This is a genomic window from Streptomyces sp. a15, assembly GCF_059026085.1.
In genome coordinates this window covers 1-53,762 of record NZ_JBWLKM010000005.1, presented here as the reverse complement: position 1 = coordinate 53,762, position 53,762 = coordinate 1, and the positions used below count along the sequence as shown (strand labels likewise).

The following is a 53,762-nucleotide window of genomic DNA, read 5'->3' as shown; positions in this document are numbered from 1 at the left end:
GATGTCGATGTACGCCCAGCCGTCATCCTTCGTCCGGCCGATCTTGTGGAACTCCTCGATGAGGCCGTTCTGCGTGTCGGGGGCGGACGGGTCGACGTAGTGTTCTGCCGCCTCCTTCAGCTTGTTGCCAGGGCCGCCCTGGTCCTTTCGCCGGGGGTCGGACAAGTGGAGATGGATGTAGGTGTCGAGCGTCTTCGGCGCCAGGTCTTCCAGCCGCACGCCGGGGATGTGACGGTCCATGGCGAGCTGATCGAAATTCTGGTTCTGCATGGACAGCGCCGGGAGGGTGTTGGCCGCCCACGCTGCGTGCTCCGTGAGTGCCTTGCCCTTCTCCACCTGAAGCACCCATGCCTGATCCGGGGTCCCGTACTGAACCGTCCTGATCCGGAAGCCACGGGTGAACGTCCCGAGCCCAGTCGTCTCCGTGTCCAGCGCCACGCGCTCTCCGCGGCTCGCAGCGTCGGTGACGTACTGGCGGAAGAGGCGGAGATCGTCGTCGGTCTGGGGCACGTAGACGGGGATGTTCTGCCCCAGCACGGGGAAGCTGTGCGTGATCATCAGATGTGCCTCCAGTTCTTGCGCAGCTTGATCCGGGACACGCCCGTCTGCGTCAGGCCGAACTCCCTGCCCAATGCCTCCTGTAGCTCTCCCTCTTCGAGACGCCTACGTATCTCCAGCACATCAGCGGCGGTGACCTTGGCCAGCCCTGACCGCTCTCCTCGCTGGTCGGTACCATGTAGCAGCTTGTCCGCGTTGTTGTCGGACGGGGTGGCCCACCGAAGGTTGGTGAGCCGGTTGACCGGGAACGCCGTGCCGACTCCGTCCCGGTACAGGCGAATCAGCAAGTAGCCGCCTCCGATAACCCACGGGCGAAGGATCTTGCCTCTGACGTTCCTGACACGCCCCTGGTCGCTCACGGAGTAGCCGGGGAATCCCGGCACGCTCCACCACCGATCGTCCATTACTTCGCCTCTCCGAAGATGTTCACCGAACCGGTGGCCGCTGATGGCTCGGGAGCCCCCTCGGCAATCCGGGCGGCGTGCTCCTTCTCCTCGTCAGTCATGAGGCGAATGCCGTTGAACCCCCACTTTCCGCCGCGCTTGTCTTTCTTGAATTTCCGCGACTCCAATTCCACGGAAAGCGCCCAGCCGGAAAGTATCTCCTTCCGATCCAAGGCGGCATCCTCAGCCCAGTCCTTGTAAGCACGCCGCACGGCCATCGGGGCGACACGAGCACCCTTTTCGCGGACTAGACACGCCTCAATGAACGGCTCTAGGCGGTCCTCTGACTCCCGGTAATCCTGAGTTGCGGAAGCCACGGATGCGGGCTCCCCCAACCCATGTGCGTACCATTCCACGGCGCCGGCGACCGCCCACGAGAGGATTCCTTCGGCCTCATCCCGCAGCTTGGCTGGAAGTCCCGGGTCCTTGTTGCCGAGGGCGTAGGAGAAGACCGCGTCAAAGGGAATCAACTTGACGCGCCTCCACGAACCTTCGTCCTGCGACAAGATGGCAGGCTTGAAATTCCCTGCCACTAGAAGTAGGAATGACGGAACGTAGGTGAACGGGTTCTGGTTCAGGAAGCGGCACGTGATCGGGTCGCCCCCGGTGAGTTGTTTCACGAGTGCTTCGGCGAGACGGCTGTATTTCTCCGTTTCGCTGCTAGTGACGATCCGAGCACCGCGCAGGGACGCAAGTTCCGGCGACGCCTGACCGACGTTCACCGACTTCTCAAACGTCGAGAACTGCGTAGCCTGCGTGACACCCTTGAAGACGTGAATCAGGGCGTCCAGAAACACGCTCTTCCCGTTGCTCCCCTGCCCATGCATAAACGCGAAGCAGTGCTCTGACGTCGAGCCTGTGATTCCGTAGCCGACGAGACGGCGCATGAACATGGGCAGTTCCGGATGATCCGGGAACACCTCGGCGAGGAACTGGTTCCACCTCGTTGCAGGGGCGTCAGGGTAGAAGGCGACGTTCAGCCGTTTCGTGATCATGTCGTCCGGGGTGTGCGGGTGCATCTGCCCCGTACGGAGGTTCACTGTTCCGTTGGCGACGGACAGCAACTCATGCCGCGAGTCGAAGTCCTGAGCGTCGGCCGGTACGCCGGGGACGGACGGGAGTTCCTTCATCACGGCGTCGATGGACCGGTTGGTCAGAGCCTTCAGCGCAAGACGCCGGTTCGCCTCCTCCCCCGACGCGATCAGTTCCGCGCCCATCAGATGGAGTGACTCGCGAACCTTCGCCTCCCCCGCCGTCCAGATCTTCCCGTCCCACGTCAGGAATCCGAGACCGCGCGCATAGCGCACGCCGCCTCCGTTGCGGCTCATGAAGTCCCGCAGCCGCACGGCAACGCCGACGTCGGTCTGATCGAACATCTGGCGCGCAGACAGATCCATGGTTGCCAGTGCCGCATCCGTCGCCGGGAGATCTAGCTCGTCCTCCACAGCGGGAGCCGTCTCAGGCTCCTTCACCTCGACGACGGCCGCCGACCGGACGGCCCTATGCAACTCCGCCGCGAAGGTCTCCGGCGTCCGCTCACGCCACGCAGTCAAGTCCTCCCCCGCGTTGGGGAAAGGCAGCTGACGCGGAGCGTTGCCATCCTCGACGAGTGCCGTCGCCAGGGCCCCGATACCGCGCGCTCCAGCGTCGTCAGGGTCGAACGCGAGCACCACGTCACGGCCACGAAGGTGCTCGACGAGCTCCGCGACGAGGACAGCGTTCCGTGCCAGACCAGCACCGCGGATGAGGAGCGCGTCGTAGCCGACGCCGACGGACGTCAGCCCGTCCCCCGGCCCCTCCGTCACAAGGATCGTGTCGTACCCGGCGCCGGCAGTCAGGACGCCGTACTTCGCCCACGTCCTCCCCTCCACGTTCGCCAGGGAGACCCATCGAGCAGGGCACTTCTTCGAGAGGTCGCGCCCCTGGAGGCCGCGGACCACACCGTCGAAGCCAGCAAGCGGGACCGTCACGCGCGGGTAGCGAGTGAATCCACGAGAGAGCCAGGGCTGAGGGCGTGTACCGGGAGCGCAGTAACCGACGTCCAGGTCTTCCGCGAGCTCCACCGTCACGCCGAAGCGGTCGAAGATGTACGACGCCGCTTCGGAGCCAGGCTTCAGCGCGGATGACGTCTCGTTGACGAATGCCCGTAGTCCAGCAATCTCCGCGATGCCGATCGACTCCGGCGCCTTCGCGCTGATCGTCGACGCGCCCATGTCGTTGACGACGTCGAAGAGATCCGCCTCCCGCATGCGGAGCTTGTCCAGGACGTCACGCTTGGCGCACCCGGTGCGGCACGTCATCAGGAGCATGCCGCCGTCTTTGAGCGTGAGCTTCAGGCTCGGGTGGTTCCGGTCACTGTGCGCGGGGCAGAGCGCAAGGTAGCCGTCGTGATCCTCCTCTACGCCGCTCAGTCGCCCCAGGATCTCCGACAGTCGCAAGGTCTTTCCCCTCCGGTGCATGCGGAAGGGGCGCCCCGGAGGACGCCCCTTGTGTCAGTGCTTTGCGGTACTAGACCGCCGAACGTTTGGCGCTACTCGGGTCCGTCGTAGTCCTCGTACTCGACGGACCCGACGAGGCCCGCGTTCGTCAGGTAGTTGCCAGCGTGCTTGTCGCCCCGCGCCATGGCGTGAGAGATCCAGCCCCGAGCCTCCTCATCCGACATCTCCCCGCCCTCGTACTCGTCACCGGGGTACACGGTGAGCCACCCCGAGAACTCGATAACTGCCTGATTCACGCTGCCTCCCGGTGCTGTTTGTCGAGCGACTCGTACAGCTCTGAGTTCTCGCCCTGGAGCGCCTCCTCCATGTCCCGGAGCCGGTTGAGGAGCCGGACATCCGTCCGCACGTCCCGCACGACATAGCCGTCAGCCACGCCCTTCATGCGCCGCTTGACGACCGCGCACCCGAAGGGCTGGCCGGCGTGAACGGCTTCCCGATTGGCCTGCGCGATGTAGTCGGCGAGCGTGATTGACTTCTCCGCCTTCGCCTCTAGCGCGTGGAGGTAGTAGCCGTCGATGTCACCAATGTCGCGGGCGCCCATCTGCACGTTGCGATGGACGCCCGGGCTGTGCTGCTCGCGCAGATAGCCGACTATGGCCGACTCCCACGCGGTGCCTTTGGCCTTACTCGCTGACATGGGCCCACGTCCTCCCCGCGGCTATGTTGGACACCGTCGCCTTGCTGATCCCGAAACGATCGGCCAACTTGGCGGGGGCTAGGCCCAACCGTCGAGCTCTGCGAATGACTCGCACATCGCGCTCGGTCACCTTGCTTGCGTAGTGCATTGCCCCGCGCTGGACAGTGCCGTGCGCAACGCAGTGAGCGGCGTTCTCCGCGGGGGTCGCCCAGGCGAGGTTCGTCGCAGTGTTGTTGCTCGGATTCCCGTCCAGATGTGCGGCGTGGTGCACCGCGGATGGCGGAGCCCCGTGAAACGCCTCGCACACCGCGCGGTGCACCGCGACCGTCCGCCCCCAGGCGGTTATCTTTCCGTAGTCGGTGCCGGCCGATGTGTACGGCTTGTACGGCCGAAGGATGGTTCCGTCTTCAGCGGCCCATGCCCCTGGAAGACTGGGGATCGGTCTGATCTCCGAGGTCCTCACCTCTCTTCACCCAGACCTCTATGAGGTCTTCTTCTTCGTGGGATTCGACGATCACCGGCGCTGACGTGACCCTCCACGTCTTCCCGCCGTACGTCAGCACTCCTTCGCCGTCGCTCGCTGCTGAGCCCGTGTCCGCCATCTGTTCCGCCTCTCCCCACAGAGACACCCCCTGCCTCCGTGCCTGTTTGCAACCGACTCACCCGAGTGCTCGTGGTCTGAGTCGATTAACGAGGGAACAGATGTGCGGGTTACGCGTGTTCACGAGGTCCGCGCGAGTGTGATCACTCTGCGAAGACTGCGTCAGGCGGTCGCCATCACTCCCCCACCTCCGCCAGCGTCGACGAGGCTGAGGCCGCACGGAGAGCCGAACTCGCCCGACTCGATGACGCCGTCCCCATCGAAGGACCGGAGCGTCTTCACGCGCTCCTGCGCGTCACACTCCTCGACGTAGGGGCCCCACACCTTGCCGACGGGGTACGCGAAGGCTTCACGCGTCTGGGCTACTCGGAACACGGGGTCTCCTCTGGTCGGTTCAGCGTCAGCCACACGAAGGCGAAGACGAGCGCGCCCAGTGCGACGAATGATGGGATGAGCGTTGCGGCAATCAGGAGCTGTTGCACGTCGTCACCAGATCTCTCGCGTGATCACGAGCGCCTCGCCGTTGTCGAGCTCGTCGAGGAGATCGATGATCGTCGACACCGCCCCGAGCTCCTCGCCATCGGTGAAGGAGTGGCTCTCCTCCCCCTTCTGAAGCGCGGGGAGGTTGATCTCCAGACGACTGCTGCCGGTAGTGGTCTCGTGGATGTTGATGCGGCTCACAGGCTCTCCTCTCGCGGTGCATTGACGTGCGCGTACAGACGCGAAAGCGTCGGCCAGAAGCTGGGGTCGATGATGCGCCTCAGCTCCTCCAACAGACGGTCCCTCTCGTCTTCCGTCAGGTAGACACAGAACCGGTGCTGTGTGCTCGTCTTCCGATACGCCCTCACCCCTCCTCCACCTCCCGCATGAACTCCTCCGTCAGCCACGGCCACGAGGCATACACGCAGCGTGGCTTGTCGAACTCGACGGGGATCGGGTCGGGGACGGGGTGGACGATTCGGGTGTTCGGCTCGCGGATCACTCGACGCTCACCCAAGCGATGGGGGAACGGTCGATCGTGAACACAGAGTTCGCGTACATCGGCCGGCGCTCCTGTCTGGTCCGCATGCCGCGAGCCGCCGCGAGGGTGGAGTACGGCCCCCACGTGATGCAGCTCTGTGAGCCGTCGGACCGAGTGAACGACTCGACGAGTCGGAAGCACTCTTCATCGTCGTAGCCAATGGCGCGTGCCATCAGTTCACGTCCTCCCACGTCGTGTGTGCCTTCTGAATCTTGCCGCCCACAACGCCGTTCAGCGATCCGCCGTAGGCGTCCGCCGTATGTGACGTGAGTTGCCCACGCGCGGCACCGATGGAGTTGTACGGGCCGTAGGCATGCGTGTGTTCCGGGCCGTCCCAGAGGAAGCGCGGATTGTCCGGCCCGATGACTCCGCGCACCCACTCAGGGTTGTCCCTGCGCTCGCGCCGGACGACGATGACGCGGTAGACCTCCTGGTCGTCGCCGACCATGCGACGCGCCATCAGGCCTCGTCCTCGTCATCGTAGGGGTCACCGAACGAGAGATCGCCCTGATACTCGCCGATCATGTAATGCACCGTGTGAGTCTCCACGGCCCTCACGTCCGGGTCCGCGCGGAGCTGCTCGACGAGCGTGCGCGGATCGTCAGTGTGCTCGCTCTCCTCGTCGTCGTCGCCCCTGCGGAAGACTGTGACGCTGTAGGTTGCACCGTCGAAGACGCCCATCAGTCCTTCACCTCCCGCCACTCCGTCACGGTGATCTCGTACGGCTCCATCTCGACGGCCGTGACGGTGTCCTCGTCGTCCCACAGGTCGGTGCCGTCCTGCGACTCCGTGAGTCCCTGTTGGTAGTCGACGGCGTAGACCTTGCCGTCGTCCGGCGCCCGGAACAGAACTTCGTGCCACGACACCCACCGTCGGGTGTCGGTCTGCCGCTCGCGGAGGATCTCCGCTTCCTTGCCCGGCTCCGCGTCCCAGCCGTATGGGACGCCCATCTGTTCGAGCTGCTCTCGGGTGAACTCTCGTGTCGGCACTAGCTCTCCTCTCGATTCATCACATGCACGAGCGCGCCCTTCGCCAAAGCCACGCCGACGGCCTCCCAGTACTTCGGGAAGTCGCGACGGCTCGTCGCCTCGGGGCGGATGTAGATCAGGTCTCCTGCGCTGGCCGCACGGACGTCGCCCAGTGCGGGGGCATTGGCGGAGTCGATGACGTGGAAGGCTCCGCTCACTCCACGCCCCGCGAGAGAGCCCGCTCCACGGCGTTCGCCTCCGAGTCGTCGTCGGAGTCCCACCCGCCGTTGTTGTCGACCGAGAACCGGAGCGCCTGCCGGATCAACTCCACGTCCCGCCCGGTCAGCTCGACCGTCATCCCGCTGTTCGCAATCACCTTCGCCATGTGCTCTCTCCCTCGTCCGAACGGTCCTCCTACGCCGAAAGCCCCCGGGACCGAAGTCACCGGGGGCTGCGGGTTTGTCAGACGCGGGTCAGGGGGCCGTACAGGGTCGCGACGCTGCTCACCTGTCGGCCACGCTCGAAGGAGTCCGAGGTGCTGCGGATCCCGAGGAGACTGCGCTCGAACTTCCAGCGGTCGCCGTCGGCGTCGTGGTAGAAGACGCCCAGTTCGTAGGTCTCCCCGCCAACCTCGACGACGTCCCGCGCGGGCTCCGGCTCGACGGCGCGGAGGTAGTGCGCCTCGTTATGGTTCACGTCGCCGCAACTGTCCCGCGTGGCGTACCACTCGCCTGGACCGAAGAACGGGCCGGCTTCGATGGTGTACGCGCGCCCGGACGCTGTACCGATCGCCCTGTCACCGACGGCGAACTTCGCGGCCGGCTTCAGGAGCGCGTCGGTCACCGTCTTGTGCGTGCCGTAGTCCAGCTTCATGACGTAGGCGGAACCGCCCGGGACGTCGTACGGGCCATAGACGATCTCGCCAGGGCCGAACATCTCGTTGACGACCTTGTCTCCGACCTTGAACGTCGCTGTCATGCTCTCTCCTCCGTGAATGTCTCATGCAGAGGCCCCCGGATCGTCGGTGTCCGGGGGCCGTGGGGCGGGGTTGGTCAGTCGGTGACGAGGGTGAGGGGGCCGTACATGGTGACCAGGGTCGGAAGGGTGTAGTGGCCCCAGTCGCTAGCGCCAATCGGCGCCATCTGCGCCTGAACCTCGTCGCGAAGGTCCGGGTTTCGCCGGAGCTTCCAGGGGTCGCCGTCGTTGTCGCGGCACTCCGCCGACAGGTCGTACGTCACGCCGTTGTGGGTGTGGGTGTTCTCGTCCTCGACGCGCTCGACTTCGGCGCACCACCAGTGCCCCTCGTTCAGCTCCACGCGGTAAGGCAGCTGATCGTCGAACTCGTCGATCACCCGCAGAGTCCCTACCTGGCCAACGTTCTTGTCGCCGTCGAGACGGCCGTTCCGCACCACACGCACCCGGTCGCCGACCTTGACGGGCTCGGGGTCGGTGACCTTCCGAAGGGCGTTCTCCGTCGGCGTCATGTGCGTGCCGTTGGCCTTCTCCACGACCCACACTGCCTCGTCGTGGTGCTCCGACTTGAACGGGCCAGCCACCAGGGTGCCGCGGATGGAGGCGCCGACGGTGTATTCCACCTTGTCCCCGACGGCGAACTTCGGAAGCTCGGGGATGGCGGTGAGGTCGCCCTTCCTCTGCAAGCGCTCCGTCCCACCGATCCGGACTACGTAGCCGGTGTAAGTCCCGTAGGTACTGCGGAACGGCCCGTAAGTGACCTCCGCCTCCACGTCACCGTGGACACTGACCTTCTGACCGACCTCGAACGTCTCCGTCACTTGCTCTCCCCCTGCGTGTCTCCGATGACGACAACGTGTTCGGCGCCGATGGTCTGCGTCTTCACGGTCTTCCGCGCGGACAGCCCCGACTCGCGACCCGTCGGCATGACCTTGAGCTTCGGGACCACGCGGCCCGACGCCTTGTCGCTCAGCGTCTCCATGACGACTGCCTCCGTGTTCCGCACGCGGTTGCCCTTGCGCGTCGGGTAGGCGATCAAGCGACCGGGCTTGATGACGGCGCCAGTGAAGTCGGTCAGTTCCGCTTTGCTCATGCTGCTCTCTCCTCAGTGAGCTCTTCCGTGAATGCCTTGTGGATGCGCTCCTTCAGGAAGCGGAACGCTTCGAATGCTTGCTGTGGGCAGACGCCGTTACCGATACGGCCGATCATTTCTTCACGCGTCAGACCCGGAACGTCGGTAACCCACCCGTCGGGGAGACCCATCATCCATTCGCAGAATTTCGGGGCCAACTTCAATCCACCCCGGGGCCCGCGCATGAGTGGGATCGGAGCCTGACGCCCCATGAAGATCTCCCACCGATACACGCACGTCGCGAACTCGCCCCACCACTCCGCGGGAGTGTGCGGTCCGTCGTCCGCCACCTCGTCCGGATCGACGTTCAGGAGGAACACGACTTCATCCTCCAGCGTCGGCCCGTGACCGCCGGCCTTGCGCTTGTCGGGGTGCTGCGCGGAGCCGTTGCTCGCCAAGTTCGCCGTCGGTGTCTTGAACAGCTTCTCTGCCCGCTCCCGCGGGAAGAGGCGGGCAAGGGCAGTTACAAGGTCGTCGCCGCCCGATCCTTCCCGCGTCTTCTTCGCGAAGTCGGGGCCGCGGGTCGCGTCACTGACCGTCGGGGACGGAAGGTGTGGCAACGCAGAACCACCGGTCGCGATGGTGCGGAGCCCCGATGTCGGAAGCTCGTACAGCCGTCCACGCTGCGTCATACCCGATCTCGTGAAGCGATGTGAGCACTGCTGCTTGTCCCCGATTTCGGAGTGCTCCCACGTTCTCCAGGAAGACGTATCGCGGTCGAAGAATCCGTATGCCTTCAGCGATGTTGAACCAGATTCCACTACGGGCACCCTTGATTCCCTCCCGCTTCCCTGCGTTGCTGATGTCCTGGCAGGGAAAGCCCGCCGTGATGGTGTCGATGTCCTCGTCCACCAGGCCGTGCCAGTTCGTGAACCTGACGTCGCCGATGTTGGGGGCGTCGGGGAATCGGTGCGCCATGACTCGGCAGGCAGCTCCGTGGACTTCCGCGACGACGGTGACCTTGTCGCCCGTCAGCGCTTCGACGGCGATGCCGAGACCGCCATACCCGGCGCAAAGCTCAAGGATGGGCATCCTCTCTCCTCTGAAGTGTGCGTAGAATCGTGAGTGACGCCCGCTGCTCGCGCCGGAATCGTGAGCAGCGGGCGTCTTGCGCTATGAGTCAGGTGACGTGGCTCCACGTCTTGCCATCGCGGGCCCTGCGCAGAGTGGGAGTCGAGACCCCGTACTCCTCAGCTAGGGACTTGACCGACTCGCCTCGCGCCGATCGGCGTCGAATCTCCAGCACCTGCGGGGCGGTCAGCTTCGAGCTTCCGTGTCGCTCTCCGCGTGTGACGGTCCCGTGAAGAACCTTGTGTCGGATGTTCTCCGCATGAGTGACCCACGCAAGGTTGCTCACGTCGTTGTTGCTCATGTCACCGTCGACGTGGGCACCCTCGGTACCTTCAGGGGCGCTGCCCGTGAACGACTCCAGGATGAGCCGGTGTCCGCGTCGGCCCTTCCAGCTTCCGTCGTCCGCCACGAGCTTCACATAGCGATACCCGGCCTTATGTGTGAACCCCTTGATCGATCCCCGCGGACCGTATACCTGCCCGTCAGAGCATGCGGTGTACCGCGAGAACCCTGGCACCGGGGCGAAGCTGATGCCGCCCACGTCAGGCGGCCTCCGCCAGACCTTCCGCAGTCTCAGCGGCCCCGAAGATCTTGATCAGGGGGTAGTTGTAGCTCACCGTCTGACCGGCGCGCGGCCCCTTTTTAGGCACGTAACTCACGTTCTCGATCGTGAGCGAGCCACGCACCGGGGTACCCTCTGCGCCGTTCTCCTCGTCGCCCGCGTTACCGTACTTGTCCAGCTCCGCGAACAGCGGGCCGAGCGCCTCTACGAGCTTCCACGAGCCGCTGTTGAAGCGGAACTTGCCCAGGTCCGGTGCGTCCTGGAGGCGGAACTCGATGTCCACCGACGGCTTCGGACCACGCATCTTCTGCGCCTTGTCCTTGCGCTCCGCGATAAACGTCGGACAGCCGCACGGCTGGCCCTTCTCCTCGTCCGGCGACAGGAGGTTGAATCCGTCACAGTGGTGGATGAGGCCGGCACCGGGCATGAACTGCTTGAACGAAGCGTCGACGCCGTCCGGCTCGATGGTGATGTGAACGGTGCGGGAGGTCGTGAGGACTTCGAGGTGATCCTCTCGCTCAGTTTCCCACTCCTCCGGCTCACCCCCCAGAAGCTCCGCGATCTTCGCGGCGACAGCGGGGTCACCCGTGGTGACGCGCCAATCGTTCAGGCTCTCCGGCGACTCCGTCCGACCCGTCTTCACGAGGCGACCGGACCGGAAGCGGCCGACGATGTCGCTGGAGAATGACGGGCGCTCCTTCGGAGCTGCGTCCGGGTCGGCGTCCCAAATGCTCTTGAGGTTGTTGGCCATGCGTGAGTGCCTCTCGTTCGGGGCTGTGTGCGTGTTGGTGTGTGGCCGTGTCGGCCTTACACCCTTGTTATGGGGCGCCGGGGGTCAGATGTTTGGTCTGAGCGCTAAACGTTTTGCGCTTCGTCGAGGAGTGCGCGGAGCCGAGCGTTCTCCCGGCGCTCCCACACGAGTTGCGCTTCCGCGTCCCGTAGGTCGCGGAACATGAGGTACAGGTTTCCCGCCGACTCGCGCGCACGGTCGCAGTCGGCAAGCTTCCACGTCAGCTCCGCAATCTCCGCGTCGCGCGCCTCCAGGGCTGCGAGCCGATCGCTCTCTACGGAGGCCGCCGCATGCGCCTCGTCCTCAAGGTCGACGATGCGCTCAGCCAACTCCCACGCACTCTGCGGGTAGTAGCTCTCGATGCGGCCCGCGCGGTCCCGCTCCGGGTCGTGGAACGCGCAGTGGCACGGCCCTTCGTCGTACTCCGGTGTCTCGCACTCGTCAGCCATACGCGAGCCTCCTCAGTTCCCGGTCCGTCGATGTCACACGCTTCGGGTGCAGTAGCTTCCACAGGTCTCCTGGCGTCACATCCCCCGGGATCCGCCCGTCACTGAACAGATGCACTCCCGCTCGGAGATACGCCTCGTCGACGAGCTGAGAGCAAATCAGATGTCCCGACGACGCCACGAAGTCCCTCACCCACGCCGGGCGGATCTTGTAGTACGCGAGCGCGATGGAGCCGTAGTCGAGGAAGCTGTACGGCGTCCCGACGAGCCCACGAGCGGCGCCGCAGACGCGCATGCGCTCCGCGGCCGTCAGGAAGCTCTTCCCCGTCGACCACACGACAGGCTCGTGCGCGTCCGCCAGAGGGATCAACTCCGCCCCACCCGGCATCGCTTGCACGATCTCCCCGTTCCCGACGTACACGAGCGCATGCTCCACAGGCGCAGCGTCGCCCACGAACCACTGGCCGGCAGCGACGAAGCGGCCAGTGAAGCCAGGGATGCGGGTCAGGGCGAAGTCTCCTGGCTGAGGCTGTGTCACCTCTGCCCCCACTTCGGCCCACGGAAGGTCTCCGGAACCATCGGGGCGTAGAGGTGCGGCGCCCACGTCGCCAGGAGGTTGTGACGGGCCTGTACGGTCGACGGGTTCGCCGATGGGTCGTACTGGTCGGCCCACGTCTGGTAGATGAGCCCTGACAGGTAGTCCGTAGTCAACGTGTGTTCTCCTTCGTCAGTCGCGTGCGCTTGCCACGCTGCTTGAACTCCGGGGCAGGCAGCGTCATGTATGCCGCGAGCCACCGTCGCTGAGCACGCTCCATGGCGTCGTAGTAGGGCTGGTGGTGTGCCTCGAACGCGTCGGCTGACCTGACTGCAGGCGTCAGGATCCGCTGCATTCGGAGCCGCTGAATGTGGCGGACGAGCATCACGACTTTCGCCCGCTCCTGCTCCAACTGCCACGTCTGCGGGATGCGGAGTTCATCGACCCACCGCATCCCCTCACAGCTCTTGCATGCTGCCGCGCGCCCGTGCCAGGGGGTTTCGCGGTAGTCGGTGCGGTCCTTCCGACATCGGCACTGGTCGCAGAAGAGGGTGTTCTTGCCGTGCGGGTGGTCGCGCTCGAACTGCGCGCGGATAGCGTCGGCGAGGGTGTACGTCATGCGCGTCCGCCCCCGCCCACGGCCGCCAGTGTCGACGCGAGCCACGTCCCGGCGCACTGCTCCGCCATCGTCGGAGACCACCCGCGCGCCTCAAGGTCGCGTCTCATGCCGTCCGCTGCGTCGTAGATGGGTTCCAGGACTCCGGCCATGTCAAGCATTGCCGTCGTGACCTGCGCCTTCAGTTCCGCCGGAGTGGGCGGGGTCTGGGGCTGGCCGAACATCACTTACCGCCCTTCGGGTCGTGGTCGCCGTAGTAGTCCCGCGCCCGTTCGGCAAGGTCCCGAGACTCCTCCGCCTCCCGCCACCGTCGGTGGGCGTAAGTACAGCCGGACACCACGGCCGACAGCTCGTCCGCATGCTCGTGGACGAAGATGACAGACCGCTCGATCTCCTTCGACCCGATGAACTTAGGGCGACGGATGGTGACGCGGATAGCGCCGCGCAACATCGCTGGCTCGACCCGGTAGAACCACCCCTCCGGCAACTCCGGGGCGCCGGCGTCGACGAGTTGGGCCATGCTCATCCCCCGCCCTCCAGCCACTTCGCTACCTGGAGCACGTCGTAGACCGACGGGTTCTGACTGTCATCCCATTTGAGACCCGTAACGAGGTCGTGAGCGGACTGGAAGACACCCGCCCGGTCCATGACGTCAGTGATTAGCGGAAGGCTGTCAGAGGCGTCGTCCTGCGACTGCTCGACGACCTCCGCCACGGGGACCAGCGGGCCCCAGGACTCGTCGGCGTATTCGAGCGGGCATGACTCAGCGTCCGTCACCACGTCGCCGCCCACTACCACGGCGCGGACGAGGCCGTCACCCGCGTCTTCCCATGTGTCTCCGCCGTTGTCGAGGTACTTCACTGGCTCTCCTCCGGGTCGATGTCGTCTGCGGTACGTCGCATGACTGCTTGCTTCTCCGGCCAGCCGTCCCACTCCGTGGCTGCTGTGCGGATCCGCTCCGCCAACTCGTGCGCCACAGCCGCGCGGTAGTTGTCGAGGGCGTCAAGGATCGAAGCGTTCACGAAGCCCTCCGGCTCCGTGAACGCGGCGTCGATGACCTCCTGACGCGCGGCCTCCGTCTTGCCGATGGCGACCACGACGTCCCGACCGACGCCGGGGCAGTCCTCCGCGGGATGGCCCGTACGGATCGTCTTGCAGCGCACCGGCGGGTGCTGCGTGCACTCGTCGTTGACGTTGTCCGTGTCGACGAGGCCACAGGCTGTGAGCTCGCACGGGCAGGTGGCTTCGATGTGGCCGCCACCGTCGAAGGATCGTCCGATGTGCATCAGGGCCGCGCCTTCGGGTCGATGAGCGTCGCAGCGCATGACATGCCGAACTTCGTGTCCTCAATGAGGAAGCCGCCCCGGACACCGCGGATCCGCTCCGCCAACTCGTGCGCGTGCTCCCTCATCGCCTCGTCGACCAGCCGCTCCGCCTCCGCGCGGTGTGCGTCCACACGGCCGTTGCGGGTGCGGGCGAGGAGGTTGGTAAGGGTGGTGGTGAGGGTTTCGCGGGCGGTCACGGAGTCACCTCCGGGTCAATCAGGCCGGCGGCCTCGTGGACGACAGAGCGGATAGCCTGTTGAGTCGGGGTGGTCCCAAACTCACGCGCCCAAGTACGCTGCCGCTCCGCCAGAACGTGCGCGTGGCGGTTCAGGAAGTCGCGGGCAAACTCCCCTGCCTTCGCCTGATCACCGCAGATGCGGTACTCCATCAACCAGAGTTCTTCGAAGAGTTCGGCCTCCTCGCCCGGTTCGTCGACGACCCTTACCGACGCCACGTAGCAGCGCCAAGAGTTGCGGTGGGAGTCGCGCCCGTAGAAGTCCAGATCCGACAGCCGCACCCGTGTCGAGTCGCTCAGCACGCATGACCTGCCGTCGACGCGTGCCACGGAGACCCACTGCGCGCCGTTGAACACGAGGTCGCCAGACTTGACGTCGCTCACGCCGCCTCCCACTCCACCGTCGTGTGCTCGTCCAGGTCCTCGTACAGGGCGTCAAGGTCGTCCTGATTCATGACGACCGTCGCGACGGTTCGCCCTGCGGCGTTGCGGACGTGGAGGTCGTACTCGATACCTCGCGGGGTGATGGTGACCGACGATCCGTCGGCCGTGTGGATGGTGGTTCCGCCGTTGATCATGCGTGCGTCTCCTCTACCGGCTCCTTCAGAGCGGCGTTCAGGTCGTCGACGGACGCGGTTCGCTTGCCGTCCAGTGCCGTGCGGAGACGTCCGATCAGCGCGCGGAAGCGCTTCTCTTCGCCCTCCAGGGACGCGCGCCACCCACGCTCGCGCTCCTCTGCCATCTGCTTGTTCCACTTCAGGAGCTTCAGCTCCTTGACCAACTCTTCGTGCGTCCAGGAGGCGTAGGTGTTCGCGAATGCCTCGTCCCGCTTGCGCTGACGGTCGGCCGCTTCCTGGCGTCGTCGCTCCAGCGCATCCCAGACGCTTCCGCCGTCGCTCACCGTTCCGGCAGGAGTGGCATAGCCCCGTCCAGGTCCCGGAGCGCCGTCGACGAAGCCGGCCCATCCTTCGGCCAGCCACCTGCCGAGTGCGCTATGAAGTTCCTCCACCTCGTTACGGGCCAGGAGGAAGGTGCGCCCTCCTCCCGTCGTCGGATGGAAGACGTTGACCAGGACCGTGTCACTGTTGGGCGTCTTGTGCGTGGCTCCGACGGTGATAGCGCTCCGTCCGGAGTGCGACAGATGCTCGTTCAGTATGTGCATGCGGCTGAACAGGTACACGCTCTCTCCTCTCGTAGCTCCTACGCCGAAAGCCCCCGGCGCCGAAGCAGCCGGGGGCTAGGTGGAGCGTGTGTCATTGGCGCTATGCCATCGGGCTGTGAGGGAGTTCGATCTCCTTCCACGCCGTCGGCTCTCCGCAGTCGTCGACGGCGTTCAGCTCCAGCGCAATGAGCGCACAAGCGTCGCCGAGGTCCAGGTAATACCCGTCCTCCGCGGCTGCCTGAATCGCTGCCTCGATAGCGCGGACGTGCTCTTCCAGGGTCATGCGCGCTTCCTCTCCGCCACGCCGACGGCGAAGCCAATGATGAGTCCGACGATCAGGGCGAGTAGCTCCATGGCGTCAGTCCCCCTCGCTCTCGACAACCGTCGCGCTCGTGTCACCCATGAACTCGTTCACGGCGTGCTGCCACACGGCGTCGATGACGTCACGTGTGACGCTTCCGTCAGCTTCCACGTCGTCCGGGTCCACCTCGAAGTAGTCGACACCTTCGACCCCGATGTTGTTTGGGCTGCCGTACTCGACCTTGATGAACGCCACTACTTACCCTCCCCGCTGTCCTTGCCCGACGCGCAGAGCAGCAGCAGAGCGACGATGATGACGATCCCGAGCCCTCCTCCTGCGCTCTCCACTAGCGCTTCCTCGTCGTCGAGGGCGCGCGATAGGCGGGCGCCTTCGGGGCCGGCGTGGTCGTCTTCTTCGACGTCTTCGGGTGGTCTATGTCGATCTCGTAGCAGCTGGACGGGGCCGACTCGTCGAGGTCGCCGCACGCCGTCGCCAGGAGCATGACGGCGATGGCTAGGACGAGCCACGGCCACATACGGAGATAGTTCTTCACGCTGCCGCCTCCCACTTGCCCGCGTCGTTGTTGTCCAGGGTGACCTTGAAGACGTTGCGGGTCTGCGTGTGGTAGATGCAGATGCCTTCGGGGTTCATGAAGCCAGGAGCCGCCATGGAGCCGAAGTCGCGGAGGCTCTCCAGCCACGACGTGATGTCGGTCTCGCTGAACACTCCTGTGTACAGCACCGGGACAGCGTCGAGCTGGTCGACCAAGCTCGACTGTTCCGCACGCTGCTCCATCGAGGTCCCGCCCTCGTCGATGGACCGCCACCGCTCCGTGTTGAAGAGGCTGAACCGTCGACCAGCGAGACCGTAGCCCCGCTGAATTGCGCTCCCCCACCATTCCCCGAAGTGGACGCCCTCCCCGAGGATGTGGATCAGGTCCGCGGCGTTCTCGTGGACCCACGCGGCGAAGCCGTAGTTGTCCGTGGTTTTGCCCGGCGTGATGATGCGGCGCCGGGACTGCGTCGTCACGTACCAGATGTGACCGTCTACGAAGAACTCCCCGGACTTCAGGGGGTACGCCTCAAACGTCACGCTCGGGAACTCGACGACGGGACCCTTGCTGATGTGAATCGCCGCGTTCGTCCCGTCGAGCTTCTCCGTCACGACGATGTCCCGGAACAGCCGCTTCGTCTTCGGCCACTCGGTGAACTCGTGCATCTCTCCCCTTCCGTGCATGCGAAGCGGGGCGTCCGATGTGGACGCCCCGCGTGTGTGACTGGTGCTACTCGACCTCACCCATCAGGAAGCGCGCGAAGCGCTCCATTGCCTGAACCTTGTCGTGCAGCTTCAGGGTTTCCTGATAGCCACGGGCGTTCGTGCTCAGGGCCTCGACGTGCTCCCGGGCGAGCTTCAGGGCGTCGACGCGAGACATGACCGGCATGGGCGCAGCACTAGCCGTGGCCGACCGTGGGCGTGCCGCTTCTTCCATGGCCTGTACCTTCTCCACGAGCGCGCTCAGGACGTCGAACACGTCACTCGGCACGTCCGCCTCACCGTCGTAGTCGATGTGCCTGCGCGCGTTCTGGAGCTTGTCCTCCAGCGTGCTCACTCGCTCCCCTTCTTCAGTCGTACTGCGGACTTACGCCGGGCGTACCGCTCCCGCGCTCTGGCGTTCCTGGCGTCACGGCGTGCGGGATTGCGCTCCCTGTCGCACGCCCGACAGACCCGATGCCCCTGGTACAGGCGAGTGTTCTCCTCGTCGTATGGATGGCCCGCGGGGCAGCGCGTCTTGTCGGTGCTGCTCCAGTGACCCCGCCGCATGTTCTCAGCGTGGGTCACGGGCTCCAGGTGATCCGGGCGGACGCACGAGGTGTTCCGGCACTTGTGGTCCAGCACCATCCCTGACGGTATAGGCCCCTCCAGCACCTCGAAGGCCACGCGATGAGCTAGAGACACGCGAGCCCCGTCCCAGAAAGACCCGTAGCCGTCACGAGTGCGAGCCGCAGCCCACACCGCGCAGCCGTCCACGCTGGTCGGCAGCTCCACCTTCGACCAGAACCTTTCGAGCAATGGGGCCTTCACGCCGAACGCCTTTGAGTACCAGTGACGAACCCTCCGCCGGACGCAACCGGCTTGCCGACGACTCGCTTCTTCCCTTCTGCCTCCCACGCGAATGTCTGGCGCAGGCTGAGAAATGCCTCGAACACCGCCTCGTCGCACTTGACGGGGACGAGCGACCAGCCCTCTGGGCGCACGTGGAGAACGGCTCCGCCGGCCATCTCCGGGACGGGAACGCTCTCCCCAGACTCCGCCAGGATGATGCGGTCCGCGTAGCGGTAAGCCGAGAGCTGCAAGGCGACCGAATCGTAGACCGACTTCGACGTCTTGTAATCCAGGATGACGGTTTCCCCGTCGATCTTAGCAATGCAGTCGAACGACCCCGCGAAGGAGTGAGTATCCGACCATACGGTCTCCTCGCACATGAGGAACTCCGGCTGTACATCGTCGAGGAACTCCCGGAACCACCGGATGTGCGGCTTGACGTCCATGTGAACGTGCCGGTCGTGGACGACCTCCCCGCGCGCCAGGCGCTCGAAGTAGTCGTGTGCGGCGGTGCCGAGATCGGATGCCGCCTTCGACTTCCTCCGGTGCGCGTTCTTCAGGTAGTCGATAGCGCCCTTCGGGTCGCGCTGGACGAGCTGAGAGACGATGTCCCAGTTGTCGACGGCCGCCGTTGCGGCCTCCTTCGCTGCCCAGAAAGTCAGGAACTCTTTGGGGAGCATGCCCACCACGGACGTCACGCCCGGGACCTTGATGTCCCCGTCCGTCGGATCGATGTAGAAGCGGCTTCCACCGCGCTTGATTGTCGCTACCCCAGCCACTCGGCCTCCGTGTGTCGCTGATACTTGCTGACACAGTGGTTATGGGGCGCCAGGGGCCGGATGTTTGGTTGGCCGTCGAAGATCTTCCGCCTCGTCCTCCGGGGGCCAGACCGCGCGCCAAAAAGCCAAACCAACCCCTATTTTCACTTCTCTCTAACACGCGTTAAGGAGAGTTAGAAATAAGGGGTTAGTTTGGCCAATTGGACCGGGTGGAGGAGGCGGAGGCAGGTCGACGTGGAGGGCGGTTAGGCGCCTGACCTGCTAGTTTTCAGGTGCCGGCGGAGGCTGCGGACCTTCTTTTCGATCTCCGCAAGGTGCTCGTCGAGTTTGGCGCGCTGCCCGTCGGTCATGTCGACGTCGATGACCTCCGGGCGCATCTGGCCCACGATCCCGCTCACTACCTCCGCGAGGCGGAGGTGATCCGCGGTTGCCTTCACTCGCGCCCCTGGCGACGTCTTCTCCACGACGTCAGCCCTCACCTCACCCTTTGCGCGGGTCTTCTTCGCCGGCTTGGTGGACACCGTCTTCGCGGGTCCTGCCTCAACAGCCGCCGTGATCTTCGTAGCGTTGATGATCGCCTGGTTGGTCGCGCGGGTGTCCTGTTGCCGTTCGAGGGCGGACTCAGGAATGAGACCCAGCCGCTTCAACTCGCGCGGCGTGAGGTAGCGGCGTAGGGCGTTGTTGATGTGGTACCGGACAGCCGACTTGATGCGGTCCTCGTCGACGCCTGCGCGCCGGTACATGTCCGCTACCGCCTTACGATAGGTGCCGTCGCGCCCCAGGTAGTCACCGTGCTGACGTCGGAGCGCGACGATAACTGTCGCGATGTTCTTCAGGAGGATCGTCGGATGGTTCTCGACCCGCCCCCACTCTTTGGCGTACGCGGCCCCGCGAGCGACGAGCATTTCCTCCGGCTCGTCTTTGACGTCGTCGAGCTCCAGCTGACGCGGGTCACTGACGTCGACGCGCGCTGCTTCGCCGCTCAAACGACGGTCGACCTCTCCGGAACTCATCTGGTCTGAACCTCTCTGTGGGAGCGTTGCCTTGCCGCAGGCTAGCGCAAAACGTTTGACGTCGGCAGACCCTACAGCAAGGCAACGCTTAGTTGATCACCCTTCAGTGAACGGCTTCCCACAGACGCCGCAGAGGATCGGCCCCTTCGCTGCAACGGTCTGGGATACGCGGAAGCTACGCGCCGGCGTGCATTTGCACCGCAACGTCAGCCGGTCGACACGGCTGGCGGTGGAGGATGTCGGGAGTTCCAGATGCGGGAGGAGTAAGGGAATCGTCCTCTCCAGCTCCACCAGGTCAGGGGCGTGCCGCTCCATTGCGGCATCACTGACGACAGGGTTGACGAATCCTTTTCCTTCGACGCGCTCCGCGTCATCGGGCCACGTCAGTCCCACTTCGTCCGCGGCCGTCAGGAAGGAGCGGTTGTGGTAGACGCCCCGCATCGTGGTGTCACTGACGCCTCGGATCCAGTTGAGTACATGCGCGGCATCATGGAGGACCATTTCGAGTACGTACTCCGGCCCTTCCTGGAGTACGTCGGCATTCACTACAAGACCTGAGACAGCGTGGTCCGCGTCATCCGTCTGGGTCCATCGCTCGGGACCGTGGTCCGCGCGTCGTGGCGTGGGTGACACGGCTGATCGCATGGGGGGTAGGCCCGGAACGTCGGCCCGCAATCGCTCCCATAGAGCGTCGAGGGCGGGCAGTAGAGGGCCGTGTGAGGTCGGCATGGGGCGAGCATAGGGGTTATGTCGGCCGCCACAAGTGCGGAGAATCAGCCGCCGTGAGTTGTTTCCGGCCTCTCTGGTGCGGTCCGGAAACGAAGAAAGCCCCGTCACTCTGGACGAGTGACGGGGCTTTCCCCTGCACGGTTACTGACCGGTTGAGGTTTAGAGGGGATGGCCGGAAACCAGACCGTCCGTCCTGATTGTGGTGAGGGTCACAGGGTGGAGAGGGGCTCCGCAGTGACGCGGGTTGTTGGGGTTGTCCGCATACGCCAAAAGCCCCCTGCCTCCGAAGAGACAGGGGGCTGAAGGCACTACACGGCCGGCGTCACCCTCGTCCGCGTCGACTCACCGACGAGGAGGGGAAGCGCAATGACGCCAACCGCGCCGATCGTCTCCGCCGTCCCCGCGTCGATGGCGGGGAAGATGACGGCCAGGCCGAGGACGAGCGACGTCAGGGCCGCCCGCAGGCGTACCGGCTCCTGCGTCGCGAAGAGCTGGAGCCTGACGTACGCGCGGAGGGTGAGGTCGTTGAGGTAGGTTCGGATCTTCGTCAGCATGAGTGTCTCTCGTTAGAACTTCATGGCAAAGCGGGCGGACTCCAGGGCGTGAATCTCGTCCCAGATCCGTTCGAGCTGCTCGCCCAGGTGGGCAATGTCGCCGTCGTTGTGGGCGAGGTAGTGAGCCGCTTCCGGTCCGAGCCGCTCCGATTCGTGGTCCAGCTGCGGGACGCCGGGGCGGTCGATGTGGAGGAGGCGGAAGCCCGCGCGCTTCAGGGCGTCGACCTCGTTCGGGTACCTGACGTCAGTGACGACCACCGGAACGCCGGCGTCGTTGGCTTCGATCGCCTTCGCCAGGACGGGGCGAATCCAGATGTCCGGGTCGACGGTGCGCATGGAGCGGCCGAACTCCTGGTAGAGGCGACGGACCTCCGGGACGTCCTTCGCGGCCTCCTGCCCGACGCAGCTCAGCACATCAGACAGGCGATGGTAGACAGGGTCCATATCGTCGCCGTGGTCTTCGATGATCGGATTCACCCTCAGCGCCGCCTCTTTCAGCGCATCCGCGAATGCCACGCGTCGGTAGCCCCGCTCGTCGGTGAACCACTTGCCTGCCGTGTCTTTACCCGCCCTCGCGCGGCCGATGATTCCGATGTTCATCCCGTCTCCCCTCTGAGTGCGTACACCCGGGTAATGGGGCGCAGGAGGGAAGATGTTTGGTTGGCGTTGCTACTTCCTCATCCTTCTACCTGGTAGTGGAAGGTGAGCGAAGCACTCGCGGCGGGTGCGGCTGCCATGGCCACGGAGAACCCTGCCGTACTTTCCGCTGTCACATACAGCAGTGCGTTGGCCGTGGCGGCATTGCGCGACGTCAGCGCCACCTTCGGTATCGCGGCGTAGGCGGTCGCGTAGGTGATGGTGACGAGGGTTCCGGCGACAGGGGCGGCTACGGCCGTGGCGGACACGGTCCCACTGGAGTCGTTCGCCCCGTTGCTCCCCGCGGCTGCGGACGCTGCCTGTGCTCCTGCTGCGACGGTGACGGCCCCCGCTCCCGAGACTCTGTGAGCGTTCTGCGCGAGCGTACCGTTGATGGCTACCTGACCCGTCGACCTCGTCACACGGATTGGTGTGGAGAGGAGGTTCCCCGCGTCGTCGTACGCGCTCAGCTCAAAGTTCGTGCCGGCGCTGCTCCCGCTCTCCGTTTCGCCCGTGGCTCTCAGGAGCCACCTCTTCAGCCCGCCCGTGAGGAGGGAGAACGCACGGACGGATCCCGCCGCCCCGTTGACGTCGAAACCGGCGATCGTCCCCGTCCCCGCATTCGAACCTGCGGTCGCTCCGCCCACGGCGCGGATGTTCTGGTTGAACACCCACTGTGCCTGTACCGTCCTCGTCGGTCCGGTCTCCCAGAGGTTCGAGGTGTTCCGCGTCCCGACCATGGTGTTCAGGTAGGCGTTGACAGCGCTGTTGTTCTGCGGCACGACACCGTAGTTACAGTAGGGCGTGGTGCGACTGTCGACGACGCTGTTCAGCGCGATCGTGACGTCACTCGACGTCGCCGCGTTTTCGAGCAGGACACCAACGTTGGTGGTGGCGTCGGTGCTCGCGATGACCGTAGTTCCGTCGGCCAGGTACTGCGTCCCAACGTCGCTGAGCTGGTTGGCGACGACCGTCACGCGCTTGACGCCGTTCATGTAGACGCCAGCACGGGCAGCGGTGCGGATGATGTTACCGACGATGGTTATCCCCTGCGCCCAATCCGTCGGGGCCGCACGGTTGTCGATCGGATAACCACCGACGTAGACACCGGCTCCTCGGATGTTGGAGGGCTCGTCGGACGGGCCCCGGAAGTATCCGAGATCGATCGTGTTGCCCACGACTACGCCGTACTTGGCCGCGTAGTCGATGTTCACCCCGTTGTGGCCCACGTTGCGGATGACGTTGCCGGACACGGTGAAGTGCGTCGGACCCTTGTCGGTGAAGAACCCGCTCAGCCACACGCCGTCGTAGGCGCAGTTCTCGAAGGTGTTGCCGACGCACGTGATCTTGCGACACCCACGCGAGAGACTTACGCCGTTGTCAGCGCTCATCTGGACGTGGTTGTCGTTGAAGATCACCTCTTCGCAGAATATGAAGCCGATGTCTTGGTTGTTCTCGAAGCGGCAGTTCGTCACGGAGACTGTGCCGCGGACTCCGCCGATGCGGAGCGGGAGGGCGCTCATGTTCCGTACAGCGCAGTTCCGGATGGTTAGATTCGTCAGTGCCGCCTGGCCGGTCCCCGACGTGTCGAGGTCGCCCGTCATGAAGATGGCGGTCTGCGCGCCGGCACCGCTCATCGTCCTCCCCCGCTTCGGGGAGGTCGGGAACTCGTTGACGCTACCGAGGAACGTGATGCCCTCGACGGTGAAGTCTGTGAACGCTACGGCGTTGGCGTAAATGATGTTGCTGTTTGCCGTGTGCGCGATCGTCGTCCCCGGCGATCCGGCAAGCGTCGTCTTGGAGCGGGGCGTGATGGACGACGACACGGTCCATGCCTGACCGGAGAGGCGGACCCGTCCCCCGCCGAACGTGGACATCGCCACAAGCGCCTGGTTGATCGCCGTTGCATCGGCCGCCGGGTCGCCGGTAGGGACGAGCAGCTTCTCCGCGGCCGTCATGGGGACTGCGCCCACGTCCGGCGCCGTCAAGGTAACGGCTCCGACCATTCCGTTGATGGCCGTCACCACGCCGTCCCCACCCACCAGGGAGACGCCCGTCACCGGCCACGCGCCGGACGCCTTCGGACCGTAGAGAGTGTGGGTGTCGAGGTTCAGCCAGAAGTCTCCGTCCGCCCCTTGCTCCGCAGGTGGGTTGCTGGGGCCGGACAGGATGGATCGTCCTGCCGCTCCCTGCGGCCCGACAATGGGTACGTAGTTCCATTCTGCCGGGTTCGCGGGAGCGATGTCCGCCAGGTCGACGACAGGCGTTGTCGCGGGAAGCTTGACGAGGTACGTGCGACCCTCTGCGTGGTGGAAGCGCTCGACAACCTGATACGTCCAGTCGTCAGGCTCCATTCCCTCCTGATCGGTAGCGATCAGAGCAATACTGAAAGACCCGCTCTCGTCCAGCTGTACCGTGGCCGTTCCGGTGCTCATGATGTCGGCGTCAGGAAACGTCAGGTGCGCGGGCGGTGTGAAGGTCAGCGTGCCCGTCAGCGGCGTGCCGTCGGGCCTGATGTAGCGGCCCGTGAGAACCACGGACGCGATGCTGATGGGTACCTCTGGCATTTACGTGTCTCCTCGCGGGTTCTGTCGGCCGATCAGAAGGTGTTCCGCGTCGTGGCCGGCCTGCCATTCGCGAACTAGGGCGACGCCCTCTCTCAGGTCGTCGATGTCGTCGCGCACGTCGTCAATGCGCGTGTTCAGCACGCGGCCCAGTGCGGCCAGGTGCTCGCGAGTTACGGCCCCTTGCTCCTCCACGGCCCCCGTCGTGCGTCGCTGTAGAGCGCGCATCGCGGGGACAGCCGCGATCACAGCTGCGCCAATGACTGACACAGCTGCGATCAGAGCAACGAGGACTTCCGTACTCACGCCTTCGCCGTGAAGTCACGGCGAGCAGCGAGCTTCTTCAGGGACTCCAGGCCGACGGCGCCCGTTGCGGAGCTGCCCGTGTAACCCACGCGGCGACGGAAGGCGTTGTACGCCTCGTCGGTCTTCGTCCCCCAGGAGCCATCCGCGTACTTCTTCGCGAGAAGACCCTCAGCGACGAGCGCGTTCTCCACCACGAGGACTTCGGCCTTGTAGGTGGTGTGCCCTGTGGCCGCCGGGATGTCCTTGGCGCGAGCGGTGTTGAGGTGCGCGACGGAGACGATGGGCTTCACCGTCGGCTTCGGCTTCGCAGGCGTGGACGGCTTCGACGGTGCGGGCATCTTCGGAGCCGCAGCGAAGAGAGCGGCCGGCGAGATGGCACCCGGGTCCCAGTGGTCGTTACCGGGGATGTTGCAGTGCCCGTAGTGCCCTCCCTTCGTCAGCCACGTCGACCGCGTGCGCTTCGCGGAAGGGTCGGCGTACTGCGACGCCAGAGCGCCCATGGGGAAGACGTCGGGGACGCCCCACGATCGGATGGCCCGCATGAGTGCCTTGAAGTTCTTGCCCGGCTTCCACGTCCGCGTGAACGGGGAGGCCGCACGTCCGAGGACTTCGATCTGAATGCAGACCTTGCCCGTGCGGTTCGTCCTCGTCGACCCGTCGTTCCGAAGGGCGCGGGCCGACTGGTTCAGCGGACCGTACTGCGCGAGCCGGTCAGTCGTCGGGTCGTACAGGATGTGCGGCTCCGCACCGATGTTGATCAGGTATCTCCCGACGGCGTTGAAGGATGCGTTACCGGTGCCGGACTCCGTCGTGTGCCAGACGACACGGCCAGGGTTCGACGGTGTATCCATCGCTCCCCCGATGCTGCCGTCCCCCAGTCGCTCCGCTTCCTTGATCCAGATTTCACCCATGCGTGATCCCCTCCAGGGCATGAAAAATCGCCCCGCTGCTGCGAGGCGTGAATGTCTTGTGGTGTACGTCAGTCGCCGGCGGGGCTGAACTGGATTCCGTCGAGGGAGAACCACGCGGGGGCCGACGTAGTCCCCTGGCCTCCTCCGCTCTCGGCGAAGTAGTAGATGTCCCCGTTCGGCGTTACCCACACGCGCGCTGTCATGCGCGTGACGCCGGAAACAGTCTGGCGGCTCGTGCCAACGAGGAAATGCCGGTTGGCCGCAGGAGCTACAGACGCCGGTATGGACGCGAACTTCAAGTCGTCACCAGTGTCGTTCAGCTTCCCGTTGTTTGCCTTGACGGTTCCCCGTAGTTCCACGCCTCCGCCCGCCTTCTTTCTCCACCCCGGGGACCCGCTGAACGCAGAGTGCGCGTTGGAGAACGTGAGAGGCGACCATGGTCCGTCTGACAACAGGAGCCATGCCCCATCACCCTGACGTCCCTCCCACCGGTCTTCGGCGATCAGGTACGTCACCATTCCGGCAACAGGCTTCGAGTCGCCGGACAACGCCGCAGCACGCGCGTTGGCGTTGGCGAAACGCATCACCGTTTTCGGAACGATGCCGTTTACGAGCGTTTTCAGCTGAACCTCGATGTCTGGGACGTCGCCCAGTACCGGGTACTGAACTGCCTGAGAGTATCCGTCGTTACGGGGCATGGTTAAGGCGCCTCCTGCGCATTACGAAATTGGGGCTTATGCAAGTGCGCCGTCGACAATCCAATTCCCGTCCGGATTGCGCGACACCTTCACGACGTCGTTGACGGCCGGCGACGAATACGACTTCAGCCGGCGAACGCCCTCCATGGGTCCACGGGCCGTCGAGATGTCGACCGTCCCGTCCCCGTTCACGGCCGTCACCTTGGCCATGAACCAGGAGGCCGCGCGCTGCTCCACGGTTTGGATGACGAGGCGCTGAACTGCGTCGATGAGCTGCTTCGTCAGCCTCACGCGGCCTCCTCCTTACCGCCCCTGAGGCTGATGGAGAAGTCTCCGTCAGCGCTGAGCGGGATCGTCAGGGACTGCACGAGGTATCGCTCCTTCCGTCCCGCGTAGATGAGGCGGACGATGTCGTTACCTTCCAATGCGGGATTCGGGAGGGAGTCGATAGACGTCTGTACGTTCGGCGCCGTAGCGTCGAATAGTGCGTACTCCGCGGCTGCCGCACAGTCCCCAGCGGAAATCCAAAGGGCCGAAGAGATGAACTTCGTTACTCTGCCGAATGGCCCTTCCCACCGTGTAGGGCTCGTCGGATCCAAGTCCTTCGCCATCCCGCTTACCGGCGCACTGCCCGACGCTGAGTTCTCACCCGACGCGACAACGGCGTTGTAAACGCCCGTTCTTGGCATGGAACGCGCGGAGGATATGAGCGTTCCGCCCTCCCCCTCCGCGATGTCCCATGCAACGGTCCCGTTTACGACGTCGGGAAGTTCGGCGATTACAAACCGATTCTGTGCGTCGACGTAAACCTCTGCACTCATCGCCCGTGCGATGTGCGTAACGGCGTCCCAACGGTCCGCGCCAGCATCCCAAGTGGCAACGGCAACTGCCGGATTGCGTTGCCCGACAGTCAGGTTGACGACCACGGCACTCGGGAGGGTCTGACGAATCAGACCCTCCATTGCCTCGACGCATCCCGCGTAGCCCCGAGTGGTCATCGGGGTAAGGAACTTGTCGTCGATTACGGCGCATTCCATCGTGGATCCCGTGACGGTCAGCGGGCCGAAGTGGACGTCACCGCTGGGTTCGTTCAACCGGAAAGTTCCGAGCGGTACCCACTCCTCCGCGCCATTGGAATAGCGGATGCCCCGCGACACGACGAGCTGCTGACCGTAGGGGGCCAGCGGATCCGTTTCGAGCCAAGGCAGGTAATCCGGGTCAGACACCGTCAGGGACAGTGTCCGCCTCGTCTTGCTCCCCCGGTCGACGGTGACGGACCCGCTGTCGAAGGGCAGGTTGGCGACCTTGAGCGAGCCGTTGTAGTAGACGTCTACCTTGGCGAGCATCGTGTGTGATGTCGGCAAGGTCTTAAGGAACGTCGAGCTGAGGGGATACATCAGTGCCTCACGCTCCCGTGTAGACGTCGAGCCACGTCGTGGCACCAGAAAGAACCTCAGCCCACGTCGTCCCCGCGTCCTTGACGGTCTGCCAGGTGCGGTCAGCGCTTCCGGTGACTCCGCCGATCGGGCGGTCAACTTCCGTTAGTGGAAGAATCCATGTGCGGTCGTGGAACTCCGCGTAGTCGACGATCGGAGCCGCTTGTACGTCGCCCACGGAGACGTACATGTCCTGTTCGCCCCACCCGGGAGGCCACTGGAGTAGAAGCGGGCTACCCGACTGGAGCACCCAATCGAGGGCTTCGCGATCCGCAGTAGTCTCTGTGACGACGGTAAGGTCCCCCGTCTTCCCTCCTCGTACGTCGCTGATGACAACGGGGAGGCGCCGGCCACGGACGCTGTTCACGCCCTGGCGAGCGGGTGTCGCCCACGTCGGCATGGGGGTTGCAACGGTGACCTTCACCGACCTCTGTGGAAGGCCCGGGTCCTTCAGCCAAACATCCGTGACCTCCGCGTCAAGGGTGACCGGGTCGGACGTGTAGGTCAGGCGGGTGACCAGGCCCGTATCCAGGAGCACCACACGCCACTGGACTGGGACGCCTAGCGGCGCCTCGTAGTCCGTCGCTACGGCGATGTCACCGGTGATCGGCTGCGTCACGAGGTCCGCGGACCAACCGCGAACGGGCTCAGGAGTCCGGCCGGAGACGACGCGGAACAGTGACCATTTGTACGTCGGCCCGCCCGCAGTGAGACCGCGGACTGTGATGGCCGCTCCTCCTGCACTCGCCGGGACCGCCTTAGCTGTGAGCCCCCCTACCTTCCACTCGGCTCGGTCCAGGTACCAGACTTCGCCGGCGGAGGCGTCGGGGACGATGACACTGAGGCTGACGGACACTGCGCCGTCAGGCGCGAGATCCGCCATGGTGCCAACGGCCCACGAACCCGCCGTTCGTATCCACGACTGCCACCGGGTACGGATCGGGGCTCCGTCGCCGTCCAGCCACTCAATGCGCGTCTGGTAGCTGCGAGTTGAGGAGCTGTAGAGCGGAGGTGCGAACTGATAGCCCACACCGGCTACGACGCCGGTCACTGGAGCCGTCACCGTGGCGATGAGGTCACCGCCGGACGCGACGAGCTTCAGGGCGTATCCGCCTCCGAGCACTTGCTCAGTGCTCTGCGTCTTCGTCCCACCCGCGACCGTCCAGCCAGATGCGTCCTGCTCGATGTCCGACGTGTTGTACGGCAGGAGGTTGCCCGCGACCATAAGCGCATTCGTTGGCGCGAGAACGATCCGGTCGTACACCCACTGTTGACCGGACGCCGTCGCCTGGGGAGACAAGGCGACGTGAGCGGTGACCGCTCCGGCCGGAGCGGCGGCGACGACAGTGCATCGCGTCCACTGGCCTCCGGCTGGCGTCCAGTCGGTCGAAGAGGTGCTGAGGAGCGTCCCCGCACCGTTGAGCCACTGGATTTGAACCTTCTGGGTCAGACCTGCGGTGCCTGGCGTGACCTGCGTGTAGGCCACGTACTCGACGCCCGGCGTCACTGCAACTGCCTGCGTGGTGCGCACGACACACGAGCCTGCGCCTGTGGACGTCAGTAGCAGGGACTGAAACCAGGTGTAGGCGGACGTCGAGACGGTGAGCGTGGACGGACCGGAAGCGGCCCACCCACTAGCGTCTATCTCCGCCGTCTCAACGTTGAAGCCCAGAAGGGTGGCGGACGTCGAGCGGGACGCTGACGTCAACCCGAGAAAGATCCGGTCCGCAAACCAGTTCTGGTCCGCGGCTGACGCAAGCGGCCGTATCACCACGTCCGCCGTAGCGGCTGTGCCAGGGGCGGTACCCACCGCCGCTACCTGATGCCAGGTGACGCCAGGCGCAGCGACGTACGGACCGGCCGATGTGCTGATCAGCGTCCCACCGGACGTGTGCCAGCGGATCTCTATGCGCGACATTGCGCCGGCGCCAGGCGGGAAGATGCTTGCGCAGGCCCAGTGCTCCGCGCCAGGAGTAACAGCCACCCGATCCGCAAGCCCGACTTGTACGTCCCCGCCTGCTACGGACTTGAAGAGCAGGCACTTCGTGCCCAGAGTTCCGCCGCTGCCCTGCGTCGGATTGGTTGAGTTGATCAGCGCCACCCACGCGGAGGCGTCAGTTTCGACGCTCTCCGCGTTGGCCGGCAGGAGGTTGCCCGCGATTGCCACTGTCAGCCCTCCCCAGGAGCGGGGTACGTCGGCCCCACAACCGACGGAGGGGTTGAAGGCTCGGGTTCGGTCTCCGGCTCGACGACTTCAGGCGTGTAGTCGACGATGGGCGGGACCATTTCGCCTTCAGTCGGCGTCTCGTCAGGCATCAAACCCACCTTCCGTTGTTGAGGTCAGTTGCGGTTTCGGAGTCGTACGTGTTGATCTCCGTTCGGACAATGTCCGTGATCTCGCGGTCACCGACGAAGACACGTACATCGGCCTGAACCGTCGTCGCCCCTCCGCCCTTGGAGGCGCGAATGTCGGACCACTGACCGGACGTGAACACGGGCTCCGGCTTGCCTGTCCCGTTCGCGACGAGGTTCAGACCGGGCTGCAAGAGGCCGCCGTCGTCGTACCAATGCGGGCTGCGGGACAGCCACTTCGAGTAAGCGGCCGACGGGGAGCCGTAGTCGGGCCGGTTCTTGATGTAGTCCAGGCCCCAACGGATCTGCGTGAAGGCGTTCGTCCTCCAGTCAGAGCCGGCGGACGCCATCTTCGACGCGGGAAGCGACTGAGGGATGCCGTACGCGCCAGAGCTGCGGTTCTCCGCATTCCAGCGCCAACCGCTCTCGCCCTGCCACAGCTTCTCCAGGGCGGGGAACTGGCTCTGCCCCCATCCGAACTGCCCGAGGATTCCCTTCGCGTAGCTCTTCGCCGAAGAGATGGACTTCGACGACGCGGTTCCCGCGCCTCCGCCCGTCAGGTATGGCATAGGGTCGACGGGCTTCCCATTGAGCAGCGCCTCCAGGTGGAGGTGTGGGCCCGTGACGTTGCCCGTCGCGCCGACTCGTCCGATCGTCTGCCCCTGCGCAACGTGCTGGTTGAGGCCGACCAAGATCTTCGAGAGGTGCGCGTACAGCGAGGAGAGTCCGCCACCGTGGTTGACCCTCAGATGGTTGCCGTACGGTCCCGAGCTGCCGACGCTCGACACTGTTCCGCCTGCGACCGCGCGCACTGCCGTGCCGACCGCTGCCGGGAAGTCGAGGCCCGTGTGATGTCCGGAGCTCCACATGTTGCCGGCCACGCCGAAGCGCGTGCCGTATGCGGCGTTGACCGGCTTCACCCACTGTCCGACTCCGCCTCCCGCGGAGAACATGTCAGCAACGGCAGAGACGATCTTGTCCCGCAGTCCGCCAACCATCTTCGTCGGGTACTTCGTCAGCGCCTTGCCCATGGGCGAGGTACCGACGCCGGACGAGACCTTCGCGAGGATGGGCTTGGTGAGCTTCGTCCAGATGCTCGACGGGTCACCAAGCAGATCCGCACCAGTCTTCGCCCAGTCGATCCCCTTGCCGACGACGTCAGAGACGGTGTCCTTCGTCCAGTCCCACGCGGAGCCGAGAATGCCCCCGGATTCGAGGAGCTGCGTCCCTGCCGCCTGATGGAGGGAAAGGGCACGGCTCCTGTACTTCGGATCTGTCGGGATGACATATTCCGGGTACCGGGGATTGCCCTCACCGACAATTGCCGTCGGCCGGTTCGTCTTCATCGGGCCAGCGACTGACCAGCCGTTTCCGACGGTTCCGCCAGCCTCCAGAAGCTTGGGAGCTGCGGGAAGTGCATCGAGACCAACATACTTCGCGACCTTGTCCCAAACGGCCTTGATACCGTTCGTGTAAACCCACTTGATGATGAAGTTTACGGGTGCCTTCGTGAGGTCGTTCAGCCTCGCCCACTGCTTTCCGATGTAGTCCTTTGTGATTCGGAAAGCATCACCGAGGAGGTCGAGGGCGGATCGGATAGCAGCGAACTGCGGTTTGATTCCCTTGTCGTACAGCCATCTCGCCTTATCGGCAATCCAGCCGGCAACCGGTGAAATCACCGAGTCATACAGCCACCGGAACTTATCCCCCACCCACTTCAGGTGATCCCAGAAGATTCGGAAGAATGGACTCAGTGCGTTCTTCCAGAGCCATGACGCTATTGTGGCGATAAGCTCGGCACTCGGACGGATTGCGCCGTCATAGAGCCACATGAACATATCGCCGACGTCCTGCACACCGTCCCATATGTTCAGGAGGACAGGCTTCAGGATCACGTCCCAGAGCCACCCGGCAATTACGGCGATGCTCTCGAAGGAAGGCTTTATTGCCGCCTCCCACAGCCACACCGCGATATCGCCGATGGCCTGAATGGCGATCCACAAGGGAGCCAGGACCAGCGTGATCAGCACTGCGAGGAAGATCTTCGCCGCCGTCCAAATCATTTGGAAGGACGGCCAAATTGCGTTCTGCCAGAGCCAGAGACAGATGTCTCCCAGATCCTTTAGACCTTGCCAGAAGTTCGTCAGGAATGGCTTCAGGACAGTATCCCAGAGCCACGACGTCGCGTCCTTGATGAACTTCCAGGTAGCGTCGACCGCATCCCGGAACCAACCGACGTTCTTGTATGCCCAGATAATTCCGAGGGCAAGAGCGGCGACGGCCAGAACGATGAACTGAATCAGCGGGACAATGCCCGTCGCCTGAAGCGCAACGGCCCATCCGGACGTCACCAGTGTCGCGCCCGCTACTGCAATCTGATAGATCGCCATAGCTGCGGCGAATGCCACCATGCCAAGCTGGATTGCCTTATGGACGGCGTAGAGTCCCCATAGGATCTGAATGACACCCGGAGCGTTCTCAGATATCCATGAGATACCGTCGAGGAGCGGCGTCAGGATCGCCATAGCGACTTCGCTCATTGGCGCCAACGCACTACCTAGGTCTAGTGCCGCTTCCATCAGATCGCCGAGGAACTCAGCGACGCCGGGAGATGTATCCTTGACGTACTGGAGGAAGTTCTCGAACTCCGGGGAGCCCTTGAGGTTCTTTCCCCAGTTGGCGAACCGTCCAGTGATGCGCTGCATCGTCGACGAGATGCCTTCCATGTGCGGAAGGAAGGCGTCGATGATTCCCGCCATGCCCGTCAGAACGTTACCGAAGGAGGCTCCCATACCGATGATTGCAGGCTTCGCGTTCTCCTGGATATCGGCCTTGAATCTCTGCCAGAAAGGCTCTTTCAGGTTGGCGCTCGCACGGTCCATCAGTTCGCCGATGGCATCCGCAGCCGCCTGCACGAGTGGCGTGAACGTCGGGAGGGAGTTCTTCGCACCGTCGACACCTCGCGTGAAGAGCGGGAGGACGTCGGGCTGAAGCTCCAGGGACCACGCCTTGAACGCCTTCGTCAGACCCTTCGGACCGGCGATTGAGTCGTATAGGTCGCGCTGCTCCGGCGTGAGCTTCGCCAGTGCCTTTCGGTACTCGTCGGCCTTCGTGATGGCCTTCGCCGTCGTGTCGGTCCCCGACAGTCGTGCGGACGTTACGCCCCGCTCTGCTGACTCGATGGACTCCGCAGCCTGGACTTGCGTATTCGCAGCGCTGTCTACGGCGTCCGCAAGGGAGCGCTGCGCGTCGGCTATGGTCCGCGCCGCCTCGACCTGCGCCTCTGCGGCGTCGCGCTGAGCGTCGGCAACGGCTTGCGTCTGATCCCTGACGTTCTGCTGAGCATCCGCGACGGCCTGCGTCGCCCGCTCGACGTCCTCGTTGCCGTTGACGCCTGCCTTACGCGCGGCCTCCGCATCCTTCTGGAGCTCCGCGTAATCCTTCTTCTGCTGTGCGGCGGCCTGGACCGACTGATCGTAGGCGAGCTGTGCACGCTGGAGCTGGAGCTCCGTTGACTTGCCGGCGTCGTACTCCGCCTGTACGCGGTTGAGTTCCTCCTGCGCCTCCTGGACGCGAAGGGTTGCGTCACGCTCGTCGAGCTTGCCTCGTTCGAGCTGCGCGTTCAAGTCGGCAAGCTGCTCTGTGGCGTCCTGCCGTGCACGGGTGAGCTCTTCCTCAGCCTGCCGTGACTGGCGCTTCGCGTCAGCGAGCGAGCGCTCAGCGCGCACAACGTTTTGCGCTGCCTGCTCGCGCTGCTCCATGGCACGGGCCGCAGCCTGGCCCAGGGCGCGTTCCGCGTCCTCCACCTGACGATTCGCCTGCGCGATGGAGCGGGCGGCGCTGCGGTGAGCGGAGGCTAGAGCCTGCTGAGCGCTCTCCATCTGAAGGGCACGCTGAGCCGCTCGGACGCTCGTAGCCGCGCTGTTGTCCGTCGCGGAGGCCGCTTCCTTCTCCGCGGCACTCTTCGCCTGGATTGCGGACGTCACGCCCTTGATGGCGGGGATGGCCGCAATGCCCAGTGCGCCGACGCTGACAGCCGCCACCGTTGCGGCCGATGCGATGGCTCCGATGCCTGCAAGGGCGATGGGGGCGAGTGGAATCGCCAGTACGACGCCCATCGCTACGGCCAGTCGGACAAGGGCCCCCTCCGCCCCCGACGTGTCAATGTCGATGCTCGACGCGTCGACAGCCGCAATCTCTGCCCGGATCTCTGCCAGTGCCGCGCGAGCGGTCGCCGTGTCGGCCCGGACATTGACATCAGTGTGGTTGGCGCCGAGACGCTTCAGCTCCACGTCAATGCGGATGATCTCCGCTTCCGCGGCCTTCGCGTCGATGTCGACACCGATGGTCTTCCGGCTCAGCGTCTCCATGCGGGCACGAAGGCGAGCAAGATCAGCGTTGAATCCTGTATCGCTGAGCCGGACGTTCGCCTTCGGCAGGGATCGGAAGGCGACTTCGAGGCGGTTCTTGATGGACCTGGCGAACGCTCCGCCAACTTGATCACCCTGCCGGCGTGCCGCTTGCTGCCCTGCCTGGCCACCGTGGTTGATGGCCGACGGGATCGCGATCACGATGTGATTCGAGATCGCGTTGCCCATGCGTCGGCCAGCCTCCGCGCCGACACTGTCCGCGGCGGGAAGCACCATCGCCTGTAGCTTCGCGTGCAGCGCCGGAGCGATCGGGACCACGTCGACGGCTACTGTCCCGACGATGTCCAGGTTGTTGGCCATCACGCCTCCTTCGGCTGGTGTCTCAGCCGCGGGTCAAGTGCGCGGCGCTGCTCGTCTGTGAGCGAACTGCGCGACGTCTGCGCGCTCTTCGGCGGAATGCCGGGACGTGGAGTAGGTGTGAACTCACCGGGTTTGCCGCCGTTCGCGGCGACCATGACCATGCGAAGGAGTCGGATCTCGTCCTTCACGGACGCGAGCAGGGTTTCCGTGCCGCTCCACGGCGCCATGTCCGGTCGCCCCTCGTCCGTCGAGCGCTCCAGCTCCTCCGCCGGGATGGCGTTGCGAATCGCGGTCTTCGTCGCGGACTCCGGCGGGAGGTGCTCAATCCAGATCCGCAGCGTGCGGAGGGAGAGCGTCCCGCGGTACACGTCCAGCACTCGCGCGCCGGGGTAGTACCGCGGGATGTCAGCTTCTAGCGCTTCCGCGTGGTCCGAGAGGACCGCGTACGTGCTCCAGACTTTCCCGGGGCCTCCCCGGCGGACTCCATGGCCGCGGAGGTGAAGGCGTTGATCTCGTTGAACGTGCAGTCGGCCTCGACGAACGCCGTGACGTCGTCAGGGTGGAGCGCACCCTCCGCCCACGTGTCGTAGTCACCCAGGCGCAGGGCCCGGAGGTACGACGGCCTCCAGTTGCCGACGGTCTTCACGCGGAGCGTCTTCTCACCCAGGGGCGCCGTGACGTACTCCTCGGTGGCCTCGGTCTCCTGCGCCTCGGCGGGGGTCACGGTGGTTTCAGACATGCGCGGGTCTCCTAAGTCAGTGATTGTGGAGCTGTGGTTCTGGCGCGGGTCGGTGTGTGGCTGAAGCGGGGCCCGGACCCGCGCAGATACAGGCCCCGCTAATCATTGGCGTCAGCCGGCGGGGAAGAAGCCCGACACGTCCACGTCGCCGTAGTCGATGGCACGGTTCACGGCCTTCGACGTCGCGCCCCTGTAGAAGCGGAAGGTGAGCTGAACGGGCATGACGTCAGCCGTCTGAGGCTGCTCGTCACCGCGCTCCACGACCTTGCCGTTCGGCATGTACAGGCGCATGCGCTTGTCGCCGTCGAGGGTGTCGAACACGAAGGCGTAGCGGAGGTCGTTGGGCTTGTCGGGGAAGTCGTACGCGGCGATGCCGGTGACCTCGTCCGGCTCCAGGGACGCGACCGGGACGTTGTCGTACAGCGACCGGACGAGCGGGTTCAGACCCTCCAGGAAGGTGACCTGAAGGCTCTTCGTGCTCTTGGTCATCAGGGTCCGGATAGGCTCCAGTGAGCCTGCGGCGTCGACGTCCTTCGACTCCTCCTCGATCTTGAAGAGGCCGCCCTCCGTCGTGACCCAGCCGAGCATCTGCCACGGGGTTGCAGGGTCCGCGAAGCCCGTGGGCTTCACCGTGTTGAGCGCGGCCATGTACACGAGGTAGTCAGTTGCGCCGAACGTCAGATCGGCATTGCGGGTATCCGCCATGAGCCCTCCATGGGCATGCGAGAGACCCGCAGCGCCTCACGGACGAGCGGGTCAAAGTGTCAGTGGTTTACGCGTCCCGGAGGCTCACGGTGTACGTGGCTCCGCGACGGTGGATCGCCGGATTTACCCATGGCTGCCGAGATGGGCCGGAGTCGCATCGGACGTGCCGGATCACAGCGCCGTTCACGGGGCCGCGGAGGGCGAGGAGCGCGTCACGGAGGACGTTCGCTAGGGTTCGTGCCTCGTCGGCCGTGGCGGCGAAGACGTCGACGTACACCCGGGGGTGTACGCTGAACATCTCGTCAGCTCCCCCGCCCCGCTCGATGCGGATGACGGGGAGGAGCGCCTCCAGGTCGTCAGGCGTTTCGGACGCGCTGAAAGCGCCGGTTGTCGCCTCAGCCCACGGCGCAAGCACGGTCTCGATGTCAGGCACTGTTTCCCGCCTTCATCGTGTCTATGGCGCGTTGCATGACGGCGTATCGCGGGACCCGTCCGTCGCCCTTCTCCACGCGCCACGCGTGCGGAGCGGTGTTGACCAGCCGAGCACCTGCGCGCATGCGTGGGTTGCCCCGGAACGGTACGTTCTTCCAGAGCGGAAGGACGTCGAAGGACTCCTTGTAGAGCCCCGGATGCTGATCGCCATCCGCGGGGTTGCCCACGGGCGAGAGGGACTCAGTGATGCCCTTCATCTCGACGGCTGCCTTGCGGCACGCGCGCTGGATTCCGGGACGCTGGAAGAGCTTGCCGATACCGGAGTACCGGCCGGTGTACTTGGAGCGGAAGGTCGTCATCCCGTCACCCGCTTCACGTACGCCTCGACGCGCGCGAGCGACGTCAGGGGGAAGATCAGCGGTTCCCCGACAACCTCCCACTTCTCCGCGCCGCGAAGGATGCGATCCGTCGGCCGGACGTCAGTGCCGAGCGGGGCGGCGAGCACGCGCCTCGACTCGACGGTCATCGACGCGTCCTGCGTCTCCGAGGAGCTGCCGACCGTGACCCCGTAAGGGCTCACGATCCCGCAGTGCTCCACGGTGATCTGAACAGGCGGACCGGGAACGTAGGAGCCAGTGGAGTCCCGGACCCGCGGCCCTGGACGCTCGATGATGAGCGTCTCTGACAGGAGTTGGGCAATCAGACTCACTGCGCCCTCCAGACCGTCACCGGGGGAGTTGCGTCCTCGGGTGCGATGTCCAGGGACGAGGCGCCGGACGACATGCCGACGGACCTACGGAGACGCTTCCGCTCGTCCTCCGAGAGGATCACGCCCGTCTCGGAGTCGGCGTAGGACACGAGCATGCCGCCTGCCTGCTCCGACCGAACTCCCGAGGGGTTCGTCAGAATGCGCGACGCCACCATGAGAGCGACCGACTTGACCCCGCGCTGTGGCGGGTCCGTCAGCCGCTCCCCCACCTCGCCGTAGAACGCGTCTTCGGTCAGGGAGTGGGCCAGCGCGCATTCGTCGTCAGAGAGCGGCCTCTTAAGCAGCGTCCGGAGCTCACTCGGCTCGAACAGTGCCACTGCCGGCCGCCTTCCGCCGTGTCGCCGCGCGCTTTACGGGCTTCGACTCAGGCTCGGGCTCGGAGCGGGAAACGTTTTGCGTTGGCGCCTCCGCCCACGCCTTGGGGTTCGTGATCAGGGGCTCCGCCCACGTCGGGACCTCGTCCGCGGGGCCGAACACGTGACTCACGCCGTCTGCGTCCGTCACGTGGACGTTCGTTGCCAGAGTTGCCATGCGTAAGTGCCTCGCGTTTCTGGTCAGAGGACGTCGGCGACGAACGAGAGGTCGGGAGCCGCGACGACAGGGAGGACGATCGCGGTCGCGCGCGTCCATACGGTCTGCGGGTCCTCGGACTTGTAGGCGCCGACAGCCACGCCGGCAGCGTCGCCCTGGAGGCCGTACCGTGGGTCGTTGGCCTCGACGGGCACGCCCCAGAGGGTCTTGCCGAGCGCCTCACCCTGCGCGGGCAGGAAGGCGAGCTTGTCTTCGGGAGTGACTCGCGTGGCTACGCCGTCGACGGACACCTTCGCGTCGTAGATCGTGATCGGCGGAATGTCGAAGTCGCTCAGGATGTTGCCCAGGTCGTCCTTCGTCAGGACGGTCGGAGCGAGCGGGTTACCCCGGTATGCCAGGTCGCGGAGCTGCTTGTTCCGCCGCAGGAGGTTGTAGATCTTGCGGGACATCAGCGTGACCGCCGGAAGCTCCCCGTTCGTGTCGTTGTAGACGTCAAGCCACGACTGGAAGTAGTCGTAGGCGAGGGACGTTTCCGTCGAGGCGAACGCGATTGCGGCCGAGACGTTGTGCGCCGGGTTGCGGCCGTAGTCGACGCCGGCCGACACGCGGTTCTCGTTGATCGTGACGCTCGCGTTGAAGATGGCGTCACCCCGAGCCAGTTCCGCACGGGCCGCGATGGCGCTGACGCCCTTGATCGCGTCCGCCTCCATGGCGTCGCGGATCTCCGCGGCCTGCGAGTCGACGTTCCGCATCTTGATCTGGTCGTACTCTCCGAGCGGGTACTTCCGCGAGATCGGAGGCAGTTCGCCAGTCACGCGCGAGGCGCCCGACCGGGAACCGATGTCCGACTCAGCGTCGAACGCGCGGAACACGGCCGCCTCGACGAGGCCCCCGCCACCCTTGTTGAAGCGGTAGACGAGGTCGTTGATCGTGTCGTTCGGGAGCCAGCGGTTCAGGGAGAAGGTGTTCTCCTCCCGATCCCGCAGGGCCTCACGGGCGTACCCGGTCAGCTCCGCCGGGGTGGCGTACTCAGTGATGAGCTGCATGCTCTACCTCTCAGACGAAGACGACGCGGGCGCCGATGTCGGCCTTGCCGGCGGCGTCGATGGTGACGGGAAGCTTCGCCTCACGGATGAAGCAGTGCAGGAGCATCGAGCCGACGACCTTCGTCGACGTGACGGCACGGGCGTTGACGTCCTGCGCCGTGAAGAGGAAGCCCACGGCGGTCTCACGGCCATCAGCGGCCGAGTTGTCGTACGGCCCATAGAGGCCAGTCGCGGTCACCTTGCCAAGCGGAATGCCGCTCTTAATGAAGCCCGCCGGGTAGTGGGTGTTCGCCGTGAACTTGGTGACGTCGAGCGTCACGCTCACAGGCGCGTCGGTACCGTGCTGGCTCCCCAGCCAATCCCGACGGTCCTGAACAAAGCTCTCAGTCTTCAGGCTGAGGTCCATACGGATCCCTCCGTGTTAGGTGGTTACTTGCCGTGCTTCGCGCGGTAGCGGTCTGCGCCCGCGGACACGGTGGATGTGCTGCCGACGTCGCCTCCGCGGTTGCCGCCCGAGCGTGGCGCTCCGGAGCCGTCGACCTGGCCGTTACCAGCGGCGGGGACCAGCGCCTTCAGCGCGTCCGCACTGGCCTCCAGCTCCTCGCGCGTGGTGCCCGTGATGAACGGGGCGTGCGCGGGAGTCAGTTCCTTCTCGCCGATGACCTTGAGCTTCAGGAGCTCCGCGGTCGCAGTCGCAGCCGTCGCGGCGTTGATCGCAGCGAGAGCCGCAGCGTCGTCGCGCTCCTTCTGGAGTCGCTCCGTGTCGCTCAGTTCCGACGCCTTACGGGTGTTCAGCTCCGTCTCAGCCGCTCGCAGCCGCTCCAGCTCCGCAGTGTCAGGAGCGGCCTTCGCGGTCGTCTCCCACTTCTTCGAGTGGTAGCGCCAGTACGCGGCCTGATGCTCCGCGGACATGTCCGCAACCTTCGTGTTCTCGGGGTAGCCGTGCTCGTTGACGGTCGAAGCGCCTCCCCCGCCTCCACCAGCGCCCTCTTCGCCCTCGAACAGGGTCCAGGGCTGAGCGGCGAACGTGAGGAGGTGGTTGCGCGCAAGAGTGCGTCGGAGCATGCGGAGTTTCCCCTGTCGGGAGTCGTCGGCCCATGGCGGGCGTCAGGTCGGGAGGTTGATGTCGTCAGGGCCCGTGAAGCGTTGGCCCCGATAGCCCAGAACGGGCCCGATCTCGCCGTGATCGTTGGCGATGATGAGTTTTCGGTAGTCGACCGCGCGGCCTCCACGGTCGAAGGTTCCTAGCGCGTCTTCCACGAGTTCGTGAATCCGCTCCAGCCGCTCTTCGTCGATGACCTGGCCCGGGTCGTAGTCGGCCTCGACGGTCTTGACGAGGCAGTCACAGCCGGGGTGGATGGGCGCCAGGTCTTCCTTGCGGTAGCGCTGCGTCGAGGCGATCATGCAGAGCGCGCAGTCGTACTCGCCCTGAAGCTCGCGGACGGTGTACTTGAAGCGCGGCATGTCAGCCGACACTTCTCGCACCGTGTGCGTCCGGGCTAGCTGGAGATCCGTTTTCGCGATCGTCTCCAGGCGGTGTGACCCCTGGTTGAGCGCGTCGTCAAGGGAGGCACCCTTACCGAGCGCCGTCCACATCTCTTTGAACGGACGCTCATAGACCTCCTCCGGGTCGACGCCGCGTAGGGCTGTACCCGTCACAGAGTCGAGGTCCAATGACACCCTGTGGGTATCACGGCCCGTCTCGCGGTAAAGCTGCTCCAGGTACGAGGCCGTCAGGGTCGCGATGTTGCGTTCGCCGGCGAGGATGATGGGGAGCGCCTGTCGCCGGAAGCGGCGTACGTCAGCGTCCCGCCAGGACCCGAGCCCCGTGAAGGATCTGTTGACGCGTCCCAACACGCTCGTCCAGGTGCCCCGGACGGACGTGCCGTAGCGGAGGTCAAGCCGCGTTAGCGTCATCGGGCTCCCTCGTGACCACAGACCTCTGGTCACGGGCCGCGCGGGCGTCGGCAATGTTCGTCGGCTGAGGAGCCGCGGGGTCGGTAGCCGTCTGCGCGTTCATCGCGTCCGCCGCACGGTCAATCTCCATGCGGGAAATCTGCTGTGGGGTGTAGCCCATGTCTTCCATGCGCTGACGCCACGGGACGCCCGCCGCACTCTTCTTCACGGCAGCGTCAGCGAGTTCGGAGACGGTGCGGGACTCAGGGTCACGCCACACGGTCTCCAGGTCGAACGCGTCTGCCTTCGCCGTCTCGCCCAGTACGCGGAACGCGAGGCGCATGACGTTTTCCCATGACTCGCCGTAGGCCGTCTGTCGGTCTCGAACCTTCGCGACGAGACCAGTCTCCGCAGCCTTCAGAGCGTCGCCGGAGACGTTCACTACGGCGCCAATGAGGTAATGCGGGGGCGTGCGGCTGATGGCCGCAAGATCCTGTACCGCAGCCTCGACGGCGCGGACGTACGGGACGAGGTCAGTTGCGGAGAACTCGCCGAACTTGACCTCAGGGTCTTCCGTCGTCCAGAGCTTCCGGATATCCAGCTGGAAGGGCTGGAGCTTCTTCCCGGTGATGGGGTCTTCGTCGACCTCCAGACCTGCGGCCCACCGCTGCCTGAAGGCGCCGTACTTCATGGCGGCTATCAGGTTGATCAGCGACAGGTTGATGCGGTTCTGGACGCTGAGTATGTCCTCGTGCTCCGCGAACCCGACCGCCCGACGGTTGCGCCGGTTGATGAAGGGAACGAGGGGGACGAGCTTCAGCGCGTTCAGCACCTCAGACTCACGCGTGTTCGGAAGCGCGAAGGCGTCCCAGTCCTTCAGCTCCGCAGCACGCGGAGCGAATACAGGGTTCTCGCGCTTCGTGATGAAGCCGTAGATGCGCTCGGGAGTCCACAGCGTCGCGCGGGTGCTGCCCGTCCAATCGTCGCGCCAGAGCTTCAGACCAGCCGCAAGCCGGCGGTGATTGCCCTGCTCGTGCTCGACGACGACTTGCCGCGGAGTCTCGTGCGTGAGGACCGGACGACCATCGTCGCCCTCCTCGACGAGGACGAAGGCACGTCGCTGCGAGAGGGCGCCGTAGTGGACGAGTCCCGAGTCAGCACGCATTCCGTTCTCACGCCAAATGCGGTTGGCGTCCTCGTCGGCCTTGACGCTGTCCTCGTCACCGTCGGTGCCGCCGAAGCGGAAGCCGTCGACGCCGAGACGCTCGACTGGGGAGTCCAGGACGAGCGACGTCCAGTTCGTCCGCGCGTCCTTCATCCACTCCGCGATCTCGCGCGGGTCGATACCTGGGACGTGAGGTAGCGGGGCTTTACCCTCCGCGTACTTCGTGAGGGTGTTCAGCCCTGGAGTGACTTCGCCCTCGTCGTCGCGGGAGTCGTCACGCTCGTCGAGCAGCTTCTTACCGAGCCTCTTGAGCCACCATCCCGGGGACTCCGGCTGTTCGGCATCGACAGGCATTCACGCACCCCCTCAGAAGGCATGGAGTTTGGACGATCGCTTCTTGCGCTTTGTGATTCCTGCGGCCACGGCATCGGCGCGGCATTCATAGGCCAGGACAGCCGCCATCGCGGCGTCAATCTTCTTGGGCGACTTCGGGTGTTCCTTACCGATGCCCATGTGGTTGCGGCCCATTGGCCGACGCTTAGCGTTCAGGACGTGACGGGTGAGCGTGGCCCCGAGCTTCGAGTACTCCGACTCGTCGTCATCTGCCTTTTCAGTCCCGGCGAACGAGAGCGCCTTGTCGTCGACGGCCTCCACGAAGCGGTCTAGCGCGTGCTCCATAGCCGTCGGGCGGTTGGTCCACCATTCCAGCGGACGGGACTGCGTGGCACTGAGCTGAAGAACGTCGCTGTACTCCGACGTCCACTTGTCTACGTAGTCTTGCCAGTGCGGCGGGTCGCAGTAAAAGCCGCAGACCTCGTAGCGGTCGAAGGCCCGAGCAACGGCGTTGTCGACTGCCTCGCGGTCGACTTGCCACCCTTCACCCTCGTGCCCTTCGGGCTTCTCCCAGACGCCGAGTAGCTGAAGGTGTCCGTCGGAAACGCGAACGGCGCACAACGCCGTGGAGTCGTCTCGGATGGAGCCGTCGAAGCCGAGAGTGACGAGGTCACCGGGTGCGAGCTCCTCCGGCCGGCGGCAGATCTCCCATGTGTCGGAGTCCATCCATGAATCACTGGAGGAGGTCCGGGAGTTGAGGAAGTAGCGCTTACCGTCCGCAGAGTCGTTACGCAGGTCGTAGAAGTCGTCGACGAGCGTTTCAAGGTCCATCCACTCCATGGCGTCGCCGTAGGAGTCGATAAGGGCCGCGCGTAGCTCGTCCTCGTTCTTGAGGTCCTTGCAGACGCCATACCGGTGGTCGTAGAGGAGACGAGCGCGACCGCGCTTCTTCTTCCCCTCACGAATGGCTTCGGCTTCCTCGTAAGTGCGCTCAGCGACGGAGTCTTGCCCTGGGGCGAACATCGTCGTCGTTTCGAGGTACCACGTCCCGGCGCCCTTTTTCCTCTTGCGGAGGTTACGGGTGACGGTCGCGTACATGCGCCGAAGTTCGGGGGTGTTGTAAAGGTGGGTTTCGTCGAAACAGACCCACGTCTCTTTACCGCCGTCCTTCGACGAGGACGAGGCGGTCGACGGCGTTATCTCTCCGCCGTCGGGAAGGTTGATCTTTGTCAATCCGGGGTCAGCGCCCGGGATTTGCGAGAGAAGCGACGCCTCGTCGGTCAGGTTGAAATGGATGGTGTCGAAAACGTTTCCGGTCTGCCCCTCCTCCGTCGCCATGATGCGGAGATAGGGGACCCGGACCGGACGGCCCATCGGCTCGCCCTGCTCGTAGACGTACTCGAAACCGAGCCCCCACGGGTCGCGGTAGACCTCCCCGCCTTCAGCCCAACCGCTGAAGCGGCAGGGGCCGAACGCCTCGAAGAGGCCGATGCGCGCGCCCAAGCCGCTCTTGTCGCAGCCCTTCGGGCGGGAGAAGAACGCCGAGTCGTACAGCAGCTTGCCGGCGTGGTCGTCGACCGCGTAGCAGTCCACAACGAAACCTGTGTACTCGTCGCCATGCCGCACCGGTTCGCCTTGGACGTCACCGGGGCCGTGAACGACGAAGTACTCCATCCATGCGACCGCCATCCACCCAAGAGAGCGGGAGCGATCGTGACCGGGGGCGCGCACGGTGACGTGCGGCACGCGGTCTCCTAGCCTGTGAGACGCGCTCTGCGCGAGTTGATGTCAGTTACCCCGTCGGGGCGCTGTACGGGCGTCTGGCGGCCTCCTGTGGGCTCGTCGACCTTGAGCTTCAGACGGGCCCTGTCCTCCGGCGTAGCGCCGAATTTCGCGCTTCTCATGCGCACCTCGGAGAGGAACTCCCACTTGCCTTTTGTCCAGGCCGTGTGGTGCATGAGAGCAGCGTCGAGGAGGAACGCCCAGTCGGTCTCAAGGAAGCTCGCGGCCATCGGAGAAACGCGCCAGGTGTGCCACCAGCGCACGGTCATCTCGTGCCACTCTTCGTCACCCGGGAGTACGCCCTCCGGCAGCTCAGGGCCGCGGAGTTCACCGTCGTTGACGATGACGGTCTCGGGGTCGGTGGCGTTGCGCCTGCGCCGCTTCGCAGGGTCCTTCGGAGCGGGTCCGCGGCCGGCCATCAGGCACGCTCCGGCCAGTGCCAGGAGCCGCCCTGAGGCTCTGCTCCTGGGACTCTGTCATTACCGTCCCACTCGTCGTAGGTGGCTCGATTGAAGAACATCCCCGACGGGTTCAGCACTGCCAGACCAAGGAGCCATCGCCCGTCAGTGCCGTTGGGGCAGCCGTCGAACGGCTCATCCTCCAGGAACTCGGGAACCTCAGTAACGATGGCTGCACGACACTGTGAGGCGTACTCGCCGCCGGGCGTGCCGTAACTGACGTAGTGGACGATGCGCCCGACACTCGGCGTCATGGGTACCTCCCGGGTATGAACGGCAACGCCGCCCATGTCGGGAGCTACGCCGTCAGCTTGGAAACCACCGCGGAGAGGTCCGCGAGGATGGACGGGCAAGAGCCATGTCGGCGACCCGTCATTGCGATGTACCGGCCGGTTCCGTAGATCTCTACGGCCGTTCCGTCGGGGCGTCGGATGCGCCGTCCCTGTCGGACGTCAGCGCGGCCCCAGATGTGCAGTCCGTCGCCGGACGGGGACACCTCTACGTAGGTGGCGCCCGCGTCGCGAACGACGGCAGCAGCCCACGGGGCGAGACGCCCGGTAAGCGGATTCAAGCAGTGGTCCAGGTCGATACAGACCACGTCGTCGACGTCGGAAAGGACGAAGCCCAGACCGACGCCCGCCACGGATTCCGCGGCGTTCTTGTAGGTGCTCCAGGTTCGAGGATCCGTGCTTGACGCTGCCCTGCCGGTAGTCGTCAACGGCCTCTTGTCGCCGGCTCGACGCACCCACCTGTCGCGGGACGTCAGCTCCAGCGGGAGCGAGCGCGCAGCCTTCGCCGTCGCGCGGGATAGCGCCTTACGGCACCGGGGCGAGCACGTGCGCGTGTGCGAGCGGGCCATGATCGGCAGCTCGTTCGGGCACATCTCGCAAGTCTTGGGCACGTCTCTATCATAGATGCGGCCGGTCACACTTTCAACCCCCTCACCTGCGGAAACGTAGTTGAATGATGCGGCCGGCGAGTCACGCTTTCACCCTCCGCGGCACCCCCAGATACCCCTAGGAAGCCCTGTGTGGGCGCCTGACGGCCGACCAGCACAGGGGGCGGAAGTGTGACTATTTGGATCCCCAGACCCGTACAGAGCGCGAGACCCAGCACCTTTACGGTCTTCTAGATCGTCCGGAGGGGATCACCCCCCTGGTGATCATGGTCATTCGATCTTGGCAGCGAAGCCGGCGCGGGACTCTCGACGCTCACCGTCGGCGAGCTCTCCTCGGATCTCCAAGCGACTCGGGACGAGGACGAGCGTGATCGTCGTGACCTTGCCCGGCCCGCTATCTCCGACCTCGATCTTCGGCGCACTCAACAGCGTTCCGACGTCAACACCGTTGACTATCGCTCGCGTCGGTATCAGTCCGTCTGCTCCCGTGTCTCCTGCCTCCTCCAGCACCACGTGTGCACCACTCATGGGCTAGTCCTCCAGGGCAGGATGGATGGGCTTGGGTCTGTCCATACGCACGCGCGTGAGAGCCGCTGCTCTGCCGCCCTCACTGGCGCTCTTACGTGCGTGGCACCACCCACACAGTGCCCTCAAGTTCCCCATGCTGTGGTCATCACCAGCCTCTATGTGGTCCACATCCGTAGCCTCTGCCCCACACAGGCGCCCGTCAGAGAAGGGCATCTGACACACGTGCTTGTCCCTGTGCAGGACACGGCGACGCAGGGAAGGCCAGTTGCGGGGAAGGCGCGTGCGCCGTGTGCTGCCGTGCCACGCCACGTGACGTCACCTCCCGCTACTCTGTTCGGCCATGGGGATATTTGGGGGACGGTCCACGTCGACCGACAGGCACGCAGAGAAGGCGTACAAGCGCGGGGATCAGGTCTACACACGCGTCATCCACGCCATACCTGGCCGCGTAGACGGCGGGCTAGGGATGGCCATCAACAGGATTGAGGCGTCCGGGTGGAAGCTGGAGCAACAGACCGAAGGATCGAAGGTCCAGGCTGGTTTCACACAGCAGTACTGGACGTGCACATTCAGGGCCGTGCCGGTTTGACGTCACCGACCCCGGTTACGCGTGCTGCATGCGATTCCTGGGGCGCTTGTGGAGCCGAGGCCCGCGCGGTGTAGACAGGGCTGCCTTGAAGGCACGTCGACGTGGCGACGTCACGCACGTCCGCCGCATCCGCTTCGAGGGTCCGATGATGCGTCAGGCTGACTACATCGCGGGCATCGAGGCCGCAGGTTGGCGACTGGAGGGCACGAAGGAGACTCGGGATGGTGACGTGCGGGACGTCGTCATGACGTTCCTCGCCGTCGATGGTGATCCGAACTCCAGAACGTAGGCAGCCCCGCTCTCCGGGAACGCTCCTCCGGGGCGGGGCTGGTCTGTCGGGACGGTGCGAGTTGAACGCACGACCGCTCGCTCCCAAAGCGAGTGCTCTACCAAGCTGAGCTACGTCCCGTTGACGGTGCCTGCCAGCGGCGCCCGAGTGGTGTTGGGCCCGGTCTGGCCTTACGGCTTGCGGACGGTTTCAGGCGGCCACTCCCTTACCTGCGTCCTGCGTCCTGTGCCTCCGCCCGGCACTGGAGCCCCCGGCGCGAGTCGAACGCGCGACCTCTGCTTTACGAGAGCAGCGCTCTGACCAACTGAGCTACGGAGGCAGCGACGAGCCGTCGCGGACGGGATTTGAACCCGCGACAGTGCCCTCCAGTGACCGCACGGGTGTGGAGGGGTGTTCTACCGGGCTGAACTACCGCTCCGGCTCGTCGTGGGCAGGCGAACCACATCACCCCTGCCCGTGGGCACCCCGACCGCTATACGCAACCCGGTGCCGTTCCTGACGTAGTCGCGACCGGATTTGAACCGGCGTTTCCCCAGACGTGGCCACTTGCCCCGAAGGGCGGGACTCGATCCCTGCTGTGTGGGGCGTGCTCGGCCTCTACACCACGCGACCTACCAGGAGTGCTGTGCGAGCACTCCCACGAGACACAGCCACCCACGATTCAGGGCTGCCAACACCCGCCGCACGCTAGGCGTCGGGCTGTGTCTCGTCAGTGAATGGGGCCGGAGTCGAACCGACCTGCGCGGATCATCGGGCACTGCGGCCCTACCTTTTCGCCACCATGGTCAAGGGGAATCGAACCCCACACCGTCGCCAGACGGACGCCCCGAATCGAACGGGACTACGCTCGCCACTCCATCCACGGACGTCAGCGGTCCGGAATCGAACCGGCACCCTCGCAGGTTGGGGATTGCGTCCCCGTCGGCCGCACCAATAGCCGACACACCGCGCTGACGTCCTCGTCCACCGGGATCGCCCGGTGGGAAATCTACTGCGACTCTCGGTCGCGACGCTCCATCGCACGCCTCGTCCGTCCGCTCAGGTACCGGAAGGGCGTTGGCCGTACGGCCTGGCGCCGATACCGCCCTATGGCGTGCCCGGGACACCAGCCGGCTATGACGGCGTCTTCCCGGCAGTCCGGGTCTTTGCACGATGGTCGGATGACGTCGGGCACATCCATGAAGCCTCCCCAGAACCCAGAGGCGACGGCTGCCGCTCCTGATCTAGTTATGGGGCGCTGGAGGTCAAATGTTTGGTTCAGAGCCGACGTCGCTCAACCGTGCTGCACCCCTGGAGGAGAGTGCAGGGGAGCACAGGAGCGACGTCGGCTGAGGGGGAGCGGGGCGCCGCGCTACTCGTCGGCGCTCGCCACGTCCTCCCCCTCCTACTTACGTAATGGGGCGTCGGTTGGTCGCGCATGGGTCGTCGCCCGCCTCCGACAGGCTTGACGCAAACTGCCAAACTAACCCCCTATTTTCCTTTCCTCTTAACGCGTGTTAGAGAGAGTTAGAAATAGGGGTTAGTTTGGCCAGTTGGACCGCAGAACGGCCAACATAGCTACGGTCAGTGAGAAGTGGTCAGATTCCCGTGACCCTCTGGAGTTATCCACAGAAGCCTGTGGATAAGCGGGATGCTGCTCGACGTGGGCGAGGGGCCGACGGAGGGCGAGGAGACATCGGGAGCCCTGGAGGTGTGCCCAGGGCTCCCGTGAGTGTTATGTGCTCGTTACCTGTTGACGTCCGTCTCCTCGTCGGCGATGGCCTCCAGCTCCCCCGCAGCGTCCGCGAAGAACTCCGCCGTGACGTCGAACGACATCCTCGACTCGTCGAGCGAGCGCCACCCCCCGCGCGTTCCCCGCTTCACGCGTACGACGACGCCGCAGTCCAGGAGGAGCGCGCGCCGCTCCAGGTCGTCGCCGGCGTCCCACATCTGTGCGTAGGTCGCGGACTGCTCCTTGACGATGGTCTGCGCCTCCGTCTTGGGGCGTGTCTCCAGCTCCGCTAGGCGGGCGTCGAGGGCGTCATGGAGTTCTTGCCATGCCGCGATGCCTGCGCGGGACTTCTGCTTGCCACGCTCCGCCAAGTGCGCCTTAAACTCCGTGTCCGTCTCTTCGATCTCCGGACCGGGGTCATAGCCAGGGATCGTGACGTGTTCGAGCACGCGCACGCCTCCGAGCCTCCGGAGGAACTTCCGTTCGGTGTACTCCTCCGCCCATGCTTGCTTCAGCGATGAGGGCGCCGGGCACTGGTTACCTGGACTGAACCCCTGGCACACATAGTTCTGCGCCTTCGCGCGTCGCTGGAGGTACATCTTCCCGCCGCATCCGTCGCACAGAAGGACACCAAGAAGGGAAGCGTTCGTGTCCTTTCGCTCGACGGGCTGACGGGCCCGCTCGCCGAAGAGCGCGGATATGTGGTCGAACTCGGTACGCGTAAGGATCGGCTCGTCAGTGAAGGGCACTGGGACGCCGGTCTGCGTCTTGCGCACTACCTGACCCTTGTAGGTCTTCCACCCCAACATGGCGTGGTCCGTCAGCATGCCCTTGATGATGGCGCCGGTCCACCCTCGTCGAGCGCTGACAGGCTCCTCCGCGGTCTCCTCCTCGGCTGCCTCGTCCGTCAGTTCCTCGTCTGCTGACGTCGCTGTCTGAGCCGCGCGTAGTTCGGCACGCTTCTGCGCCCAGTACCGGCGGGGCGTGAGGATCCCCTCCGACGTCAGCTCGATCGCAATGGCAGTAGGAGACTTGCCTTTCCCCTCGGAGCTTCCGCCCCCCTTCAAGTCACGGATGATTCGCTGAATCACCTTGACCGCGTATTCGTCGGGCTTGAGCGTCCAGCCTCCGCCCTCAAGTCGGTGAGGCTCGTAGCCGTATGGCGGACGGCCACCCTTCCACCGGTTCGTCATTTGCCGGATAGCCGCGTGAGCGCCGGTCACTCGCTCTTTGGTGCTGACTCGCTCCACCTGAGCGGCGAACGCAAAGAGCATCATCATCAGTTCCGCCATGGGATCCATGGGGTTGCGGAAGTCGAAGATGAGCCGCCCGGCGTTTCCTACGCCCTCGTCAAAGACGAGCATCTTCCGGTGCTCTTTCGCCCACTTGGCGAGATCATGCATATCCGACATCGACGCAATGGCGCGGTCAAAGCGCCACCACACAATTGCGTCGTATTCGTCGGGACGCGCAAGCCACTTTCCCAACTGAGGGCGGTTGAAGGGGCTGAACTTGAGAGCCGAAATATCTAGGTCGACGGCCTCTCGAAGACTGTCGCCTTCACCGAACTCGATGTTGAGTGCTGCGGCCGACTTGTTGTCGGCCTCCCTCTGCCGCTCGACGCTCGTTGACGAGTCGGTGAGCACGGACAGACGGATCGCGCGTAGTCCGCGCAAGGGCTGAGCCATGGGGTCCCCCTCCAGGAACCACCAGAGTACTTCACAGAGTTCGTGGTTGCGCACGTACTGCGGTCAGGAGCTGTACCGCTTCTGGCAGGGCACGAACGAGTTCTGCCAGGTCAGCCAGTGACGGACTTGCGGACCTTCTCGCGCTTCACGTAGTACCAGCACATGTTGGACGACAGCCCCGCGAGCAGCACCCAGACGATCCCCAGAAAGTCGCCCTGGACGAAGGAGACGACCGCCGCGGCCACGGCGAGGAGGCAGACGACGAGGGCGTAGAGGGCGAGGCGGGGCATGGGGTGGTTCTCCTGTCGGGGGACACTGCACTGCTTGCTGTACTGCTGCTTGCTGTACTGCTGCATGCTGCGGCTGCTTGCTGTATTGCTTCGCCGAACAGTGTCCCCCATGCGCTCATCCGCTCACACGTCGCCGCTCACACGTCGGTGATACGGAGTCCCGCGTGCGCCTTGTAGCGGCGGTTCACGGAGATCAGGTTGGCGACCAGCGACTCGACCTGGTGGGCGTTGCGCAGGCGCCCGGAGAAGATGCCGCGCATGCCGGGGATGCGGCCGGCCAGCGCCTGGACGATCTCCACGTCGTCGCGTACCTCGCCCAGGACCATCACGTCGGTGTCGATCTCCTCGACCTCCGGGTCCTGGAGGAGGACCGCCGACAGGTGGTGGAAGGCGGCCGTCACCCGCGAGTCCGGCAACAGCGCGGCGGCCTGCTCGGCGGCGCTGCCCTCCTCCGGTTTCAGCGCGTACGCGCCCTTCTTGTCGAAGCCGAGCGGGTTGACGCAGTCCACGACGAGCTTGCCCGCCAGTTCCTCGCGCAGCGACTCCAGGGTCTTGCCGTGCCCCTCCCACGGCACGGCGACGATCACGATGTCGCTGCGCCGGGCCGTCTCCGCGTTGTCGGCACCCTCGACGCCGTGCCCGAGCTCCTCGGCGGCGGCCTGGGCACGGTCCGCGGCGCGCGAGCCGATGATCACCTTCTGCCCGGCCCTGGCGAGCCGGTAGGCGAGGCCCTTGCCCTGCGGGCCGGTGCCCCCCAGCACGCCGACGACCAGCCCGGAGACGTCGGGCAGGTCCCAGGGGTCCTTGGCAGGGGCCTTCTGTGCACTGTCGGTAGAGGTCATGGGCCGACTTTACGTCCGCATTGCCCACGGTGAGGGGCCGGGTGAGCCGCTTCACAGGTACGTACCGACGCTCACGAGGGAGCGCGGCCGACGTCATGGGAGCCCACCCGCCGGGCAGCTGCCCTGCCCCTTGCCCAAGTGGGGCGAATTCAGGCCGAACCGCTGCCGGTGAGGCACCGGTTGAGGCAGGATTCGGTCACATGGATGCCGTACGGGTCGCATTGCTGCGCGAAGTGCTCGCCGGAACCGAGTGGTTGGGGGCGACGCGCCGGTTCGCGGGGGCGCTGCGGGGGTCCGTGGTGTCGTACGGCGGCGGACTGCTGCTCGTCGGCACGGCGGAGTACGAGCCATGGCATCTCGCGGCCCACCTGGTGGACGAGGCCGCGTGGTCGGGGACGCCGGAGCTCGCCCCGACCCTCGTACGGCACGACGCGCGCCCGTCCGACCCCGCGCATCTGTCGGTCGGGCCGGGGCGGTTGGCCGCCGCGCGGCGCGGCGAGACGCTGCTGGTCGTCTCGCCCCGGGGACCGGGCGCTCCGCTGCTGGAGCGGGTGCACGACGCCCGGCGGGCCGGGGCGACGGTGCTGGCGCTGGGCGACGGCGGGGCCGAACTCACGGCCATGGCCCACGAGTCTCTGACCGTGCCGGACGGGGCGGAACTGGATCTGGACAGCGTGCAGCACCTGGTGAGCGCGGCGGCCGGCGAGAACGCGCTGCCGTCTCCCTCACGGGGGCGCCGGCGTTTCCGGGACAGGCTGTCCAGGCTGGCGGACGCACTGACGGCACCGCCCCCTGCCCGCTGGTGACCTTCCCCGCCCACCGACCCACCCCTCTGCCTCGCTCCAAAGACGCTCGTGCGAAAAGCAGTTGCCCGGCATCACCCCGCACCCGACCATGACGCCTCATGACGGACGACGCCGCCGAGCCCCCCACACCCCACTCCCCCGCCGACGCCCCGCCCTCCGGCCTTCGCGCCCTCCTCCCCGATCTCGCCCCCTGGCGGACCTCCCGTGACTTCCGGCGGCTGTGGTACTCGGGGCTGATCTCGAACTTCGGGAGTTTCCTCACCTTCGTCGCGCTGCCGGTGCAGGTGAAGGAGCTGACCGGGTCGGCTGCGGCGGTGGGGGCCATCGGGGCCGTGGAGCTGGTGCCGCTGGTGGTGTTCGGGCTGTACGGCGATGGGGGTCCCCCCATGCCCTTAAGGCTATGGGGGAGCTTGCGGACGCGTGGGACAAGCGGAAGCTGATCATGTGGACGGAGGCCGGGCAGGGGCTGCTCAGCGCGGTGCTGCTGGTGAACGCCCTGCTGCCGGGCCCGGCCCTCTGGCCGCTGTACGTCGTCGCCGCCCTCTCCTCCGCCCTCGTCTCCGTGCAGCGGCCCGCGCTCGACTCACTGTGGCCGCGGATCGTGGCCCACGAGCACCTCACGGCGGCGGGCTCCCTGAACGCCCTGCGCTGGACGGTCGGCGGGGTCGCGGGCCCGGCGCTGGCGGGTGTGGTGGTCGCCTACGCGGGTCTCGGCTGGGCGTACGGCGCCGACCTCGTCACCTTCGTCGTCTCCGTGGCCCTGGTGGTCCGTATCGCCGCCTCCCCCGCCTCCCACGAGGCGGCGAAGCCGTCGCTGAAGGCCATCGCCGAGGGCGCCCGGTACGCCTGGAGCCGCAAGGAGCTCCTCGGCACCTACGTCGTCGATCTCGCCGCGATGTTCCTGGCGATGCCGCTGGCCGTGCTGCCGTTCCTCGCGGACGAGTTGGACGCCGAGTGGTCGCTGGGCCGTGGGGGTCCCCCCATGCCCTTGAGGCTATGGGGGAGTACGCCACTGTCCCGGCCGGAGCGATGCTGGTGAGCCTGACCAGCGGCTGGACCTCGCGGATCCGGCGGCACGGGCGGATGGTGGTGCTGGCGGCCGCGCTGTGGGGCCTGGCCATCGCGGGGGCCGGGCTCGTCGGTGACGTATGGCTGGTGCTGCTGTTCCTGACCCTGGCCGGCGGCGCCGACATGGTGAGCGGCATCTTCCGCGGGGCCATGTGGAACCAGACGATCCCGGACGAGCTGCGCGGGCGGCTCGCCGGGATCGAGCTGCTGTCGTACTCGGTCGGACCGACGGTGGGTCAGATGCGGTCCGGTGGTTTCGCGGCCTGGCTGGGAGTGCGGACGTCGGTCTGGTCGGGCGGGCTGCTGTGCGTGGGCGCGGTGGGGCTGCTGGCGCTGTGCCTGCCGAAGCTGATGACGTACGACGTGCGGACGAACGAGCACGCGGTGCGGCTGCGCGAACAGCGCGCGGCAGCCGCACCCGTCGAAGCGTGATCGGTCAGTCGTCCCTACGTTGTTCATCGGGATGAGCGAGCCATTCGTAGGGTTGGCTCACCCAGGGGCGCTGGGTGTGGC

General features: G+C 65.6%; 74 protein-coding genes, 3 tRNA genes and 1 pseudogene (1 of these 78 running past the window's edge). 3 read left to right on the top strand and 75 right to left on the bottom strand.

The window, feature by feature from the left end; all coding sequences use genetic code 11:
• From AC5P09_RS07675 to AC5P09_RS07335, 69 genes are all read right to left on the bottom strand, one after another.
• Nucleotides 1-438 carry the beginning of a DNA polymerase gene (locus AC5P09_RS07675; protein WP_493873080.1) on the bottom strand. 1,371 nt of this gene lie to the left of the window's left edge, so the window shows 438 of its 1,809 coding nt (coding positions 1-438); it begins with the start codon at nt 436-438; its stop codon lies beyond the left edge, outside the window.
• A 119-nt stretch (nt 439-557) separates the two neighbouring features.
• Nucleotides 558-962 (bottom strand): NUMOD4 domain-containing protein, encoded by a 405-nt coding sequence (locus AC5P09_RS07670; protein ID WP_493873079.1) that lies wholly within the window; start codon nt 960-962, stop codon nt 558-560.
• Nucleotides 962-3,439 carry a phage/plasmid primase, P4 family gene (locus AC5P09_RS07665; RefSeq protein ID WP_493873078.1) on the bottom strand — a complete coding sequence of 826 codons (2,478 nt, stop codon included), beginning with the start codon at nt 3,437-3,439 and terminating at the stop codon, nt 962-964. The genes AC5P09_RS07670 and AC5P09_RS07665 overlap by 1 nt, the downstream gene beginning before the upstream one ends.
• Before the next feature lie 92 nt (nt 3,440-3,531).
• Nucleotides 3,532-3,735 (bottom strand): hypothetical protein, encoded by a 204-nt coding sequence (locus AC5P09_RS07660; protein ID WP_493873077.1) that lies wholly within the window; start codon nt 3,733-3,735, stop codon nt 3,532-3,534.
• The gene (locus tag AC5P09_RS07655) at nt 3,732-4,136 is read right to left on the bottom strand and encodes a hypothetical protein (protein ID WP_493873076.1); all 405 of its coding nucleotides are present in this window, start codon (nt 4,134-4,136) and stop codon (nt 3,732-3,734) included. The genes AC5P09_RS07660 and AC5P09_RS07655 overlap by 4 nt, the downstream gene beginning before the upstream one ends.
• Nucleotides 4,123-4,455, bottom strand: coding sequence for an HNH endonuclease (locus tag AC5P09_RS07650; protein WP_493873302.1), 333 nt, complete (start codon nt 4,453-4,455; stop codon nt 4,123-4,125). The genes AC5P09_RS07655 and AC5P09_RS07650 overlap by 14 nt, the downstream gene beginning before the upstream one ends.
• Before the next feature lie 88 nt (nt 4,456-4,543).
• Entirely contained in the window at nt 4,544-4,738 is a 195-nt protein-coding gene (locus tag AC5P09_RS07645; RefSeq protein ID WP_493873316.1) for a hypothetical protein, read from the bottom strand.
• Nucleotides 4,739-4,899: 161 nt separating this feature from the next.
• Nucleotides 4,900-5,112, bottom strand: coding sequence for a hypothetical protein (locus AC5P09_RS07640; RefSeq protein ID WP_493873075.1), 213 nt, complete (start codon nt 5,110-5,112; stop codon nt 4,900-4,902).
• A 111-nt stretch (nt 5,113-5,223) separates the two neighbouring features.
• Nucleotides 5,224-5,418 (bottom strand): hypothetical protein, encoded by a 195-nt coding sequence (locus AC5P09_RS07635; RefSeq protein WP_493873074.1) that lies wholly within the window; start codon nt 5,416-5,418, stop codon nt 5,224-5,226.
• Between the two features lie 163 nt (nt 5,419-5,581).
• Nucleotides 5,582-5,719, bottom strand: coding sequence for a hypothetical protein (locus AC5P09_RS07630; protein ID WP_493873073.1), 138 nt, complete (start codon nt 5,717-5,719; stop codon nt 5,582-5,584).
• Nucleotides 5,720-5,930: 211 nt separating this feature from the next.
• Nucleotides 5,931-6,218, bottom strand: a complete 288-nt coding sequence (locus tag AC5P09_RS07625; RefSeq protein ID WP_493873072.1) for a hypothetical protein — start codon at nt 6,216-6,218, stop codon at nt 5,931-5,933.
• Nucleotides 6,218-6,439 (bottom strand): hypothetical protein, encoded by a 222-nt coding sequence (locus AC5P09_RS07620; protein WP_493873071.1) that lies wholly within the window; start codon nt 6,437-6,439, stop codon nt 6,218-6,220. Before AC5P09_RS07620 ends, AC5P09_RS07625 begins: the two co-directional genes overlap by 1 nt.
• Nucleotides 6,439-6,747 carry a hypothetical protein gene (locus AC5P09_RS07615; protein ID WP_493873070.1) on the bottom strand — a complete coding sequence of 103 codons (309 nt, stop codon included), beginning with the start codon at nt 6,745-6,747 and terminating at the stop codon, nt 6,439-6,441. Before AC5P09_RS07615 ends, AC5P09_RS07620 begins: the two co-directional genes overlap by 1 nt.
• Nucleotides 6,747-6,944, bottom strand: coding sequence for a hypothetical protein (locus AC5P09_RS07610; protein WP_493873069.1), 198 nt, complete (start codon nt 6,942-6,944; stop codon nt 6,747-6,749). Before AC5P09_RS07610 ends, AC5P09_RS07615 begins: the two co-directional genes overlap by 1 nt.
• The gene (locus tag AC5P09_RS07605) at nt 6,941-7,111 is read right to left on the bottom strand and encodes a hypothetical protein (RefSeq protein WP_493873068.1); all 171 of its coding nucleotides are present in this window, start codon (nt 7,109-7,111) and stop codon (nt 6,941-6,943) included. The genes AC5P09_RS07610 and AC5P09_RS07605 overlap by 4 nt, the downstream gene beginning before the upstream one ends.
• A 77-nt stretch (nt 7,112-7,188) precedes the next feature.
• A complete protein-coding gene (locus AC5P09_RS07600) occupies nt 7,189-7,704 on the bottom strand; it encodes a phiSA1p31-related protein (protein WP_493873067.1) in 516 nt (171 codons plus the stop codon).
• Between the two features lie 74 nt (nt 7,705-7,778).
• The gene (locus AC5P09_RS07595; RefSeq protein ID WP_493873066.1) at nt 7,779-8,519 is read right to left on the bottom strand and encodes a phiSA1p31-related protein; all 741 of its coding nucleotides are present in this window, start codon (nt 8,517-8,519) and stop codon (nt 7,779-7,781) included.
• Nucleotides 8,516-8,791, bottom strand: coding sequence for a hypothetical protein (locus tag AC5P09_RS07590; protein WP_493873065.1), 276 nt, complete (start codon nt 8,789-8,791; stop codon nt 8,516-8,518). The genes AC5P09_RS07595 and AC5P09_RS07590 overlap by 4 nt, the downstream gene beginning before the upstream one ends.
• A complete protein-coding gene (locus AC5P09_RS07585) occupies nt 8,788-9,462 on the bottom strand; it encodes a DNA (cytosine-5-)-methyltransferase (RefSeq protein WP_493873064.1) in 675 nt (224 codons plus the stop codon). Before AC5P09_RS07585 ends, AC5P09_RS07590 begins: the two co-directional genes overlap by 4 nt.
• On the bottom strand, nt 9,359-9,862 hold the full coding sequence (locus AC5P09_RS07580) for a DNA cytosine methyltransferase (RefSeq protein ID WP_493873063.1): 504 nt from the start codon (nt 9,860-9,862) through the stop codon (nt 9,359-9,361). The genes AC5P09_RS07585 and AC5P09_RS07580 overlap by 104 nt, the downstream gene beginning before the upstream one ends.
• 88 nt (nt 9,863-9,950) lie before the next feature.
• Nucleotides 9,951-10,442, bottom strand: coding sequence for an HNH endonuclease (locus AC5P09_RS07575; protein ID WP_493873062.1), 492 nt, complete (start codon nt 10,440-10,442; stop codon nt 9,951-9,953).
• A 1-nt stretch (nt 10,443) separates the two neighbouring features.
• Complete coding sequence (locus tag AC5P09_RS07570) at nt 10,444-11,214, bottom strand: recombination directionality factor (protein WP_493873061.1); 771 nt, start codon at nt 11,212-11,214, stop codon at nt 10,444-10,446.
• Between the two features lie 104 nt (nt 11,215-11,318).
• The gene (locus AC5P09_RS07565; RefSeq protein ID WP_493873060.1) at nt 11,319-11,702 is read right to left on the bottom strand and encodes a hypothetical protein; all 384 of its coding nucleotides are present in this window, start codon (nt 11,700-11,702) and stop codon (nt 11,319-11,321) included.
• Nucleotides 11,695-12,237 (bottom strand): hypothetical protein, encoded by a 543-nt coding sequence (locus tag AC5P09_RS07560; protein WP_493873059.1) that lies wholly within the window; start codon nt 12,235-12,237, stop codon nt 11,695-11,697. The genes AC5P09_RS07565 and AC5P09_RS07560 overlap by 8 nt, the downstream gene beginning before the upstream one ends.
• The gene (locus AC5P09_RS07555) at nt 12,234-12,410 is read right to left on the bottom strand and encodes a hypothetical protein (RefSeq protein WP_493873058.1); all 177 of its coding nucleotides are present in this window, start codon (nt 12,408-12,410) and stop codon (nt 12,234-12,236) included. Before AC5P09_RS07555 ends, AC5P09_RS07560 begins: the two co-directional genes overlap by 4 nt.
• Complete coding sequence (locus tag AC5P09_RS07550) at nt 12,407-12,853, bottom strand: hypothetical protein (protein WP_493873057.1); 447 nt, start codon at nt 12,851-12,853, stop codon at nt 12,407-12,409. The genes AC5P09_RS07555 and AC5P09_RS07550 overlap by 4 nt, the downstream gene beginning before the upstream one ends.
• A gap of 220 nt (nt 12,854-13,073) precedes the next feature.
• Entirely contained in the window at nt 13,074-13,376 is a 303-nt protein-coding gene (locus AC5P09_RS07545; RefSeq protein ID WP_493873056.1) for a hypothetical protein, read from the bottom strand.
• A complete protein-coding gene (locus AC5P09_RS07540) occupies nt 13,373-13,711 on the bottom strand; it encodes a hypothetical protein (RefSeq protein WP_493873055.1) in 339 nt (112 codons plus the stop codon). Before AC5P09_RS07540 ends, AC5P09_RS07545 begins: the two co-directional genes overlap by 4 nt.
• A complete protein-coding gene (locus AC5P09_RS07535) occupies nt 13,708-14,136 on the bottom strand; it encodes a hypothetical protein (RefSeq protein WP_493873054.1) in 429 nt (142 codons plus the stop codon). Before AC5P09_RS07535 ends, AC5P09_RS07540 begins: the two co-directional genes overlap by 4 nt.
• Complete coding sequence (locus AC5P09_RS07530) at nt 14,136-14,372, bottom strand: hypothetical protein (RefSeq protein ID WP_493873053.1); 237 nt, start codon at nt 14,370-14,372, stop codon at nt 14,136-14,138. The genes AC5P09_RS07535 and AC5P09_RS07530 overlap by 1 nt, the downstream gene beginning before the upstream one ends.
• Nucleotides 14,369-14,794 (bottom strand): hypothetical protein, encoded by a 426-nt coding sequence (locus AC5P09_RS07525; protein WP_493873052.1) that lies wholly within the window; start codon nt 14,792-14,794, stop codon nt 14,369-14,371. The genes AC5P09_RS07530 and AC5P09_RS07525 overlap by 4 nt, the downstream gene beginning before the upstream one ends.
• The gene (locus AC5P09_RS07520) at nt 14,791-14,988 is read right to left on the bottom strand and encodes a hypothetical protein (RefSeq protein WP_493873051.1); all 198 of its coding nucleotides are present in this window, start codon (nt 14,986-14,988) and stop codon (nt 14,791-14,793) included. The genes AC5P09_RS07525 and AC5P09_RS07520 overlap by 4 nt, the downstream gene beginning before the upstream one ends.
• A complete protein-coding gene (locus AC5P09_RS07515) occupies nt 14,985-15,590 on the bottom strand; it encodes a hypothetical protein (RefSeq protein ID WP_493873050.1) in 606 nt (201 codons plus the stop codon). The genes AC5P09_RS07520 and AC5P09_RS07515 overlap by 4 nt, the downstream gene beginning before the upstream one ends.
• Before the next feature lie 82 nt (nt 15,591-15,672).
• Nucleotides 15,673-15,855: a hypothetical protein gene (locus AC5P09_RS07510; protein WP_493873049.1), complete on the bottom strand. Its 183-nt coding sequence runs from the start codon at nt 15,853-15,855 to the stop codon at nt 15,673-15,675.
• A gap of 75 nt (nt 15,856-15,930) precedes the next feature.
• Nucleotides 15,931-16,128, bottom strand: coding sequence for a hypothetical protein (locus tag AC5P09_RS07505; protein WP_493873048.1), 198 nt, complete (start codon nt 16,126-16,128; stop codon nt 15,931-15,933).
• Between the two features lie 91 nt (nt 16,129-16,219).
• Entirely contained in the window at nt 16,220-16,426 is a 207-nt protein-coding gene (locus tag AC5P09_RS07500) for a hypothetical protein (protein ID WP_493873047.1), read from the bottom strand.
• Nucleotides 16,423-17,091 carry an RNA ligase family protein gene (locus tag AC5P09_RS07495; protein WP_493873046.1) on the bottom strand — a complete coding sequence of 223 codons (669 nt, stop codon included), beginning with the start codon at nt 17,089-17,091 and terminating at the stop codon, nt 16,423-16,425. The genes AC5P09_RS07500 and AC5P09_RS07495 overlap by 4 nt, the downstream gene beginning before the upstream one ends.
• A gap of 64 nt (nt 17,092-17,155) precedes the next feature.
• On the bottom strand, nt 17,156-17,482 hold the full coding sequence (locus tag AC5P09_RS07490; protein ID WP_493873045.1) for a hypothetical protein: 327 nt from the start codon (nt 17,480-17,482) through the stop codon (nt 17,156-17,158).
• Nucleotides 17,479-17,811 carry an HNH endonuclease signature motif containing protein gene (locus AC5P09_RS07485; RefSeq protein ID WP_493873044.1) on the bottom strand — a complete coding sequence of 111 codons (333 nt, stop codon included), beginning with the start codon at nt 17,809-17,811 and terminating at the stop codon, nt 17,479-17,481. The genes AC5P09_RS07490 and AC5P09_RS07485 overlap by 4 nt, the downstream gene beginning before the upstream one ends.
• Before the next feature lie 140 nt (nt 17,812-17,951).
• Nucleotides 17,952-18,755, bottom strand: a complete 804-nt coding sequence (locus tag AC5P09_RS07480) for a PD-(D/E)XK nuclease family protein (RefSeq protein ID WP_493873043.1) — start codon at nt 18,753-18,755, stop codon at nt 17,952-17,954.
• A gap of 245 nt (nt 18,756-19,000) precedes the next feature.
• The gene (locus AC5P09_RS07475; RefSeq protein ID WP_493873042.1) at nt 19,001-19,768 is read right to left on the bottom strand and encodes a hypothetical protein; all 768 of its coding nucleotides are present in this window, start codon (nt 19,766-19,768) and stop codon (nt 19,001-19,003) included.
• 96 nt (nt 19,769-19,864) lie between these two features.
• Nucleotides 19,865-20,314: a hypothetical protein gene (locus AC5P09_RS07470; protein ID WP_493873041.1), complete on the bottom strand. Its 450-nt coding sequence runs from the start codon at nt 20,312-20,314 to the stop codon at nt 19,865-19,867.
• A gap of 491 nt (nt 20,315-20,805) precedes the next feature.
• Nucleotides 20,806-21,051, bottom strand: a complete 246-nt coding sequence (locus tag AC5P09_RS07465) for a hypothetical protein (RefSeq protein ID WP_493873040.1) — start codon at nt 21,049-21,051, stop codon at nt 20,806-20,808.
• 12 nt (nt 21,052-21,063) lie between these two features.
• Complete coding sequence (locus tag AC5P09_RS07460) at nt 21,064-21,651, bottom strand: deoxynucleotide monophosphate kinase family protein (RefSeq protein ID WP_493873039.1); 588 nt, start codon at nt 21,649-21,651, stop codon at nt 21,064-21,066.
• 77 nt (nt 21,652-21,728) lie between these two features.
• The gene (locus AC5P09_RS07455) at nt 21,729-24,254 is read right to left on the bottom strand and encodes a right-handed parallel beta-helix repeat-containing protein (protein WP_493873038.1); all 2,526 of its coding nucleotides are present in this window, start codon (nt 24,252-24,254) and stop codon (nt 21,729-21,731) included.
• Nucleotides 24,255-24,446 carry a hypothetical protein gene (locus AC5P09_RS07450; protein WP_493873037.1) on the bottom strand — a complete coding sequence of 64 codons (192 nt, stop codon included), beginning with the start codon at nt 24,444-24,446 and terminating at the stop codon, nt 24,255-24,257.
• 107 nt (nt 24,447-24,553) lie between these two features.
• Nucleotides 24,554-25,468 (bottom strand): peptidoglycan-binding protein LysM, encoded by a 915-nt coding sequence (locus AC5P09_RS07445; protein WP_493873036.1) that lies wholly within the window; start codon nt 25,466-25,468, stop codon nt 24,554-24,556.
• A gap of 68 nt (nt 25,469-25,536) precedes the next feature.
• Complete coding sequence (locus AC5P09_RS07440; protein ID WP_493873035.1) at nt 25,537-26,166, bottom strand: hypothetical protein; 630 nt, start codon at nt 26,164-26,166, stop codon at nt 25,537-25,539.
• A gap of 36 nt (nt 26,167-26,202) precedes the next feature.
• The gene (locus AC5P09_RS07435; RefSeq protein WP_493873034.1) at nt 26,203-26,457 is read right to left on the bottom strand and encodes a hypothetical protein; all 255 of its coding nucleotides are present in this window, start codon (nt 26,455-26,457) and stop codon (nt 26,203-26,205) included.
• Nucleotides 26,454-27,563, bottom strand: coding sequence for a DUF5047 domain-containing protein (locus AC5P09_RS07430; RefSeq protein WP_493873033.1), 1,110 nt, complete (start codon nt 27,561-27,563; stop codon nt 26,454-26,456). Before AC5P09_RS07430 ends, AC5P09_RS07435 begins: the two co-directional genes overlap by 4 nt.
• A 7-nt stretch (nt 27,564-27,570) precedes the next feature.
• Nucleotides 27,571-29,769: a hypothetical protein gene (locus AC5P09_RS07425; protein WP_493873032.1), complete on the bottom strand. Its 2,199-nt coding sequence runs from the start codon at nt 29,767-29,769 to the stop codon at nt 27,571-27,573.
• Nucleotides 29,770-29,917: 148 nt separating this feature from the next.
• A complete protein-coding gene (locus AC5P09_RS07420) occupies nt 29,918-34,684 on the bottom strand; it encodes an aggregation-promoting factor C-terminal-like domain-containing protein (protein WP_493873031.1) in 4,767 nt (1,588 codons plus the stop codon).
• On the bottom strand, nt 34,684-35,061 hold the full coding sequence (locus AC5P09_RS07415; RefSeq protein ID WP_493873030.1) for a hypothetical protein: 378 nt from the start codon (nt 35,059-35,061) through the stop codon (nt 34,684-34,686). The genes AC5P09_RS07420 and AC5P09_RS07415 overlap by 1 nt, the downstream gene beginning before the upstream one ends.
• A 35-nt stretch (nt 35,062-35,096) precedes the next feature.
• A complete protein-coding gene (locus AC5P09_RS07410) occupies nt 35,097-35,423 on the bottom strand; it encodes a hypothetical protein (protein ID WP_493873029.1) in 327 nt (108 codons plus the stop codon).
• 111 nt (nt 35,424-35,534) lie between these two features.
• Nucleotides 35,535-36,128, bottom strand: a complete 594-nt coding sequence (locus AC5P09_RS07405) for a phage tail tube protein (RefSeq protein ID WP_493873028.1) — start codon at nt 36,126-36,128, stop codon at nt 35,535-35,537.
• Between the two features lie 67 nt (nt 36,129-36,195).
• Nucleotides 36,196-36,561 (bottom strand): hypothetical protein, encoded by a 366-nt coding sequence (locus AC5P09_RS07400; RefSeq protein WP_493873027.1) that lies wholly within the window; start codon nt 36,559-36,561, stop codon nt 36,196-36,198.
• Entirely contained in the window at nt 36,554-36,919 is a 366-nt protein-coding gene (locus tag AC5P09_RS07395; protein ID WP_493873026.1) for a hypothetical protein, read from the bottom strand. The genes AC5P09_RS07400 and AC5P09_RS07395 overlap by 8 nt, the downstream gene beginning before the upstream one ends.
• On the bottom strand, nt 36,916-37,269 hold the full coding sequence (locus tag AC5P09_RS07390; protein ID WP_493873025.1) for a hypothetical protein: 354 nt from the start codon (nt 37,267-37,269) through the stop codon (nt 36,916-36,918). Before AC5P09_RS07390 ends, AC5P09_RS07395 begins: the two co-directional genes overlap by 4 nt.
• Entirely contained in the window at nt 37,266-37,646 is a 381-nt protein-coding gene (locus tag AC5P09_RS07385) for a hypothetical protein (RefSeq protein ID WP_493873024.1), read from the bottom strand. The genes AC5P09_RS07390 and AC5P09_RS07385 overlap by 4 nt, the downstream gene beginning before the upstream one ends.
• A 237-nt stretch (nt 37,647-37,883) precedes the next feature.
• The gene (locus tag AC5P09_RS07380; RefSeq protein WP_493873023.1) at nt 37,884-38,906 is read right to left on the bottom strand and encodes a major capsid protein; all 1,023 of its coding nucleotides are present in this window, start codon (nt 38,904-38,906) and stop codon (nt 37,884-37,886) included.
• 10 nt (nt 38,907-38,916) lie between these two features.
• Complete coding sequence (locus tag AC5P09_RS07375; protein WP_493873022.1) at nt 38,917-39,312, bottom strand: head decoration protein; 396 nt, start codon at nt 39,310-39,312, stop codon at nt 38,917-38,919.
• A gap of 23 nt (nt 39,313-39,335) precedes the next feature.
• Complete coding sequence (locus AC5P09_RS07370; RefSeq protein ID WP_493873021.1) at nt 39,336-39,971, bottom strand: hypothetical protein; 636 nt, start codon at nt 39,969-39,971, stop codon at nt 39,336-39,338.
• A 42-nt stretch (nt 39,972-40,013) separates the two neighbouring features.
• Nucleotides 40,014-40,823, bottom strand: coding sequence for a hypothetical protein (locus AC5P09_RS07365; protein ID WP_493873020.1), 810 nt, complete (start codon nt 40,821-40,823; stop codon nt 40,014-40,016).
• On the bottom strand, nt 40,804-42,321 hold the full coding sequence (locus AC5P09_RS07360) for a phage portal protein (protein WP_493873019.1): 1,518 nt from the start codon (nt 42,319-42,321) through the stop codon (nt 40,804-40,806). The genes AC5P09_RS07365 and AC5P09_RS07360 overlap by 20 nt, the downstream gene beginning before the upstream one ends.
• A gap of 12 nt (nt 42,322-42,333) precedes the next feature.
• Nucleotides 42,334-43,989 carry a terminase large subunit domain-containing protein gene (locus AC5P09_RS07355; protein WP_493873018.1) on the bottom strand — a complete coding sequence of 552 codons (1,656 nt, stop codon included), beginning with the start codon at nt 43,987-43,989 and terminating at the stop codon, nt 42,334-42,336.
• A gap of 65 nt (nt 43,990-44,054) precedes the next feature.
• The gene (locus AC5P09_RS07350; protein WP_493873017.1) at nt 44,055-44,501 is read right to left on the bottom strand and encodes a phage terminase small subunit; all 447 of its coding nucleotides are present in this window, start codon (nt 44,499-44,501) and stop codon (nt 44,055-44,057) included.
• Nucleotides 44,501-44,794 (bottom strand): hypothetical protein, encoded by a 294-nt coding sequence (locus AC5P09_RS07345; RefSeq protein ID WP_493873016.1) that lies wholly within the window; start codon nt 44,792-44,794, stop codon nt 44,501-44,503. The genes AC5P09_RS07350 and AC5P09_RS07345 overlap by 1 nt, the downstream gene beginning before the upstream one ends.
• A 44-nt stretch (nt 44,795-44,838) precedes the next feature.
• Nucleotides 44,839-45,423, bottom strand: coding sequence for a bifunctional DNA primase/polymerase (locus tag AC5P09_RS07340; protein WP_493873301.1), 585 nt, complete (start codon nt 45,421-45,423; stop codon nt 44,839-44,841).
• Nucleotides 45,424-45,708: 285 nt separating this feature from the next.
• A complete protein-coding gene (locus AC5P09_RS07335; protein WP_493873015.1) occupies nt 45,709-45,951 on the bottom strand; it encodes a hypothetical protein in 243 nt (80 codons plus the stop codon).
• A 689-nt stretch (nt 45,952-46,640) separates the two neighbouring features.
• Between AC5P09_RS07335 and AC5P09_RS07330 the strand changes: the two genes are divergently transcribed.
• Nucleotides 46,641-46,844 (top strand): hypothetical protein, encoded by a 204-nt coding sequence (locus tag AC5P09_RS07330; protein WP_493873014.1) that lies wholly within the window; start codon nt 46,641-46,643, stop codon nt 46,842-46,844.
• Nucleotides 46,845-46,890: 46 nt separating this feature from the next.
• On the opposite strand, the gene AC5P09_RS07325 is transcribed toward AC5P09_RS07330, so the two are convergent.
• The 6 genes from AC5P09_RS07325 to npdG all read right to left on the bottom strand — a co-directional run bounded on the left by AC5P09_RS07325 (nt 46,891) and on the right by npdG (nt 51,375).
• A tRNA-Pro gene (locus AC5P09_RS07325) sits at nt 46,891-46,964 on the bottom strand.
• Nucleotides 46,965-47,086: 122 nt separating this feature from the next.
• Nucleotides 47,087-47,163, bottom strand: a tRNA-Thr gene (locus tag AC5P09_RS07320).
• Between the two features lie 182 nt (nt 47,164-47,345).
• Nucleotides 47,346-47,456: transfer RNA gene (locus AC5P09_RS07315), tRNA-OTHER, on the bottom strand.
• A gap of 1,113 nt (nt 47,457-48,569) precedes the next feature.
• Nucleotides 48,570-50,201 (bottom strand): recombinase family protein, encoded by a 1,632-nt coding sequence (locus tag AC5P09_RS07310; RefSeq protein ID WP_493873013.1) that lies wholly within the window; start codon nt 50,199-50,201, stop codon nt 48,570-48,572.
• Nucleotides 50,202-50,353: 152 nt separating this feature from the next.
• A complete protein-coding gene (locus AC5P09_RS07305; RefSeq protein WP_493873012.1) occupies nt 50,354-50,599 on the bottom strand; it encodes a hypothetical protein in 246 nt (81 codons plus the stop codon).
• A gap of 71 nt (nt 50,600-50,670) precedes the next feature.
• Nucleotides 50,671-51,375 carry an NADPH-dependent F420 reductase gene (npdG, locus tag AC5P09_RS07300; RefSeq protein WP_406492405.1) on the bottom strand — a complete coding sequence of 235 codons (705 nt, stop codon included), beginning with the start codon at nt 51,373-51,375 and terminating at the stop codon, nt 50,671-50,673.
• A 200-nt stretch (nt 51,376-51,575) separates the two neighbouring features.
• Here npdG and AC5P09_RS07295 point away from each other — a divergent pair, with 200 nt between their 5' ends.
• A complete protein-coding gene (locus AC5P09_RS07295) occupies nt 51,576-52,181 on the top strand; it encodes a hypothetical protein (protein ID WP_493873011.1) in 606 nt (201 codons plus the stop codon).
• 98 nt (nt 52,182-52,279) lie between these two features.
• Nucleotides 52,280-53,681 (top strand): annotated as a pseudogene (locus AC5P09_RS07290) (MFS transporter).
• The last annotated feature ends 81 nt before the right edge of the window (nt 53,682-53,762 follow it).

Bases quoted from the DNA above. Each gene is read 5' to 3' on its own strand.
- AC5P09_RS07520 (WP_493873051.1), bottom strand. From the start codon at position 14,988: ATGATCAACGGCGGAACCACCATCCACACGGCCGACGGATCGTCGGTC.
- AC5P09_RS07360 (WP_493873019.1), bottom strand. From the start codon at position 42,321: ATGCCTGTCGATGCCGAACAGCCGGAGTCCCCGGGATGGTGGCTCAAG.
- AC5P09_RS07580 (WP_493873063.1), bottom strand. From the start codon at position 9,862: ATGCCCATCCTTGAGCTTTGCGCCGGGTATGGCGGTCTCGGCATCGCC.
- AC5P09_RS07430 (WP_493873033.1), bottom strand. From the start codon at position 27,563: ATGTATCCCCTCAGCTCGACGTTCCTTAAGACCTTGCCGACATCACAC.
- AC5P09_RS07545 (WP_493873056.1), bottom strand. From the start codon at position 13,376: ATGAGCATGGCCCAACTCGTCGACGCCGGCGCCCCGGAGTTGCCGGAG.
- AC5P09_RS07535 (WP_493873054.1), bottom strand. From the start codon at position 14,136: ATGCACATCGGACGATCCTTCGACGGTGGCGGCCACATCGAAGCCACC.
- AC5P09_RS07620 (WP_493873071.1), bottom strand. From the start codon at position 6,439: ATGGGCGTCTTCGACGGTGCAACCTACAGCGTCACAGTCTTCCGCAGG.
- AC5P09_RS07585 (WP_493873064.1), bottom strand. From the start codon at position 9,462: ATGACGCAGCGTGGACGGCTGTACGAGCTTCCGACATCGGGGCTCCGC.
- AC5P09_RS07305 (WP_493873012.1), bottom strand. From the start codon at position 50,599: ATGCAGCAGTACAGCAAGCAGCAGTACAGCAAGCAGTGCAGTGTCCCC.
- npdG (WP_406492405.1), bottom strand. From the start codon at position 51,375: ATGACCTCTACCGACAGTGCACAGAAGGCCCCTGCCAAGGACCCCTGG.
- AC5P09_RS07565 (WP_493873060.1), bottom strand. From the start codon at position 11,702: ATGGCTGACGAGTGCGAGACACCGGAGTACGACGAAGGGCCGTGCCAC.
- AC5P09_RS07460 (WP_493873039.1), bottom strand. From the start codon at position 21,651: ATGAACATCGGAATCATCGGCCGCGCGAGGGCGGGTAAAGACACGGCA.
- AC5P09_RS07465 (WP_493873040.1), bottom strand. From the start codon at position 21,051: ATGCTGACGAAGATCCGAACCTACCTCAACGACCTCACCCTCCGCGCG.
- AC5P09_RS07440 (WP_493873035.1), bottom strand. From the start codon at position 26,166: ATGCCCCGTAACGACGGATACTCTCAGGCAGTTCAGTACCCGGTACTG.
- AC5P09_RS07645 (WP_493873316.1), bottom strand. From the start codon at position 4,738: ATGGCGGACACGGGCTCAGCAGCGAGCGACGGCGAAGGAGTGCTGACG.
- AC5P09_RS07510 (WP_493873049.1), bottom strand. From the start codon at position 15,855: ATGACCCTGGAAGAGCACGTCCGCGCTATCGAGGCAGCGATTCAGGCA.
- AC5P09_RS07445 (WP_493873036.1), bottom strand. From the start codon at position 25,468: ATGGGTGAAATCTGGATCAAGGAAGCGGAGCGACTGGGGGACGGCAGC.
- AC5P09_RS07600 (WP_493873067.1), bottom strand. From the start codon at position 7,704: ATGACAGCGACGTTCAAGGTCGGAGACAAGGTCGTCAACGAGATGTTC.
- AC5P09_RS07455 (WP_493873038.1), bottom strand. From the start codon at position 24,254: ATGCCAGAGGTACCCATCAGCATCGCGTCCGTGGTTCTCACGGGCCGC.
- AC5P09_RS07570 (WP_493873061.1), bottom strand. From the start codon at position 11,214: ATGGCCAACAACCTCAAGAGCATTTGGGACGCCGACCCGGACGCAGCT.
- AC5P09_RS07295 (WP_493873011.1), top strand. From the start codon at position 51,576: ATGGATGCCGTACGGGTCGCATTGCTGCGCGAAGTGCTCGCCGGAACC.
- AC5P09_RS07655 (WP_493873076.1), bottom strand. From the start codon at position 4,136: ATGTCAGCGAGTAAGGCCAAAGGCACCGCGTGGGAGTCGGCCATAGTC.
- AC5P09_RS07380 (WP_493873023.1), bottom strand. From the start codon at position 38,906: ATGCAGCTCATCACTGAGTACGCCACCCCGGCGGAGCTGACCGGGTAC.
- AC5P09_RS07475 (WP_493873042.1), bottom strand. From the start codon at position 19,768: ATGAGTTCCGGAGAGGTCGACCGTCGTTTGAGCGGCGAAGCAGCGCGC.
- AC5P09_RS07365 (WP_493873020.1), bottom strand. From the start codon at position 40,823: ATGACGCTAACGCGGCTTGACCTCCGCTACGGCACGTCCGTCCGGGGC.
- AC5P09_RS07340 (WP_493873301.1), bottom strand. From the start codon at position 45,423: ATGTGCCCGAACGAGCTGCCGATCATGGCCCGCTCGCACACGCGCACG.
- AC5P09_RS07625 (WP_493873072.1), bottom strand. From the start codon at position 6,218: ATGGCGCGTCGCATGGTCGGCGACGACCAGGAGGTCTACCGCGTCATC.
- AC5P09_RS07355 (WP_493873018.1), bottom strand. From the start codon at position 43,989: ATGGCGGTCGCATGGATGGAGTACTTCGTCGTTCACGGCCCCGGTGAC.
- AC5P09_RS07590 (WP_493873065.1), bottom strand. From the start codon at position 8,791: ATGAGCAAAGCGGAACTGACCGACTTCACTGGCGCCGTCATCAAGCCC.
- AC5P09_RS07405 (WP_493873028.1), bottom strand. From the start codon at position 36,128: ATGGCGGATACCCGCAATGCCGATCTGACGTTCGGCGCAACTGACTAC.
- AC5P09_RS07670 (WP_493873079.1), bottom strand. From the start codon at position 962: ATGGACGATCGGTGGTGGAGCGTGCCGGGATTCCCCGGCTACTCCGTG.
- AC5P09_RS07395 (WP_493873026.1), bottom strand. From the start codon at position 36,919: ATGACGACCTTCCGCTCCAAGTACACCGGCCGGTACTCCGGTATCGGC.
- AC5P09_RS07345 (WP_493873016.1), bottom strand. From the start codon at position 44,794: ATGACGCCGAGTGTCGGGCGCATCGTCCACTACGTCAGTTACGGCACG.
- AC5P09_RS07410 (WP_493873029.1), bottom strand. From the start codon at position 35,423: ATGTCTGAAACCACCGTGACCCCCGCCGAGGCGCAGGAGACCGAGGCC.
- AC5P09_RS07420 (WP_493873031.1), bottom strand. From the start codon at position 34,684: ATGGCCAACAACCTGGACATCGTCGGGACAGTAGCCGTCGACGTGGTC.
- AC5P09_RS07495 (WP_493873046.1), bottom strand. From the start codon at position 17,091: ATGCACGAGTTCACCGAGTGGCCGAAGACGAAGCGGCTGTTCCGGGAC.
- AC5P09_RS07375 (WP_493873022.1), bottom strand. From the start codon at position 39,312: ATGGACCTCAGCCTGAAGACTGAGAGCTTTGTTCAGGACCGTCGGGAT.
- AC5P09_RS07605 (WP_493873068.1), bottom strand. From the start codon at position 7,111: ATGGCGAAGGTGATTGCGAACAGCGGGATGACGGTCGAGCTGACCGGG.
- AC5P09_RS07370 (WP_493873021.1), bottom strand. From the start codon at position 39,971: ATGCTCCGACGCACTCTTGCGCGCAACCACCTCCTCACGTTCGCCGCT.
- AC5P09_RS07350 (WP_493873017.1), bottom strand. From the start codon at position 44,501: ATGGCCGGCCGCGGACCCGCTCCGAAGGACCCTGCGAAGCGGCGCAGG.
- AC5P09_RS07550 (WP_493873057.1), bottom strand. From the start codon at position 12,853: ATGACGTACACCCTCGCCGACGCTATCCGCGCGCAGTTCGAGCGCGAC.